This is a genomic window from Francisella adeliensis (genome assembly GCF_003290445.1).
Lineage (GTDB): Bacteria > Pseudomonadota > Gammaproteobacteria > Francisellales > Francisellaceae > Francisella > Francisella adeliensis.
The window spans coordinates 1,384,113-1,441,783 of the sequence record NZ_CP021781.1; the positions used below are offsets into that span (position 1 = coordinate 1,384,113).

Below are 57,671 nucleotides of genomic sequence, written 5' to 3' on the forward strand. Positions count from 1 at the left end.
CATACACTAGATAAACCAATCATCTCAGATAATGATTACGACAAACTATTTCAAAAACTCCAACAACTAGTTGGGAAACACCTCCAGTTCAAGCCTGATAATTCGGTATTAGATAGAGTTGGTGGAGAGATTTTATCAGGTTTTGAAACTATCAAACACAAAAAGAAAATGCTTTCTTTAGCTAATGTGTTTAGCCTCGATGAACTAAGAAGTTTTTATGAGAAACTTGAGTATAAAGATATAAGCATTGAGTGTGAACCAAAGCTTGATGGGCTTGCGATAAGTATATTTTATAAAAATGGTGAGCTTGACTATGCTGTAACTCGTGGTGATGGCGTACAAGGTGAAAAAGTTACTGAAAATGTCAAAACTATTCGAAATATACCATTAAAACTAAATATGCCAAACCCTCCAGAAGAATTAGAAGTTCGTGGTGAAATCATCTTAGATAAGCAAAGTTTTCTTAAACTAAATGATTATATGCTACAAAATAACCAAAAAACATTTGCTAACCCTCGTAATGCTGCTGCTGGAAGTATCAGAATGCTTGATTCAAAAATAGTTGCTAAAAGACCTTTAAAACTATATAGCTACGGTATAGGATATTTCAGCGAAGATTTTAACTACCCTACTACTCAATTTGAGCTAATGAATCTACTAAACGATACTGGCTTTACTATTTCAGATAAAACCTTCTTAGCTAAAAACTTTACTGATGTAGAAAATTTCCTTGAGAAAATGACTCATCTGCGTGCAGATTTAGATTATGACATAGATGGTTTAGTTTTTAAGGTTAATAACATAAAGCTTCAAGATGCCATAGGCTATGTTGCTCGAGCTCCAAAGTGGGCTATAGCATACAAATTCCCAGCAGAAGAAGTTGAGTCAGAAGTTTTAAACATCGAATTTCAAGTTGGTCGTACTGGTGCAATCACTCCTGTTGCAAGACTAAAACCTGTAGCTGTAGGTGGTGTGATTGTCTCAAATGCTACTTTACACAACATCAATGAAATAAAACGTAAAGATGTCCGTATTAGCGATAGAGTGATTGTCAGAAGAGCTGGTGATGTAATTCCAGAGATTGTAAAGAGCTTACCTGAGTATCGTAAAGATAATACCACTCTCATACAAATGCCCACTAACTGCCCTATTTGTAATTCAAGTATTGAAAACATCAATGACCAAGCAATTTATAGATGCACCGGTGGCTGGCACTGTCAAGCTCAGACAACCGAGCGACTCAAACACTTTGTATCACGCAAAGCTATGAACATCGACAAACTAGGCTCTAAACTTATCGAGCAACTTGTGACAGCTAATCTCATCAAATACCCTGCTGATATTTACAAACTTAGCTTTAATGAGCTAATATCTCTTGAACGAATGGGCGAAAAATCCTCAAAAAATGTTATCGAATCTATACAAGCAAGTAAAAATTCAACACTTGCAAGATTTGTATTTTCAATAGGTATTAAAGATGTTGGCGAGGTTTCATCAGAAGCGTTAGCAAATCATTTTTCTAACCTAGACAATATCCGTAAAAGTAACTATGAAGAGCTTGTAGAAGTTAAGGATATTGGTGAAATTATGGCAACTAATATTGTTAATTTTTGGCAAGATGAATTAAATAACTTTATCGTTGATGAGCTTTTAGCTACAGGCATAAATATCATCAACCCTGAAATCATAGAGCAAACTCTAAACGATAATTTCACAGATAAAACTATAGTTATAACAGGTACATTTGAGGACTTTAATCGTAATCAACTAACTCAAGATTTAAAGTCAATGGGGGCAAAAGTTACAGGAAGTATTTCTAAAAAAACAGATATATTAATTTGTGGAGACAATGCTGGAAGTAAGCTTGAGAAAGCTCAAAACCTTGATGTCACAATAATCACAGAAACTCAGCTTAGAGAAATGTTATGAGCACTTTAAAACCCAAAAAGCTTATAAAAGGTGATGTGATATTTATTGCTGATAAATCAGAAACTAATATATCTTCTTTATCTTCTGGATTTAGTGGTGTTAGTTTTTATCATTGCGGTATATATATTGGTAATAATAAAATAATTGAAGCCGTTACTTATCAAGGAGTTATTGAAGCAAATCTTGATAAGTATAAGTCAAACAAAAAGCTAGTAACTCGTACAAACCTAGATTCCTATACACTTGAAAGAATTGTTATTAAAGCTAGATCATTTATTGGGCTTAAATATAATGATCTTTTTTTACCAAATCAAAATAATGCACTTTATTGCTCTGAACTTATACATGAGGCTTTTGCTAGAATTTTAGGTAAACCATATTTTCAAGAGCAAACCTTAAACTACTACTGTCTAGAAACTCACAAAATATCAAACTATTGGCAAAACCTATATGCTGAGCAAGGTCTAGAAGTTCCTCAAGGAGAAAAAGGTTCTCATCCAAATAATTTATCGCTAGATGAAAAGTTTATAGAAAAATTTTTTACTTATTGAACTTACATTCTTTCTGGTATCGAGATGCCTAGCAAACCAGTGGCTATAGTCATAGCTTTTACTGTAGCAGCACATAATGCCACCCTGCTAGACTTAAGATCTTCATCTTCAATGCTTGCTATTGGAGAGTTTACGTAAAATTTATTAAAAGCATTCGCTAGTGAATATGCATATTCACAAATAAAATGCGGCTGTGAATTTTCATAAGCTTTAGCAACAGCAATAGGAAATTGTAATAATTGCAGTTGAAGCTTTTCTTCTTGTTCAGTAGTTGCGGCTCTTATAGTGTTGCTAGAGATTACATCACTAAGATTACAATCATCACCAAAAACTTTACGCAAAATAGACTTTGCTCTTACTGCTGTATAAAGCAGATATGGACCTGTTTTACCTTCATACTGAGAAAACCTCTCTAAATCAAAAACATAGTCATTAGAGTACACATTCACTAAATCACCAAATTTTATAGTTGCCATCGCAATTTGACTAATAAGTTCTTGATTGTCTTCTTCTGGCATCCTATTTTTCACACAATCTCTAGCTTGCTCAATTAAGTCCGCTAAACGCATCACCCCACCTTCGCGGGTCTTAAATGGTTTACCATCTTTACCATTTACAGTACCAAATGCAACATGCTTTAGCTGACATTCTTTACCAACAATATTAGATTTATGAGCCACTGCAAAAACTTGCTTAAAGTGTAATGATTGCCTTTTATCTACAACATATACAATTTTAGTTGGCTTAAAATCTTTCTCTCTTTGACATAATGTAGCAAGATCAGTAGTCCCATACATCACACCGCCATCTCGTTTTATTAAGATTAAAGGAGGTATATTTTCAATACCGGTATCAACAACCCAAGCACCATCATCTTCTTGTGCATAACCTTCCTGCTTTAGAGATTCTATCATTTGAGATATGTATTTATCAGCATCACTCTCGCCAAGCCATAAATCAAACTTTATGCCAAGTGAATCAAAATCTTGTTTAACAGCTTCTACAGATATTTTCACAAAATGTTGCCATAATGCTACATACCCTTTTCTGCCCTGTTGAAGCTCAAAAGTAGCCTGTCTTGCTTTCTCCATCTCAACGATATCAGACTTACATCTTTTTGATGCTTGAGGATAAATTTCCGCTAACTCCTTTACCGTTACGGGAGACTCTTTAGGATACTCTCCATTGTAGTTTTCATCAAAATAGATTAATTCTGGAAACATGAGTTTCACTTCTTCTATAAGCATACCCATTTGAGTACCCCAATCTCCTAAATGCACATCAGAAGTTACATCATTATCACAAAACTTATAAATTTTTTGTAATGAGTCACCAAGTAATGCTGAGCGAATATGTCCTACATGCATTGGCTTTGCGACATTTGGCCCACCAAAGTCTAATACAACCCTTTGTTGCTTTTCAGGTTTTTTAAAGCCAAATTTCTCACTCTTATAAAAATCATTACTCACTTTTGCTAAAAACTCAGCAGATAATGTCATATTTATGAAACCAGGCTTTGCAACTTCTAGCTTAGAAAAAATAGTTTTGTCCTCTATATTTTCCACAATTTCTTCCGCAATTATAATTGGAGCTTTTTTAGCAAACTTAGCTAAAGGCATCGCCCCATTGCATTGAAAATGTCCTACACCTTCTCTTGTAGATGTAACAGCCCGAGCAAAACTCTCAGCATAATTTAGTTTAGCAAAACTTTTTTGTAAGATTTCAGAAAGATAATCTTCTATATTCATTATGTTATCCAAAAATTTGTATTTATGTATATTGCCATAGAAATATACGCGAAATACAGATATAATATCACGGTTATTTTCAAAAACTCAAACAATTTAACAAAGGTCTTTAATAACTACTATGATCAAAAAACTTCATACATACTTGCTAGTGAGCTTGGGAACCATATGCTTCTCAACCCAGGCCTATGCTGCACGTATTATGGAGAAAAATCTGACTAAAGAAGATTGGCAATGTAAGGTCATAGATGGGAAATGGAGCTGTGAAAGACCAGAAAAACCCAAAAATGTATTTGATAAGAAGTTAAAAACACCGGAAAGAGAGAAAGCTTTAGCTGATGACTTGGGTTGGGTCAAAGATGTTTCAACATTTGTCGGTGGCTATTATAATAATGATAGCCAATTCACTAAAGCATTATGTGAATCAAAGAAAACAGACTTAAGCTACCAAAATGGTGAGTATGACACTGATGGAACATTTGTTGCATCAGGCAACGTCGAAGTACTGCAATGTGACCAAGAGTTATACGGTGATAATGCTATAGTTGACTTCAATACGGACAAAAGTTCAATCAGGTCTCTTGTGATGACTGGAGACGTAATATCTAGACAGCCTTCTACAGGTATTGTTTTAAGAACAAAAGAGTTTGATAGTAACTTAAATGATGATACCTATAGTACAGGAAACATTTATTTTAGAATGCCTAGTCAAACACCTAACACTCGTATATATGATAAAGATCATTATTCTGGGTATCTAAGAGGTTATGCAAACAGTATGAAAAAAGAAGATGCTGACAACCTTATATTTAATGACGCATACATAACTTCTGGTGGTCCATATGACAATGACTGGAAAATCAGTGGTGAAAATATAGATATAGATACTAAAGAAGAAATGGCGTATGTGAAAAATGGTTTTTTCAAAATAAAAGATATTCCTGTGCTTTATATACCTTACTTATCACACCCTATAAATGATAAACGAAGATCTGGTTTCTTAATGCCTCAATATGCTAACACAGAAGGTGCTGGCTTTGGTGTCACATTACCATACTACTTCAACTTAGCACCTAACTACGACCTATTACTAAGTACAACTATTTGGTCTAAATCTGGTATTATGGAAAGTGCTAATTTTAGATATATGACAGACTATTTCGAAGGTGAATTTGATGGTTCTATATTACCTATTGATTTTCAACAAGGCAAAATGAGAGGTGCTTTTTCTTATACTAACACTGGCAACTTTAAAAATGGTATAACTACCAACTTGCGTTATGATTATGTAAGCGATAAAGATTTTTATGATGACTTCTCAGTTGGGGATGTTAACCTTGTTACTAAAACGCTACTAGATAGACAATTTGATGTAAACTATGCTAATTCAAACATAGACTCTAGTTTAACTTTACTTGACTACGGTGTTGTAAACCCCGACCTTAACCTTGCAAATAGGCCTTATGCGAAGCTCCCTGAATTCAAATTTGATGCCAATGCTGATGGCTATACATCTGATTCATTAAGTCTGAGTATCGAAACTTTAAATACTTATTTCTATAAAGAAGCTAGCATAATAGATACTGCAGCAAAAGTCCCTAAGGTTGGTACAAACGTAAATGCCTTTCGTAGCTATGAGAATCCAAAAATACAGGGGAACTTCTCTGATACTTGGGGCTTCATAAACCCTTCTCTACAAGTACCTGTTCGTTACTATCAATTACAAAACAGAAATACTGATACAATAAAATTTAACAAAGGAAATGTTTCTAGTGTAATCCCAATATTTAACATAGATGCAGGTGCTTACTTTGATAGGGATTATGCTACAAAAGATGGCTCATATACTCAAACACTTGAGCCTAGATTATTCTATACTTATATCCCTTACCAAAATCAGTCAGACATACCGTTGTTTGATACTGGCCTGCAAAATGAACAATATATGCAGATGTTCCAAGTAAATAGATTTACAGGTCATGATAGAATTAACAATGCTAACCAAGTTACTTATGCTTTAGAGTCAACAACTGTAAACCAGGAAGACGGATCGACGATAGTATCTGCAAAAATTGGTCAACAACTCTTCCTCGCGGATAGAAATGTTACGCTTTGTCAAGGAAATAGCGGTTGTAGCAACACAGACTTAATGGATCCATATTCTGATAACAGCTTTTCTCCTATAATGGGTTCATTTGAATTCCAGATAATTAAAAATATTTACTTCTCTGCACAGGCAAACTATCGTATGCAGACTGGAAAAGTTGACTATCAGGTTTATCAATTATCATACAAAGATGATAATGAAAACATCTTCAATGTTTCTTATGACAATATTCAAAACAACTGGAATGGTATGACCCAAGAACAGATCAATGAAGGGCAACTTCCAAGACCTCAGGAAACTGTTACACTCTCAACTATACTAAACATTACTGATCATTGGGGAGTCGCGGCTCTTTGGAACTATAATTTCATACAAAATAAAACTGCTGATGTCTTTGGTGGCGTTCAGTATGACGCTAAATCATGGACCATTAGAGCATTGATCCAGGCAAGTGCTTTCACTAATGCTACTCCTAACGATCCTGAAGCTTTAGACCCCTTAACTACCTCATACATACTTGAGTTTGAACTAAAAGGCTTAGGTGGTGTTGGTGATACTTCAAATTTATCAAACCGCTTAAACCAAATAAACGGTTATACTTCTGGGCAGTGGGGAGCAGGAACATGATAAAGAAAATAGTCATCTTTATAACTCTAACCGTTGGCATAATTGGTACAAGCTATACTGATGTAACTAGTAATCTCTTTCAAAACTCTTTTGATTCATCTATTGATTCACAAAAACCAAAACCTACAGCACCAAATTCAAATAAAAAAGAATTTTTAAATAAGACTGTCGCTATAGTAAACAACAAAGCTATTACTGACCTTGAACTTGAACGAGAAGTATCAAAGCTTAAAGCTAGCAATCCCAACCCTCAATTCAACCAAAATCCATTAGATATTAAAAGACAAGCCTTACAAGATTTAATTTCTCAAGATGTTCTTTTACAGCTTGCTGAACAAAACAACATTAATGTATCACAACAACAAACTGAAGCCGCTATAAAAGATATTGCAGCTAAAAATGGTGTAAGTCTCGACTCATTAAAACTAAACATCGAAGCTTCTGGAATGAGCTTTGATAAATATAAAGAAAGAATACACGACCAGCTTATGATTAGCCAACTTCAACAAAGAGCTATTTCTCAACAGGTTTATGTCTCACCAGAAGAGATAAAAAAATATATTACTAAACATAAAGCTGCTTTTGATAAAGAAATGGCTCCTATAAAAATCTATACAGCTAGAAACTTGATTATAGCACTTCCTAAATCTAAGAAAGCTAGAGATCGTAAATTCAATCTCTATAAGAAGCTTGCAACTGCTATTAACAAAGGTCTAATAGACTTTAAAGAGGTTGCTGAGCAATTCTCTCAAGCACCTAATGCTAGTAATGGTGGGTTAATTAGCCGTCCAGTAACTATTGATGCAATTCCTGAAATGTATAAAGATAAAGTTAAAAATATTCAGGTCCATGAAACTTCTCAACCTTTTGAGATTAATCACACATTGCAGATGATTTATGTTGATCATGTTGATGAACAAGCTCCATTGGTTAGTAAGAAAATAACAAGATACTTTGTGTACGGCATAGTTATAAAACTCGATGGAAGCATGAATGATGACGGTGCTAAAAATGCCTTAGATCGAGCACGCCTAGCAATTGAAAGTGGTCAAAAATTTAGTAGTATTGCAGAAAAAACAAATCAAGACTATGATCATGCAAATGGTAAGTTTGGTTGGGTTTCAACTATGGATAGTCCTCCTTCCCTGCCTATGGCAGCTTTCGCTAGACTAAAGTCTCTTAAAAAAAGACAACTTTCAGAACCTTTCCAAGCTGATGCTAAAACATGGATGATTATCAAATATACAAAAACTAAAATTCATAACGCCGCAGATCAATTAATGGAGCAAAAAGCTTTAGAAGCAATTTACTCCGAAAAGGCTCAGGAAATATATAAAACATGGATTGCTTCAATGAAAGATGATGCATATGTCGAAATTCTAGAGCCTGATCTAAAAACACCTGATTTATACTAAATTATGCAATACACTACTAAAGCGAAAAAATCTCTTGGCCAAAACTTCTTACAAGATGAGAATATTATTCAGAAAATCGTCAATCTTGCTAATATTAAAAAAGACGATACTGTTGTCGAAATTGGACCTGGTCTTGGAGCACTAACAAGACATCTTCTACTTAAATCTGATAGCGTAAATGTTATTGAGTATGATAGTTCAATAATAGATACACTTTTAGATAACTGCAAACCATATGGTATTCCTAAAGTATTTAATACAGATTTTCTAAAGTTTGATGTTAATCAGATTTCAAAAAATAAACTAAAGCTAGTTGGTAATTTACCATACAACATCTCATCACCAATCCTATTTAAGGTAATTGAGCACCAAGGCAAAATAATAGATGCTCACTTTATGCTACAAAAAGAGATGGTTGATAGAATATCATCAAAACCAAACACAAAGGTGTATGGAAGAATTTCTGTGATATTACAATACCATTTCGAATGTAGTAATATTTTAAAGGTTCCACCTGAAGTTTTTCATCCTCAACCTAAAGTCGATTCCGCAATTCTAAGACTAAAACCTAGAACAGACAAACCAATACTTAGAAATCATGTGTTTTTTGAAAAAATTGTCAAACAAAGCTTTGCACAAAGGCGTAAAACTCTGCATAATAATTTAAAGGATATATTTAAAGAACTTAATATTGATATCGAAGAACTGCCTGTAGATACAAGACTAAGAGCAGAAAATTTAAGTGTCGATGATTTTGTTGCTTTAGCAAATTTTTTAACTTAGAGGATTTAAATGGCTACTTATGTTATTGGTGATGTACAAGGCTGCTTTGATGAATTAAAACAATTACTAAAAAAAATAGATTTTTGCAAAACAAAAGATAAACTTATTTTTGCAGGAGATATAATAAATAAAGGTCCAGAATCTTTAAAAACTATAAACTTTATAATGTCTTTAGGAGATTCAGCAAGGCTAGTACTCGGCAATCATGAAATTTTATTTTTAGGAATTAGCTATAACTATCTTCCAAACAGTAGCAAAAACACCTTTAATAATATCTTAGAAGCATCAAACTTAAAACAAATTCAAGATTGGCTCTGTAATCAAAATTTACTAATTAAAGAACAAGACTGCTTTATTACTCATGCTGGAATTCCTCATATATGGTCACCAAAAAAAGCGATTAAAAGAGCTAATGAAATTGAGTTTGTATTGCGAAACGACACCACAAGAAGACTTCTACTAGCTAATCTTTTTAACGAAGAATCCATAACATGGAACAAAGAGCTTGAAGGTATAGAAAGATGGCTATGTATTTTGAATTATTTCACAAGGATGAGAACTATTGATAAAAATGGAAAGTTAAACATCAAATATAGTTCAAATTTAGAAAACTTACCTGAAAATTATAAACCATGGTTCGCTAAAAAGCATAAAAAATTAAAACCTGGACAAAAAATAATCTTTGGGCATTGGGCTGCTATAAAAGGTGAAACGAGTAACGATTATTCAATTGCCTTAGATACCGGGTGTGTGTTTGGTGGAAAACTAAGCTGTTACTGTATTGATAACGATAAAATCTACAAAGTTACAGCAAATAAAAGCTATAGGAATATTTAATATGGATATCTTAATTATAAATGGACCAAACCTAAACCTACTGGGCAAAAGAGAGCCTAAAACCTATGGGAGTATTTCACTAGCAGACATTAAATCATCGATGCAAAACTCATGTAAAGATGCTGACTGTTCCTTAGACTTTTTCCAAAGTAATCATGAAGGTGAAATTATTGATAAAATCCAACAAACAAGCGCTAAATTTATCATTATTAATCCAGCTGCATACACACATACAAGTATAGCGATCCGAGATGCTTTTTTAGCGATAAATAAGCCTTTTATTGAAATACATCTTTCAAATATATATAATAGAGAAGAATTTAGGACAAGATCTCTTCTGTCAGATATCGCTTATGGTGGTATATATGGTTTTGGGGCCAATAGCTATAAGCTTGCCTTGATAGAAGCAATAAACTACATAAAACAAAATACTTAGTAAAGGAGTATATAACAAAATGGATTTATTAAAAGCAATCGATAGAGTAGCAGAAATACTTAACTCAAGCGATATCAAAGAGATCAGAGTTAAAGATGGTGGCTCAAGTATTTTTATGACAAAAAACAATACTGCTAGCGTAATTTCAGCACCTGTAGCTAGTGCTGCACCTATAGCTAGTGCCGCACCTGTGGCAAGTTCAAGCGAAACTACAACCAGTCCTTCAGTAGCTTCACCTAAAGAAGAAGTTGTAGACGGTGAAGAAATCAAATCACCAATGGTTGGTACTTTTTATGGTGCCTCATCTCCAGATGCTGCCCCTTATGTAAAAGCAGGTCAAGAAGTAAAAAAAGGCGATACTCTTTGCATTATCGAAGCTATGAAAATAATGAATAAAATTGAAGCTGATAAAGCTGGAAAAATAGTTAAGATATTAGCTAAAGACGGTGATCCAGTACAGTTTGATCAACCTCTATTTATTGTTGAATAAACTTTATAATATTATTCGCAATTTAACAATCAAGTATAAACTTTTATTTATAAGGTAATATAACATGATTAAAAAAGTACTAATCGCCAATAGAGGTGAGATTGCTCTTAGAATTTTAAGAGCATGTAGAGAATTAGGTATCAAAACTGTAGCTGTTTACTCAACTGCTGATGCTGACCTTATGCATGTAAAACTAGCTGATGAAGCTGTTTGTATTGGTCCTGCTGCTCCAAACCTAAGTTATTTAAACATCCAAAGTATTATCACAGCTGCTGAAATCACTAATGCTGATGCTGTTCACCCTGGATATGGCTTCTTATCAGAAAATGCTGGTTTTGCTAAAGCTGTCGAAGAAAGCGGCTTTATATTTATTGGCCCCCGTGCAGAAAGCATCGAAGTAATGGGCGATAAAGTAGAAGCTATCAGATACATGAAAAAAGCTAATGTACCATGTGTACCTGGCTCTGATGGACCATTAGGAAGTGATGATAAGACTAACTTGGAGATTGCTGACAAAATTGGTTATCCAGTAATCATTAAAGCCGCTGGTGGTGGTGGTGGTCGTGGTATGAGTATCGTTCGCAAAAAAGAAGACTTAGTCAGCTCAATCTCTTTAACTAAGAGTGAAGCTAGAATAGCTTTCAATAACGATGTAGTTTATATGGAGAAATTCTTAGAAAACCCTCGTCATATTGAAATACAAGTTTTTGGTGATGGTGAAGGTAATGCCGTACATTTATTTGAAAGAGACTGTTCAACTCAAAGAAGACATCAAAAAGTAATTGAAGAAGCTCCTGCAATTGGTTTATCTGAGCAGCAAAGAAAAGACATCGGTGCTAGATGTGTAGATGCATGTAAAATCTTAAAATACCGTGGTGCTGGTACTTTTGAATTCTTATTTGAAAATGGTGAGTTTTATTTCATTGAAATGAATACTAGAATCCAGGTAGAACACCCAGTAACTGAATCTATCACTTCTACTGACTTAATTAAAGAACAGTTGAAGGTAGCAGCTGGTCAAGGTCTAACTTGGAAGCAAGAAGAGATCAAAATAGTAGGTCATGCGATAGAGTGTCGTATAAACGCTGAAGATCCTGAAAAAATGATTCCATGTGCCGGTAAGATAGATGTATATCACCCTCCAGGTGGCCCTAGAGTACGTGTAGACTCTCATATCTACTCAGGCTACTCTGTACCACCAAATTATGACTCTATGATTGCTAAAGTAATCGTAAGAGCTCACGATAGAAATACAGCACTGAAGAAAATGCGTGCTGCTCTTGAAGAAATGGTTATTAATGGCATCAAAACCAATATACCTCTTCACCAAGAGATCATTAATGACGAAAGATTCATCGAAGGTGGAACTAACATTCATTTCTTAGAAAAAATGCTTGAAGAGAAAAAATCTAAGTAATCACGCAAATCTCTTCATTTTAATTTCTTTCTTTTTCTTATATAATTCTCTTTAAGTTTAAAATAACAATTTTTCACATGTTTAATTTCCAATCATATATTAAAAGTATTAGAGAGTCTAAAGATCTTGAGCAAAATACTGTGGCTAATGCTACAAATCTCTCAATTGAAACTATAAAACTAATAGAAGATGCCGATAGTAAGTCTCTACTTGAAACATCAAGTACCTTACTAAAGAATCAAATTAGAAGGTACTGTGAATATTTAGAGGTCAAAGAAAATAAAATTATTTCTATTTTAAATAAACTAGACATTTTATATTATAAAAAATCTAGTTATGGAAAACTAAAAGTTTTTGATTACTTCAACCGTCTGGCAATATTGGTCTTGATAGTAGCTATTAGTGTATTAGGGTACCAACATATTGAAAAAAATATTTTTTCTGCTTCCAGTATTTCTAATCCTCAAAACTCAAAGACATCAATCATATACACTCCTGTAAACTATGATGTAGACGATTTAAATAATCAAAGTAACCCCTCAATGAATAGTAGTAATGTCGCACAAAAAACAGCAAAACCTAAAACAGCCGACAGCACTTCTGATACAACATCAAAGACAATAAGTACAACCGTAGCTCATCCACCTATGACAGCTAATATGAATAATATTGTAATTGATGATCCAGATTCAAAATCTGTTGATTTTAACTCTTAAAACCTAACTGATATCTATAGGGGCTTAATTATGAATGCATTGAATGATATTTTATTAAGAGTACAAAATCTCCACCCTTTCCAAATCATACTAATAGATTTATTAATATGTTTAATGGTAGGACTCATTATATATATAATTGGTCATATATTTACAGCAAAACATAAAAACACTATCAAGTTTTGCTTCATAAAATCATTCAAGCTTACACTTTATCTTATTATTACAGTATATTTTATAAAGACATGTATTGATTTATTTGTAATAGTTCAACTACCAAACTATAAAGAAATAGTTATCAGCTATACAGACAAAATTTTTGATTTTTGCGTTTATATTGCAATTATAATCAGCTTATTTAGATTTATTAAAAAAAGCAAAATGATGCTTATAGAAAAAAAGAAACAAGAAACCATAGGCGGTTATGAAGACTATCGAGATATAAATGCCGTATTTAAAGCTTTAGAGTTAATAGGAATATGTTTATCTGTTATTTTAATATTAGCAGCATTAAGAGTCCCTCCTACAGCATTAGGAGCATTTAGTGGTGTTGCCATAGCTGGATTAACTTTGTCACAAAGCACTATATTAACTAACTTCTTTGGTGGCCTGTTTGTTATCTTCAACCGGAAATACTCCGAGGGAGATATGGTAGCTTCAGATATAAATTCATCAATAAAATTTCAAGGAAAAATTAAAAAAATTGGTACTCTTACTACACAAATAGACAGTTATGAAACGGCCCCCATGCATATTCCAAACTCAGTTTTCTTAAATACTTGTATAACCAACTTTGCAAGAAGAACTCATAGAAGGATTTTGCAAAACATTACTGTTGATTATAAGCATTTAGATGACATATCTATGATTAAAGAAGAGATTTATAAAATTCTTAAATCCCACCCAAAACTTGATCCAAACATGAAAACTCTAGTATCTCTATGCCCCTCAGGCACTGTAATTGGAAACCGTACAGAAGGATCTTTTGGCGATAGAGGAGTCAACATCCAAATTTATGCTATGACTGCGTATGTACTTAATGCTGACTTTAGAGAAATACAGGATGATATTTTTATACAAATTGCTCAATCCTTAAATGTAAAAAACATAAGTTTCGCAATCAACCCAACAACCTTGATAAAAGAGTTATAGACATAGGTTAAGCATACTGGGCTATAACTACTTTTTTAACCCTTTGTCTAATTTCTTTGATATCTGTTTTTACAGACTTACATAAATTATAAGTAGAATCAAGTTTCTGTTTTGTTGAATTATTTAGCTGTACACTACTTAAATTTGCGCCACTTGAAAGCTCTATAGCTGTTAGTATTGATGGTTGATCTAAACTTATAGGTTCTTGAATAATTTTAACAACCTGGTGAGCAAATGATTTAATCATATCATCAGATGATTCAAACTCATTATTATAATTAAGATAAGTTGCCATATCATATGCAATAGACATCCGTGACTTCTCTTCGAGTTGAACATAAGCTAGCTCATACTTAACATTATGGTTATTAATTTGCTCAGTTTTATCAAAACTTAAAGAGTGCCACTGCTTTAACAATAAATCTAACCGCTTTAAAAGTGTATTTATTATGCGAAGGTTTTGATGAAAGCGATATCTAGACAGTTGAAATTGTTTTTTAACAGATCTATCTAAAGATCTAACCCTTATCTCTTTTAATGACTCATCTAAAAGACTCAGGTTATAAGATATATCTTCACTTATATTAAGCACTTCACACAACTCTAGATTTGGTAACATCTCAGATACAGTTAAAAATAATTGTTTATGAACTCCTTGTATATGATTATATTTTTGAATAATTTTATCTCTTAAACTCTCTATTGATTTAAACAAATAATCTTTCTTAACATCATCAAACTTTGAAATAGCCTTATAATAATAGATTTTCCTACCAGATAATAGTTCAATAAAAAATGCTATTGCATGGTATGCATCATCTAAATCAAAAAGTCCATGTTGACCTGAACTATTATAAATTTTACTTAAGAAGCCAAGCTTTCTCTCAACACCTTTTTTAATACTAGCATAATCTCCTTTCAAAGCTTCTAAAAATTTCATTTTTAAAATATCTGGAATGTCAACTTTTATATCTATTTTTTTATAATATTTAATTAACTTTTGACGATTAGCCTGACTATCAATTGGAAAACCATTTTCTTTATACAGGTGAATTATTTGAACAAATTCAGCAATTTCTGTATCAAAGTGTAAATCAAAAGCATAAAAAATTTCTTTACTTGTTGGATGTGATTTACAAAGAATATCGTAAGCAATTTTATTGTTTTTAACATCATCAGTAAGATTTGCAAGATTAAGCTTCTTTGATAAAAAGAGATTATTATAAGACTCATCTATAACAGTTAAAAATTTTTCCTGTATAGCCTCTTTTTTTCTATACTGTATAGAGTCAAATACTAATTTACTAACAAAACCTACAAGACCTACAAAAAACACATAAAATGAAAAATATAAAACTGTCTCTATTGGTACTCTAACTCCATGACTCAAATAATAACCCAGTGAAATAGCAATGATTGTTACTGGACCTGCTGCCCAGAAAATCGAAAATACAGTAGCCTTGATATCAGCTCGATGAATCGATGAAACAAGCTCATTAAGATATGAGTTATTAAGTGAATTTCTACTCGTTAGTTTTCTTTTTATTTCTCTGATTTTTTGTAGCATTATCAGATTTTTTTATATTTAATATCTAAATTGTAACAGAGCAACGATTGCAGTTATAGCAATGTATCAATATTTATTTTAGAATATATTTTCTTAATTAAAGAATTCTACAAAAAGCTAAGCTTAATTGAGACTATTTTATTCTCATGAATATCTAATATTTCTAATAAGGTGTTATCAAATCTAATGCAACAGTTACCAGATGGTAAATTTTCAATCTCTTCAATTATTAAGCCAGAAAGTGTTTTCGCATCTTCACTTTTAAATTGTATACCAATGTGTCTATTAATCTCTCTAAGAGTCGCACTTCCTCCAACAAGATAACTCGTATCATCTAATTTTCTAATATTATTATGAATGTCAAACCTATCTGAAAACTCTCCAACAATTTCTTCCATAATATCTTCTATAGTAATTACACCATTTACATCACCATATTCATCTACAACTATAGCAAAGCGCTTACTCTTCTTCTGAAAATTTATTAGTTGTGTTTGTAAAGATACTGTTTCAGGAATAAAGTAAGCCTGACTAACTAATCTACGAAGCTTACCTTTAGTAATAGATTTCGATGAAATCAGAAGGTTATTTATTTGCTTTATATTCACCGTGCCTACAACATTATTTATACTACTATCACACACAACTAAATTAATAGATTTTGCCTTTGATATTCTAGATAGAATCTTATCTGTTGAATTACTTAAATCAATATATTCTATGTTATTAAAATGTGTCATCACTTCTTGAACAGTTATCTTATCTAACTCTAATACACCCAATAACATATTCTTATTCTTAGCACCAAGCTTTGAATTAGATTCATGCACTACTGTATGTATCTCTTCCTTATTTAAAGATTCATTATTTACAGTTTCTATTTTAATACCAAATATTTTTAGAGTAAGAGTAGATATAGTATTCAGTATAATTGTTACTGGATATAGTACTAACATTATAAACTTCAATGGTAATGAAAAGGGAAATGCCAGCCTTTGAGGATATACCGCAGCAAATGACTTAGGTATAATCTCACCAAATATAAGTACAAGCATTGTTACCACTATCGTAGATATTAAAAGCCCGACATCTCCAAAATGATCTTCTGAATATGAAGATATAACTGTTCCTGCAAATATATTTGCAAACGTATTTCCTATTAGTATCGTTATAAGTAACTTTTCAGGTTTAGACACCAAAGATAAGCTTCTCTTTGCTGCTTTGTCGTTATTTTTTGCAAGATGCTTTAATTTATACTTATTTAAAGCCATCATAGCTGTTTCTGAGCTTGAGAAAAATGCAGATGCACTGATTAATACAGTTATAACTATAATTACGGTATATGTACCCATAACACTCTGTTTGATTATTTATATGAAAATAATTTTAGCACAAGAACTTATATTAATAATAGAATATAGATAGATTTAAAAAATATAAAAGATTTATACTCTCATAAAGTCAGCATGAACTAACTTAACTTTGTATGGGTGTCTTTGAAGAGCTTTAATGATTACTTTTTCTTCTGAACCATCCACATCTAAAGTGATTTCACTTGAGAAAAATGCTTTATCTTCTGTAGCGTGTAATAATTTATCATGCTCAATTACTAGAGATACAGCTTCTTTGTTACCACCATAAATAATAGCTGGAATACTTCCAGTTTTTCTTAAGCGGCGGCTCGCACCAGTACCTAAGTCATCTCTTTTTTGCGCTTTCAATTTAAAATTTGACATTGTTATTTCCTTGTTTTATTTAAACATTTATTGTTACGTAATCTATGCGACCCTAGATTAACTAAGCTATTGTAGTAAATAAACTGCTAAAACTCAAGGTAGAAATTAATTACTTGTAAGTACTAATCAACCAAACCATCAGTACGGAAGATGTCACTAACAGATTCTTCACCGTTAGTTTTCTCAATAATTTGAGCCAAAAGTGGAGCTAAAGATATAATTTTTATCTTGCTACATTTTTTTGCATTTTCTTTAAGAGCTATAGAATCAGTAACTATAAGCTCATCAATCGCAGAATTCTCAATATTTTCAATAGCATCGCCTGAAAGTAAAGGGTGTACACAAAAAGCTGAGATTTTAGTTGCCCCTCCTTTTTCGAGAAGAGCTTTGGCTGCTTGACACATAGTTCCACCAGTGTCCATAATATCATCGACCAAAATACAATGCTTACCTTCAACATCACCTATAATATTCATAACTTCCGCAACATTTGGCTTTGGTCTTCTTTTATCAACCACAGCAATTTCTACACCTAAATTTTTAGCAACAGATCTTGCTCTAACTACACCACCCATATCTGGAGACACAATTTTAATATTCTCAAATTTTGATGGATTTTTACGTACATGCTCAAGAAATATCTTAGTTGCAAAAGCATTATCAAAAGGTATATCAAAGAATCCTTGTATTTGCTCAGCATGAATATCAACAGATAATATTCTATCTAATCCGACAGCTTGAAGTAAATTAGCTATCACTTTAGCTGAAATAGGTACTCTTGCAGATTTTGAACGTCTATCTTGTCTAGCATACCCAAAATATGGTAACACCGCTGTAACTCTTTCAGCTGATGACCTTTTTAATGCATCAATTAAAAGAACTAACTCCATAAGATTATCTGAAGGAGGACAAGTAGTCTGTATCACAAACACATCCTTTCCTCTGACATTTTCATTTAGTACCACTTGAATTTCACCATCTTTAAATTTATCGACAGTTGCATTGCCAAGTGTTGCTCCCAACTCTTTTGCCACTTCACATGCCAATTCTTTAGAAGCATTACCACTAAAAATCATCAAATCTTCAGACATCACAAACCTTTTGTTAGTTAAAATAATTACACTAATGATTTTAATACTTTTTTGGAATTATAAAAAGCAAAAACTGTAATTTTTATTAAATAAAAATATAATGGGGAAAATAATACACCTATCACTTATTTATTATTAAAATCTCTAATCACTTCTTAAATTGTCTGTTCAAAAAGTTTCTACCAATTAAAGGCAATAATGCCAATAAACCAAGCAAACTTAATGCTAAAACAAACTTATAATCAATAAAGTTAGTAATTTCACGAGATAAAGATTTTCCTAAATGAGTACCTAGCCACACATACACAAATGTAACTGGAATAATCCCGACTAAAGTTGTAAGGAAAAACACTCTACTTTTAATCTGCAAGATTCCAGCTAGTATGTTTGGAATAAAAAAAGGTAGTGGTAATAATCTTGATGCTAATAAAGTACTCGCAGGATGGTTTTGAACTAAGGTTTTGAATTTTGAATAATAATTTACCTTACCACTATCAACAGATCTTCCCCAACCGTATTTAACACATAAAAATACTAGCATTGCACCAGTTGTTGCTGAAAATAATGCAGATATAAACCCTATCCACAAACCAAATATCAAGCCGCCTATTATCTTAAGAAAAGGCTTTACTGGTATAGAAAAAAATACAGCACTTATATATAAAAATATATAGATAAATAAAGCTTTAATATAATTTAGCTTCGAGTAGTCTACCATTTTATAATAAATATGCTGAATCTCATTTAAGTTAAAATATTTGAAACCATCAAATATAAAAAATAATATAAGCCCAAGACAAAAAAAGACTACTAAAAGTAGTCTTTTCATAAGTAATAGATAGTGAGATTTCACTGTTAGATTTTCTTTAAGAAATATTTTTTAAACTAATGCTTCTTTTGCTTTTGCAACAACTGCACCAAATGCATCTTTGTTGTATACAGCTAATTCTGCTAATGCTTTACGATCTAGTTCTACACCAGCTTTGTTAAGACCATTAATTAATTGGCTATAGCTAATGTCATGTTGTCTAGCTGCAGCATTAATACGAACAATCCATAAAGATCTAAATGTTCTTTTCTTATTTTTGCGATCTCTGTAAGCATATTGACCTGCTTTAATTACCGCTTGTTTAGCTACTCTATATACTCTTGAACGAGCACCATAATAACCTTTTGCTTGTTTTAAGACTTTCTTATGTCTTGCGCGCGCCGTAACGCCTCTTTTTACTCTTGACATGGTTTATTTCTCCACTTTAAAAATTTGTTAATCTATGCGTAAGGCATTTGTTGATTTAGACTAGCTGTATCAACTTTCGCTACTTGATTCATACCTCTTAAATGACGCTTTCTTTTAGTTGTCATTTTAGTGTTGATATGAGCACGATTTGCACAACGATGTTTAAAACCACCCTTGCCCGTCTTTTTAAAGCGCTTTAAAGCACCACTCTTAGATTTTAACTTTGGCATTTTTCAAATACTCCGCATTTGTTGCTGTTATTGTTGTTATTTTTTCTTTGGTCCTAGAACCATTATCATCTGACGACCTTCCATCTTAGGTTGGTGTTCCACCACTCCGTGCTCTAGTGCATCAGCTGCCATACGCTTAAGCATTTCCATACCTAACTCTTTATGTGACATCTCTCTGCCTCTAAACCTTAGAGTAACTTTTACTTTATCGCCGTTATTTAGGAATTTTATCAGGTTGCGTAGTTTTACCTGGTAATCCCCGACATCAGTCACAGGTCTAAGCTTTACTTCTTTGACCTGTGTCTTCTTTTGGTTCTTTTTAGCTTGTGCTTTTTTCTTACCTAAATCAAATAAGTATTTACCATAGTCCATCAAACGACAAACTGGTGGCTTAGCATTCGCTACCATTTCAACCAAATCAACGCCAGCTTTTTCTGCTAACGCTAATGCTTCGTTAAGAGAAACAATACCTAACTGCTCCCCTTCAATTCCAACTAGACGCACTTCTTTTGCTCTTATTTGATCATTAATTAGTGCTTTCTTTTCTGCTTTAATAACTATATTCCTCCTGAGAAATTTGCTATTCTTTACTTTTAATTTCTTTATCTAAGAACTCACAAAACTCCTCTACAGTCATTTGACCTAGAGTTTCGCCATTATGTTTTCTTACAGATATAATCTGTTGCTCCTCTTCATTTTTACCAAGAATCACAAAATATGGTACACGCGAAAGAGTATGCTCTCGTATTTTAAACCCTATCTTCTCATTTCTCAAGTCTAAATTAGCTCTTATGCCACTTTTCTCAAGTGTTTGATACACTTTCTTACAATAATCATCTTGATAATTGCTAATACCAGCCACAACAACTTGTACAGGTGCCAGCCATAACGGTAGATTTCCAGCATAATGCTCGATAAGCATTCCAATAAATCTCTCTAGTGACCCAACTATAGCACGATGCAACATCACAGGAACTTGTTTGTCACCATTTTTATCAATATAAGTAGCACCTAATCTCTCAGGCATAGAGAAATCTAGCTGTATCGTGCCACACTGCCAGCTTCTACCGATAGCATCTTTTAGATGAAACTCAATTTTAGGACCATAAAAAGCTCCTTCACCGGGTAAAAGATCATACTCAACATTATTTGCTTCTAAAGCATTTTTAAGCATTTGCTCAGACTTATCCCAAACATCGTCTTCACCAATTCTTTGCTCAGGTCGTAAAGCTATCTTTACAGAGAAATCATTAAAGCCAAAATCACTGTAGACTTCGAAGCACTGCTTAACCATCATAATAACTTCTTCTTCAACCTGCTCAGAAGTACAGAATACATGACCATCATCTTGTGTAAAACTTCTAACGCGTAAAAGTCCATGAAGCGAACCTGAGGGCTCATTTCTATGTACTATACCAAACTCTGCCATTCTAACCGGTAGATCTCTATAGCTATGTAGTTTAGTGTTATAAACCTGCACGCAAGTTGGGCAATTCATTGGACGGATTGCAAAATCTCTATTTTCTGATTTAGTTGCAAACATATTATCTGCGTACTTATCAGCATGACCAGACTTTTCCCACATTGAAAAATCTGCAATTAGTGGAGTTCTTATTTCACTACAACCATACTTGTTGTTTGAAGCACGCATATAGTCTTCAACTTCTCGCCAAATTCTAGTACCATTATCATGCCAAAATGGTATCCCTGGAGAGTCTTCTTGAAAATGGAATAAATCTAAAACTTTACCAATCTTACGATGGTCACGTTTTTCTGCTTCTTCAAGCATTGTTAGGTAATTCTCAAGATCTTCTTTCGTAGCCCAACAAGTACCATATATTCTAGTAAGCATCTCATTGTCAGAATTGCCACGCCAATATGCACCAGCCAACTTAGTAAGCTTAAATGCTTTTAATACCGCAGTACTAGGAATATGCGGACCTCTACATAAATCTGAGAAATTATCTTGTGTGTATATCTTTACATTCTCATCTGGAATGCTAGCGATTATCTCAACCTTGTAGTTTTCACCTTGAGCTTTAAATATTTCGATAGCTTTTTCTTTCGATACAGTTTCATAGCTTACAGGCGAGCCCTTTTTAGCTAATTGCTTCATCTTTTTTTCTATAGTTGTAAGATCTGCTTCACCAATTGGTTTTTTAAATGAAAAATCATAAAAGAAGCCATTATCAATAACAGGGCCTATAGTCACTTCCGTACTAGGATAAAGCTCTTTTACTGCATGAGCTAATAAATGCGCACATGAGTGGCGAAGTATCTCTAGTCCCTCTTCATCTTTTACAGTAATTAGCTTTAAAGTACTGTCAGTTATAATTGCATCTTTTGCATCACAAAGCTTATCATCAATATAAGCAGCAACTGTAACTTTTGCTAATCCTGGTGAGATTGATTTTGCTATTTGTAGTGAATTAACACCACTATCAAACTCTTTCATAGAACCATCTGGAAATGTAATTTTTATCATAAGCTTAGATCTTATATAGTTTTGAATATTAACCGAGATATTATATTAGATACTAAAAATTTTGCAAATTAGTCTTTGATACTTATCGGTAAACATTTTTCTTATAGATAAGATTATAGCCATAGCATATAATTATGTAAATTAAAACCTAAAACCCATTTGTCAAGATAATTCTCATGCAATCAATATTTATTATTTTAAACTAAAACAAAACTTCTTCTATACCACAGTATAAAAGGTACTCCATATTAATTTGTATGTTTTAAGCTCTTTTAAACGAAAACACCTTCTAAAATAAATAAATTTGGTTTTTACATTCTTATTATATACGATGAAATTAGTAGTTAGGAATATTAAGGTACCTAGCTGCTTTTGTTTAAAATATAAATAGGAGTTCTATTATGAAACTTAACAAAATAACAGTACTAACAGGTTTAGCAATGTTAGCTTCAACCCAAGCGTTTTCTCACGGCTATGTTGAAAGCCCAGAATCAAGAAACTTTATGTGTAAACAAGGTAACAATACCGACTGCGGTAGATCAAGGTATGAACCACAGTCAGTGGAGGCTGCTGACTTCCAGTTCAATAGTAGTACAGGTGAACCTCTTTCTTTACTAAACAACAATATAGGGAGTGCTGGTGTAACAGGTTTTGAAGCCCTTGATGAACAAGAACAGTCTCGTTGGGCTAAAACAGCTGTTAGGCCTGGAGAACCTCTTGATATAAAATGGCAATTTACTGCAAACCATAAATCAAAAACTTTTGATTTCTATATTACTAAGCCTAATTGGGACCCAGATAAACTATTAACGAGAGATAGTTTTGAAAGTACTCCTCTTAACTGTTACAACCCTCAGCCAGCATGGGTAGCTCCAAACCAACCACCGATGGATGGATTAACATTTACTTGCACAATGCCCCAAAGAGCAGGATATCAAGTAATTATGGCTGTGTGGGATGTTGATGATACCGCGGCTAGCTTCTACAACCTAATTGATCTTGATTTCACGAACGATGTGCCTGCAGGCACTATAATAAAACCTGATGGATCATCTTCTGGGGATACTGACAGCAGTGACACCCCAATCTATGACTCTAGTAAAACATATAGAGATAGTGGAATTCGCGTAGTCTATGAAGGTAGTATTTATGAGTCTAAATGGTACGTAAACCCTGGTCAAGAACCTGGTGAATTATATGGTCCATGGAAGTTAATTGGCAAGGATGAAAATAACTCACCCGTAAACCCTAATGACAATTATCCAGATCAAATTGGTCAGCTAAATATTAACCCTGATTCTTTTTCTGCGGGTGATAAAATTGGATTATTCATATTTCCAGACTCACAACAAGAATATGAACTAATGACTGTTGAGAAAGGTATGACTAGTGCTGATATTATAAATATTTTGACCAATAAAATTAATGAACTTAGCAAATCCAAGTTTAATGAGAAATTTATGGCTGGTATTAAAAGTACTAGCGGCAGCATTGCTAATAGCAGTGATGACCTAAAAATATACCAAACAGCTAACAAACCATTTACTGAAATAGGCATAACTCATCAATTAGCCGATCATAACCTAAAAAACATGCTTCATTTAATGGATCTTAAAGAAACGTATACTACTGATAGGAATGGGGATTTAAACTTAAATGCGAAAATAATGTCTCACGGCTCTAAAGAAACAAATGTTTCTGTAGTATTACAAAATAAAAATGGTGAAGCTGTTAAACGTCAAAATAATATAATGATAGAACCTATGGCAACATATGACTTAGCTTGGAAGATTGAAAACTTACCTGTAGGCCAATATAAACTAATCTTCTCTAGTGAAATGACTGGTGCAGAAGCATGGCAAAAAGCTCTTGATATTAATGTTGAAGGAAATGACAGTGATGATACAAATACTGGTGCTGATAAAAATGCTAGTGTAGATATCTCATCAAACATACCTTTCTATCAAGTTAATAAAAATGACACTGTAACACCTCGAAGCTGGTATGCAGACTTAGGTACAATAAACTTTGGTAATGAACAAGTTAGAATCATGCCTTGGTCTAAAGCTAGTCAAGCTAGTGGCAATAGTACCTCAGATTATGTTAATTGCCCTAAACCTTCAAATGGTCAAGATGACATTACATACATAGTATCTGGTAATTTAAACAGTGTTACATGTAAAATAAAAGATAACTAAAATTATAAAAAAGGTCCTTCTTAAATATTTTTTAAACTTAATCTTTATCAAAATCCTTTCTATAAGCAACATGCATAAAAGCTAAGGAAGGGTTAGTATTATATAACCCTTGATAAGCATTCATTTTTGCATGGCACTTATTGTTATATTTTTCGTTACAGATTTTTAAGTAATATTCACAAAAGCCTTTGGTAATCTTTGTATGCGTTTCATATTCTATTCCTTTTTTAGGATTATAAACTTTACAAAAATTAACATACTCCTCTGCTTGAGCAGTATTAGCACAAAAGGTAAATAAACAAGTTATTAGTGCTGTATTTTTTTTATGAAATAATCTTTTTATAATCATCAGCTTTAATCAACGTAGCTAGCTCTTCTTTATTTGCTATTTTAATCTCAAAAAGCCAACCACTCTCATAACAAGATTGGTTTATAAGTTTAGGATTAGTTTCAAGCTGATCGTTTACTGCAGTAATTTCTCCTGCTAATGGAGTATAAATATCTGATGCTGTTTTTACTGACTCAACTACACATACTTCATCTTCTTTTGAATAAGCTTGACCAATTTTTGGCAAATCAACAAAAACAATCTCTCCAAATTCATTTTGAGAGTAATCATCAATACCAATTCTTGCATGATCGCCCTTTACGGAGACCCATTCGTTAGTTTCTGTGTACAAACAATCTTGATTAATTTTAGACATATAAAATTCCTAAATAGTAATTTCTAATAAGCTCATAGATAATAGCACAAAAATCCTTTAAAATTAATTTGCTATAACCTCTAATTGATAAAAAATATGGATTTGAAAAATACAAATATTATTGTAACAGCTGGCGGAACTGGAGGGCATATCTACCCTGCTATAGCAATAGCTGAACTACTAGCAGAAAATGGTGCGACCGTTACTTGGGTTGGAACTCCAAATAGCATGGAGGCTAAGATTGTCCCTAAAAAATTTAATATTCAATACATAAAATCCTCAGGTATAAGAAACAAAGGTTTAGCAAAGAAGATTATTTTCCCTATAAAATTAGCATTAAATACTCTTGAAGCTCGTTCAATGCTTAAGAAAATGAAAGTTGACTTAGTGATTGGCTTTGGTGGGTTTGCATCTGGTCCTATTTGCCTAGCAGCAAAGTCAAAAGGTATTCCTATTATAATCCATGAACAAAATGCAAAAATTGGTTTAACCAATAGAGTATTAGCAAAACTAGCTTCTAGAATATGCCTAGCTTTTGATATTGATGACATTCAAAATCACTTCACAGAAAAACAACTAAAAAAAACTAGAATTGTTGGCAATCCAGTAAGAAAAGATATAGTAGCATTAAACAAAGAAACTAAAGAATTTAGTAATGAGCTAAAGCTATTAATATTAGGTGGTAGCCAAGGAGCTAAAGTAATTAATGACATAATACCTGAACTTATTGTTAAAGCTACTGATGAAGGAATAAGTATTAAAGTTTGGCATCAAACAGGCGCATTAACCTTTGATAAAACAAAAGAAAAGTACCAAGAAATTTCAGACTCAAATATAAAAGAGATATCACCATTTATCGAAAATATAGCTGAAGCTTATAGGTGGGCTGACTTAATAATTTGTAGAGCTGGTGCTTTGACAGTTTCAGAAAGTGCTATAGCTGGAATACCTGCAATCTATATCCCACTACCAATAGCTGCGGATAATCACCAGTTTTTCAACGCTCAAAATATTGTGAAACACGATGCTAGTTTTTGTTTAGAACAAAACGAAATGGGTGTTAATAACCTACTTGATATAATTAATCCTTTAGTAAAAGATACGAACAAACTAGCTACTCTTTCGAATAATGCAAAAAAAGCATTGAAAAATGATGCTAGTGAACAGATATTAAATAGTATATATGAAGTGCTTAAACAAAAGTCTTAAATAAAAAACAAGGATTAAACAATGAATTTTGATATGTCTAAATTGATGCAACAAGCTCAAAAAATGCAAGAACAAATGAAACAAGCTCAAGAACAAAAAGATAGCTTAGAAGTTACTGGTGAAGCTGGTGCTGGACTAGTTAAAATTACGATGACTGGTAAATATGACGTGAAATCTGTAAACATCGATGATTCTTTAATGAGTGAAGATAAAGAAATGCTAGAAGACTTAATAGCTGCTGCTGTAAATGGTGCAGTTAAAAAAGTAGAGGAAAACACATCTTCTCCAGATATGAAGAAAATGGCTGAAGAAGCAGGTATAAACTTACCTGATGGCGTTAAATTTCCGTTTTAAAATGAGTATAGTTTTTTCACCAAAAATTACAGCTGTAGTTGAATCATTAAGAAAGCTACCTACTATCGGCAAAAAGTCCTCTCAAAGGCTTGCTTTACATCTTTTAGACAAATCTCCAGAAACTGCGATTGCATTAGCAAACTCACTTCTTGATGCAACCAAACATATTTCTAAATGTCGTGAATGCCAAGTTTTAACAGAAAAAGAAATCTGTGATATATGTAATAGTAATAGCCGAGATAATACAAGATTATGTATTATTGAAAATATTCTTGATATGATTGCTATAGAGGATGCTGGAATATTCAAAGGCAAATATTTTGTATTAAACGGTAGAATATCCCCTCTTGATGGCATAGGCCCTAATGAGCTTAAATTAGATACTTTACAACAAATAATATCATCAAGAGATATAGATGAGGTTATATTAGCAATAAGCCCTACAGTTGAGGGTGAAACTACAGCTCACTTTATATCACAAATGATTAGTAAAAATATTAAAATCTCAAGAATAGGTTTTGGTGTTCCATTTGGTGGAGAACTTGAATATCTTGACCAACAAACACTTCTTCACGCATTCAATGCTCGAACAAATGTATAATTTTAGATATAGAACTTTTAAAAAGGAATTATTTATTCAAAATCCTTTCTACACCTACACAAGTATCAAGCTTTCTAATCACGCGAAGTAATAAATATAACTCTCGCCTATTTCTAACAACAACTACTGCTGCTAACTTAGCAAGATCATTATCTACCATAATCATATCAAAACTTCTAATATCGACACCCTCTCTTGCTAAGCTTGTCGTTATTTTTGCTATTGCTCCAGGTATGTTCTTTAAACTAATAGCAATTCGTGCTCTAAAGCTAGGTTCATCAGTAGCATTAACAAACCAATCAGCCGCTATCTTATTAACATTCTCAGATTTTAGTGAGGCATAAAGTTCGTTACAGCTACTTCTATGAACCTCAACCACACTTTCAGCATTTGATATAGCAGTAATCTCATCATTTGGCAAAGGTAAACAGCAGTCAGCTATACGAGGGTCATCTCCATAGCGAATCTGCACCTTAGCAGACTCAGAATTATTATATGAATTCTGTACATCATTCACATATCTTGTAACAAAATCTATGAAATTATTTGGGTCTATCAAACTCAAACCTGTATCTAAATAAAAACGATTAATAGTCTCTATACCCTCATAGTTAAACAAAGCTCCATCGACAATTTCACTTGGAATATTTCTTAGCTCTATCCCTGCAAGCCTTAACTCACCCTCAACAATGTCTCTACCTCTTATATAATCAATATTCTTATATTGATCTTTCAGGAAGTCTTTAATAGCTGTTTTCGCCCTTCCAGTTTCAACAAATTTTAACCAAGAAGGATTTGGATCAGCTATAGCTGAAGTTATGATCTCAATATTATCACCTTGACTCAACCTGTGATTTAAAGGCACAGATTTACGATTAACTTTCACACCTATACACTTATTACCAATATCTGTATGAATAAAATACGCAAAATCTATGCATGTGGAATTTTTAGGTAACTCAACAATTTCACCTTGTGGTGTAAATACAAAAACATCACTATTAAACATATCTGTTTTTACATTTTCTAGAAATTCTACGGAACTTGCAGTATAAACTTGTATGTCAGAAATTTTGTTAAGCCATCTTTGTATTGCCTTATCAGTCTTTTCTCCAATCTTATAGCTCCAATGTGCTGCAATACCATATTCTGCCTGCCTATCCATCTGCTCAGTTTTGATTTGTATCTCAAGAGGAATATTATAAGGACCTAGCACTACAGTATGGATAGATCTATAACCATTAGCTTTTGGTGTTGCTATGTAGTCTTTAAATCTTTGAGGCACTGGCTTATAAAGCTCATGTATTTTACCTAAAGCAACATAACAATCGATTCTTGATGGCACAATAACCTTATAAGCATACATATCCATTATCTCTTCAAATGAAAGGCCTTTTTTCTTCATTTTATTATAGATACTATATAAGGTTTTTTTACGAGATTTGATATTGTCTTCAGTAACTAGCCCATCCAACCTATCTACTAAGGATTGCTTAACTTCATAGAAAACTTTTTCCTTATTTTTTTCTACTTTTTTAACCTTTTCTTCAAGAATATGATATCTATAAGGGTATATACCCTCAAAGGCTAAGGTTTCAAGAGCTTCCTTTAAGGTATTTATACCTAACCTATGAGCAATAGGTGCAAACACATCAAGTGTTTCTTGAGAAACTCTACGCTTTTTCTCTGGTTTAAGAGGTGCCAGTGTTCGCATATTATGAAGTCTATCTGCAAGCTTGATAAATATCACTCGTACATCTTTAGTTACAGACATAAGCATCTTACGAAAATTTTCAGCTTGTTGCTCGGCTCTATTTTTATGTCTAATTTGCGTAAGTTTGGTCACACCTTCAACGAGTTGAGATACCTTTTCACCAAACCTTTCTGTAATATCATCAGCCGTATATTCAGTATCCTCAACCACATCATGTAGTAATGCTGCTATTATAGTGTCAACATCCATTCTAACATCAGCTAAAATACAGGCGACTTCTACAGGGTGTGTAAAATATGGCTCTCCTGAACTTCTCACCTGAGTTTCATGCGCATCTGCACCAAATATGAATGCCTTTGAAATTTTCAACCTTTCCTTTTCCGGAAGGTATTTTGAAATCAGTTTATTTAATTCATAAAAACAAAACATTATCATACAAGAATATAGTGAATTTACTTAATGATAAATTGATTTTTTTTGCAAAGCAATTATTACTTGCGTTTAAAAGAAATTAGATATTTTCTTGAGATAGAAGCCATAAAGATAATTAATGAAATATCAATAATTAATAATACTATAGCTAGTTTGGTATTATAATTTTTTTGTGAGAATGCAGCACCTTGGCCTGGTTGGCTTACTGACGCTGGGTTATATATAAGGCCATACTTCTTAATTAAAGAAGACCCGATATCCCTAATATTAATAACAGGAACACCTTCTTTTAAGAAATTAACAGCCACAGATCGTACATTTTCATAACCTGTTGGCAACTTCTTAGTTACGCCAGAAGGGAAACTAGGAAGCTTAAGAACATTATTCTTCACACTTTTTTTACCACCTTTGCTATCATCAACTGCTATAATTTTCGGCTGCTTTAAACCTATCGATGCCATGTTACCACCGACATTTACATATGCCTGTATCTTTTCATCACCAGCGGCTTTTTTATACATTTCCATCCTAGTTTTAATGGAAGATGTTGTTGAGTAATGATAAGGAACATTAATAGTTTCATAGCCATTTCTTTTTATCGCATCATTCATTTTTAAAATAGCTGCTGGAGTCATACCATAACCATTATCTCTTGATCCACCTAGAGTTATCCCTAAGACATCATAGCTAAACAAGCCTTCATTTACTAAATGCTTGTATATATCTGGCCATGTAAAGCTAGGTCTATTTGCACCAAACTGAGATGCTCCAACAGAAAATATAATTAGAGGTTTAAGCTCAAGTGTTTTAATAGCTGATAACATTGCAATATCTAAAGCTGGATAAGATCCTGTCTGCTGTACAGCGACAACATCTCCTTTCTTAAGTTTAAGTTCACTTAACCATTGAACAAAAATAGCGGCCATATTTGGATTAACAGATGATCTTTTTGCATATAAATCACCAGAATCTGTGGTTATCTCAGTCATAGAAAGACCAATAAGCCCAGTACAAGAAACATCCCCTATATCCTTACAAAGATATCCTTTTGACACAAAAAACTTCTTTGTTAGCTTAAAAGCTGTACTTGCGGTATTTGCAGCCTCAATCTTTTGATTATAGCCTTTAGTTTCAACCACAAGATTTTTCTCAACAATATACAACGATATAAGCATAAACACAGTAAGAAATAAAATTATGTAACGCGATAAAAACTTGCGGTGCCAGTATATAGATTTCATATTAAATTCCTACTATTTGTGGTCCGATTAAAACAATTAATAACAAGCGAATAACTATCGAAGCTATAAGTAAAGAGCCTATAGTCTCTATTAAACCCTGCCTATCTATAGATAGCGCTATTAACCCTGGGATAATATAACCAATAACCTGTACTTGGTCAGAATAGAAACTTGATGTTAAATGTTGCGCTAAAAAAGCATTACACAAAGTTCCTAGTATAAACGACAATAACACTGTTATAGCAATTCTTCTTCTGCCATAAATAATCATGAATTTTGATAAAAGTCTTACTATAGCAAATATAACAATAGATATTATTAGTGTAACAATTACTCTATCAGGAGCGCCCATTTCTAATGCGAAATACCCTGGTACAACCATACCACCTGTAGATAGTCCTAATAATGATACAAAAATCAACCCAACGATTAATCCTATACCTATCGAGAGCGTCAAAGGATCCATTTTTTCTCCTATTTTTTTATAAACTATTTTCTTGTTTATGACTTTCGTCACAAAAATCAACAAGTTCCATACCAATATCTTTGATATTACCAACACCTACCAATATATATGATTTGGCTGGTTGTACAGAAGCCATTTTCTCAAGTATTTCTATTGGTTTCATCCCTTCACAAACAACAGTTTGGGCCATATTTTTTTCCAATGATTTAGCGTATTTTTTGTAGAACGAAACAAACACATCAGTACCTGTACCTATAAGCACAACTAAATCAGGTTTTTCCCAGGTTAAAATAGCTTCTGCAATTTGCTTAGATCTATCTTCTCTATCTGCACGACAATTCACTACTAATACTTTTTTATCACAACTTAGGTATTTTGTATAAAGTTTATCCCATAGCATCTTTGTAGATACTGGATCATTAGCAGCAAAAGCATTTGCAAAATTGATTTGACTTTCATTTACAGTAAATGTGTACTCTGTCATAGCACCTGGATCTGGAGTAGCTGCCCACATACCTTTTAACGCCACATCTCTGGGGATCCCCAAATCATCTGTAATTTTAAGAGCTAATGCAACATTTATCTTAAACTCTGAATAAACAAAATTATTAATCTCTTCATCAGAAACTAAATTAGCATCTTCTTCAGTTGCAGCAATAAGCTGAGTATTTCTATCTTTACAAGCATATTCAAAAAAATCCAAATGAATATCTTCAGCAGTAAAGTACTTAGAGTTTACAGGTACCGTTCCAGCAAGAGCTTTAGCGACATCTCTTTCTGTTGGACCCATAACATCTAAGTGATCTGGTCTAGCATTTGTAAGTACACCATGAGTAGCTTTTATAAGTTTAAGCTCACATAAAGACTGTAATAATGGTTGGAGTGCCATACACTCTATAATTATAGCATCTGCCTTGGCTCTTCTTGCCTTAAACATAATTCTAACTTGCTCTGCAATATTGCTAAAGCCTATCCTAAAAACAGGCGTTTCTGAACCATCTATATCTATATATCGTGCTAGAGTCCCTGTGGTTTTTGCAACAGTTCTATAACCACCTGCTCTAACACCCGCGGCTATAAGTCTTGCAACACTGGATTTACCACGAGTTCCGTTAACATGTATTCTTACAGGAATACTCTTAATACTTGTATTATGCACTATATTTTCTATTATCAAATATAGGCATAATATTATAAGAGCACCTAAAATCAGCCAAAAATCCACTAATCTTCCCTACAATATTTTAAGAATTAATTTCTAGTATAACATTTTTTTCAAATACTAAAGTATCAAAAAATAATTCAGACTATCAAAAAAAACATCTACTCACTATCTATTTACCAGTCAGATACTGTAATTTTATTATCTAAACCAGTATTCATTTTTGACTTTATTTCATTAAGTTTTTCGAAGCTTTGAAGTCCAAACTTTGCATCTGGATACTGAATAACATGACTAGCGTTAATTAAAGCATATTTTATAGAGTCTTCCACAGAGAAACCTTTATAAATACTAGCACAAAATGTTGAGCTAAACGCATCACCTGCGCCTAAAGTATTGATAACATTCTTAATATAAAGCGATTCACTATGGTATATTTTTTGTTTAGTGGCAGCATAAACACCATTAGACCCATCTGTTACTACAATCAACCTAACACCTAAATCTAAACAAATTTTAAAAAAGTCTGGCAGCCTAAATGTAGCATTTAGAAAATCACTATTATCAGTTTCATGACTTGTTTTTAATCTATCTTTTGATTTTGCTACATCTTCATCATCTAAAGATAATAACGATAACATTAATTTTTGTGCTTCTTGATAGTTCAAGACAAGTATATCTATACCCGACATAGACTCCTTAATAAAACTTTCACCAATACTGAGCTGTGAAGAACCTGGGTTTATAGCTATTTTAGTGTCGCTTTTAGTAGCTAAATCAACAATTTCAGGGAGTCTTGCTGCTGATGACTGACTTAAAGAGGTTATATATATAAAATCACTATCTGCAATTGCTTGTTCGGGAAGATCATCTTTCAATATATCTTTATTTGCTCCTCTATATGCAAATATAGTTCTATCACCACTCAAAGTAGGAATTACATAAGAAGTTGCTGTCCCGTAGCTACTCGAATATCGGACATTTCCTGTATCTATACCAAAGTTCTTTAATTCCTCAACAATCTTATCACCCGCAAGATCTTTACCAACCTTACCAAAAAAACTAACATTAATACCTTGCTTTTTAAAAGATACTGCAGCATTAGTAGCACCACCACCAGAAAATGAATTATGTTCTTTAACCTCTACTTTAGCTCCTTCTTCTAAAAGCATATAAGATTGAGTAACATCTTTTTTTTGCATATTCATTGTGAACATCTCTTCATACTGGATAATAGTATCGAGTGTTGCACCGCCAATAGTAAGTGCTTTTATATTATTCTTCATTCTTTAAGCATTAAGGTTTATATCAAAATATGCCTAATAGAATACCATTAAACATATATTGATACATCAAGTATTATTGGCAAAATTAATTTTTTTATATAGAAAAATTAGTCATTAATTAGTATTATTGCTTTTGTGCGATTAACATTTTACAAAATATATAAGGGGAGAGTTAATGCCTTCTAAACCTGTTTCTAAAAACCATCGTGGCTTCATAATGCCAATTGGTGGTGGTGAAGATAAGTTTGCAAGTCCAACCGTTCTAGAGAAATTCATAGAACTTTCTGGTGGTAGTGATGCTATTATAGCAGTAATACCAACAGCATCTAAGCTTGCAGACACTGGCGACATATATGTTGATATTTTTGAAAAAATGGGGGTCAAAGAAGCCCATAATTTAAAAATAGAGAGTCGTCTTGAAGCAACAACAAATAAAGAATACCAAGATACCCTTTCAAAGTGTACTGGAATTTTTATGACTGGAGGTAATCAACTTTTACTTTCAACAACACTTGGTGGTACACCTATTGCTCAATTAATTCGTAGATTAAATGCTAAAGGGGTTAATGTTGCAGGAACATCTGCCGGTGCTGCTTTCATATCTGGGTTTATGATAGCGGGTGGTCAAGCTGGCCTTATGCCTCGTTGTAACATGGTAAATTTAGCACCGGGACTTGGTCTTACAAATAAACTACTTGTAGATCAACATTTTTCACAGAGAGATAGACTTGGTAGACTATTGTCTGCGCTTTCTTATAACCCATATATGGTTGGTGTGGGAATTGATGAAGACACAGCTGCTCTTTTAAATCATAATAACATAGTAGAAGTGGTTGGCTCTGGAATGGTTACAGTAATTGACTTTTCTCACTTAAAGCACTCTTCTTTACACAATGCTCGTAACAACGCTCCTATTAGCTTAGTTGATATCCGTATGCATATGCTACTAGAAGGTCAAAAGTTTGACTTAAACACAACTCTCGTAGAATTCTAAATAAATATTCAAATATACTTTCTCTAATGCAAGGAAATCTCTTATGCAAAAAATAATCATACATGGTGGCTGTGGGGCTCGAGAAGACAAGAACACTTCATTCACTGACTATCATGAACAACTAATCCCTATAGTAAATAAAGCTTTTGATTACCTTAAAACTACAAATGATGCTAATAAAACCGCTGTATATGCAGCTAAGCTACTAGAGGATAACGAAATCTTTAATGCTGGAACTGGATCTCGAGTACAGCAAGATGGCCAAATCAGAATGTCTGCATCTATCATGGATAGTCAGCGAAGAAAATTTGCTGGAGTGATAAACATTCAGAATATTCAAAACCCTATTGAAGTTGCAAATAGGCTTATGGAGCAACATCATAGTGTACTGGGTGGTGAGCCAGCAACTATGTTCGCTCATAACGTAATGCAACTGCCTAAATATAACCCTATGACAGAAAAAAGATATAAAGAATATCTTGAGCTCAAAAAAGGCTTCACTGGAACAATTGGTGTTGTTGTACTAGATTCAAACGGTAGAATATGTGCTGCTACCTCAACAGGTGGCGCAGGCTTTGAATACCCAGGTAGGGTTGGAGATAGCCCTACTGTTGCAGGTAATTTTGCAAATGAATTTATGGGAATATCTTGCACAGGCATAGGCGAACATATAAACAATGAATCAGTGGCAGCAAAAATTTCTACTCGTGTAAAAGACGGCATGTCACTAGAGTCAGCAGTAAATAAATCTATAAAAGAGAGTGATGAATTAGGAGACTATGTTGGCCTGATTGCTATAGATAAAGAAGGAAATATCTGTAGTGGATCAACAAAAGTAGCTCAAACCTTATACGCTTATACTGATGGTAAGATTAGTAAAAGTTTTTACGATGAAAAATTGTTGTAAAAACCTGTTGACTTAAAAGCAGTTGTATAGGTATAATATACGACATTGGCCTGATAGCTCAGTCGGTAGAGCAGAGGATTGAAAATCCTCGTGTCGGCGGTTCGATTCCGTCTCAGGCCACCATTTTAAAAGATTGTCGGAGCATAGCGCAGCTTGGTAGCGCATCTGGTTTGGGACCAGAGGGTCGGGGGTTCAAATCCCTCTGCTCCGACCATTTTTTGATGCGTCTGTAGCTCATTTGGATAGAGCATCGGCCTTCTAAGCCGAGGGTAGCAGGTTCGAATCCTGCCAGACGCGCCATAATAAAGGGTTGTTGTGGTGGTTGTAGCTCAGTTGGTAGAGCCCCGGATTGTGATTCCGGCTGTCGTGGGTTCGAGCCCCATCAATCACCCCAGAAACTGCGGTCGTGGCGAAATTGGTAGACGCACTGGATTTAGGTTCCAGCGGAGAGATCTGTGGGAGTTCGAGTCTCCCCGACCGCACCACTTTTAGTATTTCACTTTATTTTATAAAGTGATTACTCAAAAGTTTTTTCTTAATTATATTTTTTATTTCATTTATATTCTATTTTAATAAAAAAACACTTATAATATTTACATAACATAAATGCTTTTTCATATATCTTTATATATTAGAGCGGCCCCGTCAAGTTAACTAATACGATCGTAAAAAGACTGTTTGATTAATATTTAGAAACAGTAAACCTCTTTAGATACTTCTTGCCATATATTCATCGCTTCATCAAACTTAGTTCTTTGCATTTCTCTAGAATTTAAATATCTGCCTACTGGTACTGCAAATATATTTCTAACCTTACCCATTAATGTTAATGTCCTTTGCAGTCCCCTAGGTGATTTAAATTTGATTAAACTCTTCTCCTTTCTTCGAATTGGTTGATGTGCATTCTCTACTCTATTGTTTAGACCTTTGTGTCGTCTATGTTCTGCATTAGTCATATGTTTTATTGGTCTTGTATAGCTATTGAGCTTATCAGTAACTATAACTCTTGGAGAGGGGTAAGACCCTAAAAACCTAGAAAGAAAGCGTATTGCAGCCTTTTTGTTCTTACGTTTCTGTAGAAACACATCCAACTCATGACCGTTAGAGTCTACTGCTCTCCATAGTATGAATTTAACCCCATTTATTTTAATAATCATCTCATCTAAATGCCATTTGTCTGTAGGTTTAGGCTCTTTCTTTTTGATCACATAGGCAAATGATTTACCAAACTTATTACTCCAAGTTCTTATAGTTTCATAGCTAACTAATACACCTCTGTACCTCAGCATTTCTTCTACATCTCTATAGCTAGTATTAAACCTGTGATATATCCAAATAGCATAACTTATAATCTCTACTGGATAACGATATCTTTTAGGTTTTTCTGTAAGCATGTATATGAATAAGTGGTATGAACTTGGTATAATTATATACTAGATGATTTTAGAGTTAGTTAACTTGACGGGGCCGTCTGATATGAATTAATGTAATATAGCATTAGTAAAGGTCTTTATAGAGTCTTTAGGTACTCCAAAAACTTCATAAAAATTGCCAGTAGGCTCTTTACTATAATTATCTTTAATACTATTAGATATGTCTTCTGGAGAATAAACCAGATCAGCTAAATTGCATTTAATAGCTTTATTTTCATATTTATTGTCGGCAATATAAATTACATTTTTAGGAATGCTTAATGCTTGAACGCCCATTGATGATTTATGCACTACAAAAAGAGGGCCTAAAGTTGACAAACAAATTGTTGAATAATCTTTATTATCAGCATCAGCTATAATCATATTATCTATGTTTAATACTTCTTTAACATTTCTTTCAAAATCACCTGTAGTCTTAGGATGATAGCTTACTATGATTTCATCACTTTGACTATTCTTAATAGCTGTAGCAAAATTATAAAAAGCTTCTTTATAATCATCTGTAGTATCTCCAGCAAAAATGATTACTTTTTTGTCTTTAGGTACTTCTAACTCGTTTAATAGATTTTCTTTCGAAAGGCAGTTATTTGTTCTTTGCCATTCAAGTATTGAGGGATTACCAACGACTTCTATTGCTTTAAATAAATTACTATGTTTTTGTAAAAATGAGTTTTCTGTTACCTTTGCAGATATTAAGAGTTTATCTAATGGTTTATAAACTGTTTTTATAAAATCATGAGTATAGTATTTGGAATCATTTTTTGGATATGGGTCAAAATTATCATAATATGCAATCTTTTTTACATCTTTAAAACTATTAAGTATTTCTGCCAAAGCAGCACTAGACATACCACTAACTATTATATCTGGCTTAGAATTTAGACTATTTTTTAAACAATCTAAATTCTTTTTACTTATTCTTGTTGCCCTACTCTTGATTAAATCATCATTGTTAAAATCTTGTAGGCATTTTGCATCATTAACTACGTTATTAGTAAATAAATCTTTTGCTTTTCCAATACCTATAATTTCATAATTAACTTTTTTTAACTTACTAAATAGTTCTTTAAAAGCATTAGTATCACCATAGTCATAACTCAAAAATAATACATTAGTTGCGAAGACTATATTGAAACATAAAATAGTAACAATAAAAAATAATATTTTTTTACTCATTTTGTATAAGCTCTATGTAAGCGTTTTATTAAACACACATATCTAAAATTAGATTATTTATTGTCTATTATAACCTCAATTCGGAATTATAAGCTATATAAAATAAGATTTGTAGAGGTTTTTTTGGTTAAAATAAGCTAATTACCGTTAAAAACCCACTAAAATCAATAATGATAGATCAACTTACTTCAACCTTTTGTCGTATAGACGACTTCTGTATTATCCATGAAAAACAACAACAAAACAAATCAATATCTTATAAAAGCTATAAGACAGGACCAAAACCTTTATTATCATTAAGTGAAATTATGACAATCTTGATAATGTATCAGATACTATAATATCGTAACTTTAAAAGTTTCTATAACGATTTTTTACTAGAATTTCATCGCTCTAAAACTGATGAAAGTACTTACCAGTTATTCAAACGCTTTAATAGGTATGATGTTTTGATAATTGATGATTTTGGGGCCCCGTCAAGTTAACTAATACGATCGTAAAAAGACTGTTTGATTAATATTTAGAAACAGTAAACCTCTTTAGATACTTCTTGCCATATATTCATCGCTTCATCAAACTTAGTTCTTTGCATTTCTCTAGAATTTAAATATCTGCCTACTGGTACTGCAAATATATTTCTAACCTTACCCATTAATGTTAATGTCCTTTGCAGTCCCCTAGGTGATTTAAATTTGATTAAACTCTTCTCCTTTCTTCGAATTGGTTGATGTGCATTCTCTACTCTATTGTTTAGACCTTTGTGTCGTCTATGTTCTGCATTAGTCATATGTTTTATTGGTCTTGTATAGCTATTGAGCTTATCAGTAACTATAACTCTTGGAGAGGGGTAAGACCCTAAAAACCTAGAAAGAAAGCGTATTGCAGCCTTTTTGTTCTTACGTTTCTGTAGAAACACATCCAACTCATGACCGTTAGAGTCTACTGCTCTCCATAGTATGAATTTAACCCCATTTATTTTAATAATCATCTCATCTAAATGCCATTTGTCTGTAGGTTTAGGCTCTTTCTTTTTGATCACATAGGCAAATGATTTACCAAACTTATTACTCCAAGTTCTTATAGTTTCATAGCTAACTAATACACCTCTGTACCTCAGCATTTCTTCTACATCTCTATAGCTAGTATTAAACCTGTGATATATCCAAATAGCATAACTTATAATCTCTACTGGATAACGATATCTTTTAGGTTTTTCTGTAAGCATGTATATGAATAAGTGGTATGAACTTGGTATAATTATATACTAGATGATTTTAGAGTTAGTTAACTTGACGGGGCCTACTGGTACTCGCAACAAGATTCGAACTTGTGACCCCTACCATGTCAATTTGATTTTTACCAATTAAAAAACAATATCAAATATTAAAAATTCCAAGCAAAACAAGGCTTTCACTAGTTATGGTAGATAAAACCATATAGATAATATATACTTCTAATTACTTTTTTTGTTACCCAGTTTGTTACCCAGTGCCATCAGTAAAAATAACAAGATCATTTATAGATACTATAAAACCAGCCGATAAAATCGTAGATTATTCAGATACAGAAGTCAAAGGGCTTATTTTAAGAGTCAAACCAAGTGGAAATATGGTTTGGAGATTAAACTATAGAAATTCACAAAAAATTCAAAAAAGATATACTATAGGTGCATTAGAAAAATTCACAGTCACTCAAGTTAAAAAAGAGGCTCAAAGACTAAATGGCTTAATCGCTCAAGATAAGGATATTCAAGAAACAAAACAAGAAAAAACTGAAACGAATATACTAACTCTTAGAAAATTTATTGATGAGTTTTATTTACAGTGGTACGAAACTCATAACAAAAATATAAAAAGCCTACTCTACTATATGGGAAAGCCTTTTGAAAAGATTCTTGATAAAACTATGTTAGAACTAAATGATAAAAAATTCATTACTAGGTTTTTAACTAATTATCAAAATACAAATAATTCATCAAACGCTACATACAATAGAATGCTATCCACATTAAAAGGAATCTTTAGTAGAGCGTATGAGTTTGGATATATAAAATCAAATGCTGTAAGAGATGTTAAGCTACTAAAAATAACTACTAGTAAAATCAGATATTTGAGTGAAACAGAAACAAGATCATTTTTTGAAGCACTCCCACAATTAAAAAATTTACATGCTCAGCAAATAATAGAAATAGCATACTATACTGGTATGAGAAAAAATGAGATTCTCAGCCTATCCTTTGATGATATTGATACTCAGACAAATCAAATAACTTTAAAATCATCAAACACAAAAAGTAATAAAGTTAGATATATACCTATTCATAAAAATATAAATAAAATCTTAGACTCTATTGATCACAAAGATGGCTACTTATTTGTATCAAAAAAGACTGGTACAAAGTACGATAATATAGATAGAAGCTGGAAACAACTTATGAAACTTTCAGGAATTGAAAATTTCAGGTTTCACGATTTAAGACACAACTTTTGCTCTATGCTAGTTATGAACGGTGTGCCAATATATACAGTTGCACAATTAGCTGGGCATGCTGATGTTAAAACTACTCAGATATATGCTCACCTATCGCCAGATGTTAAGAAGTCCGCTATAGACATTTTATAATAAAACAACTGTCTTGTTTTATTAGAATAAATCAGAAACGCTAGTCGCTTTAGATGACCGCTGGGTTATCTAAAGCTATTACAATAGCGTTTCAAAGTATTACCATGCGAAGCATTACATACGCCCACCGTCTATCCCGATAGGGTTGACCAACGGGTTTTTTACAAGCGATAGCGTGATGTGACTAGACTAGCAAACTTGTATTGTACCCTTAAGAATGACAGGGTGCTTTGCTCGGCTTTAGTCCATCGTGTAAAACTCGTTGGTCAAGCGTAGTGTAGACGGTGGGCTGAGCATTCCCCAAATGAAATTGGGGAAGCGGCGAACTGTTAATCTATATCGGCTTGCTCCTACGCCCTGCAACACATACAGTGTGTTAAGGGGTGGACGATATGGATTATAAAGTAGCCTAAAGGGGTTTATATTTGCTAGTGCTACTAGCTTGATTATTTACTTGCTTTGACAAAAGTAATAAATCATCTAATAAACTCACCTAAAATTTAGTATTTTATGGTGTGCTTATGTGATAGTAGTAGATGGCTATCATTAAGAAAAACCATAGTTTAGTACTATGGTTTTGATGTGGTAGTTTTGATTAAAAATTTACCAGCTTGCTTAAACGCCCTGCTATTTTAGCTAAGGGTGGATAGTATATTATTTTAAAGATCATAAATATCAGCAGCGTAAGATACCCATACACAATATTCATAATTAAATCTCGATAAAATTTCTTTTTTATATATTTGGTAATATTTATTATCTCGGTTAATATCTGAATAATCATTAAAATATCTAGATCCTTTTAAGCCTAAAATTTTTTCAAGTACCATAGTTATTAAAATTGATAACCGCCCCTCATTTATCCAAAACTTATTTAGCTTCCGTTCAAGCTCCTCTTTATTTGTATTTAGGCTATTACTTTTATCAAAAAACTCCATAAAAAAGTCCGATTTATGATTTTGATAGATTTTCAACTCTTGTATTTTATTAACATAATCGGTTCTATCTAATTGCTTTCTTCTTTTAATACCAAAATCTTGCTTATGCAAATAAACATCTTGTGACTTTATATTTGCATCATGGATTCTTTTTTCCATAGTTTTAAAGGAAACACCCTCCCCAATGAATGGATTATTTCGTCCAGAAATTTCATGACTATTATATTCAAAATTTATGGTGTTATAATTTTCTCCATTAAAATCATATATATCTTTTAAAAAAGAAACTAAGTATTCCATATTTTCCCTATAAAAAGTATCTATAGCCTGTCTTTTCTTCCTGATTGTATTTTTACTTAGCTTATACATAAACTGATCGTGATATTCTGCAAAAGAACAAAATGCGGAAATAATTGAAAAAAGAATATTTCGCATGTCTCTAATTGATATTTGCTTATTTGGATCAATATTTATTTTGATTGGTTTTTTTAAACTTCTCTGTGTTTCAATAAATGATGAAATATCTATATCAAACCTCTTATAAAGTATATAGTTAAAGTTATCTCTGAGAATCATTTTCTGATATTTTTTACAAGCTAGCTTTCTAAAATACCCAAAGATAACATCATGAATATTTACATAGCGATGATTTAGTTTTGCATCGGCGAATACATTAAGTACATCATAGCAATTCTTTTCAAAGACTTTGGCTTAGAATATTTAACAGTTTTTATAGGGTAAATATCTTGATTCTGCTCATGCCATTTCAAAGCATCAAAATACTTTAATTTCATTTTAATAAAGAAAACAATAGCAAAAGTGCAACAAGCTATGTGATATCGAGTAATTGTAGAATACTTCAAAGCATCTTTTTGCTCTGGATTTATATTATATGCTAGATGTTCATATTTCTTATATTCTGGTAAATAAAATTTTTTATAAAGCATATCAAACCAATCTTGAATGTTGGTAATCACTTCAACAATAATTGATGAAAATATATAGTTAGCTACATATTTCTTTTTATACTTGATTTGTAATGTATCTATAAAACTCTTTATATCTTTATATTCTCTTCTAAGAACTTCTTTAAATGATACTCCTATGTATTTATGTAGATTATGCTTTTCTACAAAGTCTATCTGTTTAGTCATCTTACAAACATCTATAAAATCCTGAATATCAACAATATTTATATTGAATAAGTTTCTACTAAAAGCATGTTTTATTTCTGCATATATCTGTTTTTTCATAATCATCTTTATGCTTAGTTGTCTTTTAAGATAGTTGAAAGCTCATCTTTATTAATCCTAGTTTCAAACCTTACATCGACATTTGGCAATTGCTTCTGTAAACCTTCAAAGAACTTTTTAGCATAATCTATTTTTGTTTTTTCTGCTTGTGGAATATCACTATTATTTTTATACCCTTTAGTTTCAACAACTAAGAATAATTGTCTTTGTTTTTCTCCTCTATCTACAAGATAGGCAAAATCTGGATTATATGCTTTATATGGTGTTGGTATAGATATACTTGGCAATTTAGCAAATACTGTTATCCTTTGACCATCAATCAATATAGGATCATTTTCTATAGATTTTTTCTCAATATCTGAATCATAAACAACTCGATCAAATAAAAACACATCTGACGCTTCATTTCCAATATTTCGACCTAATTTAGTATATTCAATTTCTTTTATGAAACTACCGTCATCATTTTGCAAAATATTTTTGCTAAAGATATTTGTCTGGCTAAACTGATAATCAACACATTGCAAAATACTTGTATGAATAGACTCTTTTATTTGAGATTTTATAAAATTAATAGCTTTACTCGGATTATTTTTTATCTTTTGTAAATCAAGTCTACTAAATAGTCTTGTAACAAAACCTAAAGGGAGTTTCTCTTTCTTAGAAAACTCAAATACAAACTCACTAAGCTTGTTTTTAGCAAAGAAATCAATTTTACCTAAAGATTGCTCTTCTTTAGTTAGAATCTTATCTTTGATAGGGTCGTATACCTTGGTTATAACTCTTGTATCAACTTGAGCAAAACTTTCTTTGTTAAATTCATTTATTATTTTAGAGATAATCTCCTGCTCACTTATGTCTTTATAAACAATTTCTGCTTTACGATTGATAGTTTCCCATAGCTCTTTAAACTTCTTAGCTTGTTCTTGGCGAATTTTTAGTTTTTCTCTAGCTTGATTTCTATCTTCAACAAGTGGCTTTCTAGATTTAAATAATTCTTTTATTTCTTGCAATCTATCATCCGATAAGAAGGATAACTTATCAGAATTATTTTCTATAAAGTCATATATACTACTAATAATTCGATACTTTTCTAATTCATCATCAAACTCAATAATTTTGTAATCTTCTAAAGTGTTTGTTAGCTTACTAATTTCTCTTAAGTTTAAACCATTTGCCTCTAGTAAACTATTCTCTAAGAAGTCACCAACAATACCGAAGCTAGCTTTTTGAATTTCTGACTGAATACCCTCTATAAAATCTTTCTCGTAACCTGAAACTACGACATCAAGGGTATTAATGTCATAAAAAGCATTTTCATTTTCTGCTAAAGTTTTAAATGATTGCCTCTTACCTACTTGATTAACAGCTAATCTAAGACCTCGTCCAACCTGCTGTCTTCTTGATGTTTCTTTGTCGGTAGTTGCAAGCTTACAGATGTTAAAGATGTTAGGGTTGTCCCAACCCTCTTGCAAAGCCCATACGGAAAAAACAAACCTCAAAGGTTCATTGAGTGATAATAACTGTTCTTTTTTGTTTAAAATCAAATCAATCGATGGATCTGTTTTTTTATCTACTGAAAAATATCCCTCTAAAACCTGCAATTTGCCATCTTTAAAATCTTTATCTAAATATTTCTTATATTCTTGGTTTGTCGTACTTTGATAATATTCATCACGAATTTCTCTGTATATTTTCTCAAACGCTTTTTTAACTCTAGGATTATCTCCTCTAAAGTCTGCAATATTAGGAATAAAAAATAGAGATAGCTCTTTAATTCCCTGCTTAAATAGCCTTTCTTCTTTTTCAAAATGATTAGATATTGTAACTCTAAGCATTTGCTCAATTTCATCATCATTTAGCTCATACTTTTCGCTAACTTTTTTAATATCACCATCTGAGAAAAATATTTCTTTAGCATTAATCTTTGTAATAGTAACACCATGATATATATCTAAACCAGTTTTAGAACCTACATCATCACCAATTTTTACACTAGCTGAATATATTTGCTGATTTTTAGCATAACTAAAAGTTGCTCTACCTTCTATATTCTGTTTTTTGTTTGCTTTAATTATACTTGTGATTTTAATATCTGATTCTTCTGCATCACTTATAATATTTTTAACGGCAATCCTTTTTACTAGATAGTTTTCAAATGAATTAATACTATCCAAGGCATAAGCAACATTAACTAGCTTATGCTCTTCCTCTGTTGGGTATGTCGCACCAAAGCGAATAAATAAACTATCTAGCTTTTCTAGTGCTTCTACAGTAGCACCACCTTTTAGTAAATGTGGTTCATCAATAAAGACTATTGGTTTTTTATCTGCTATAGCCCCCCAAGCACTTCCAAACTCAAAGTTTAACTCGGTTGTTTTATTTATAAGATTTTCTTCTCTATTGAATGCTGAATTAGTTAGCACTAAAACTGTCAAATCATTATTATCTTTATTAAAATCCTGTTCAATACTAGATAAGTTACCACTTGCATAATCTATATATTTGAGGTGCTTACCATACTCATTATAAAAGTATTCATCTGTAAGTTTGATATTTTGAATAACACCTTGTTTGATAGCAGTACGAGGTAGCACGATAATAAATTTAGTCTTGCCAAATAATTTATTTAGCTCAAAAATAGTTTTGATATATGTAAATGTCTTACCTGTACCTGTTTCCATGAGCACATCAATTTGCTTTTTATTAGATGTTTCAAATTGGCTATATTTATGAGTTTTATAATGTTCACCAATTACTTTTTTCAGGTTTGAATAGTCATTATTAAACACATCACATCTTTCTAAAATACTTGTAATATTATTTACACAGTCTTCTTGGTATTGTTGTTTTTCAAATAACATTTTTTTGTCCTGCTAATAGTAATAGAACCATACCTATCATCTTATCTTTATCATTTGGCGATGATTCTGCTATTAATATTGTTAATGTAGCTAAAGTTTCTGGCGTTATTCTATGATTATAGTTAAATGATTTAAGCATCCAAATAAATGCATAAGCACCACTTCTTTTATTACCATCATTAAATGGGTGATTTTTCACTATAAAATATAATAAATGAGCTGATTTTTCTTCTATACTTGGATATAGCTCTTGTCCAAATACATCTTGAAACACATTCTTAAATATACTATCTAAACTGCCTTTAGTTTTTTCTTGAGCAAATAACATAGTAGCTTCTTTTTTAGATATAAGACTCTCTTTTAAATTAGCTAAATCTTTATATAATTTCTCTACTGATAGCTCAATATCTATATTTGAATGTGTTTTAGGGAATTTCTGTTCATCATAACTCTGCAATGAAAACCAAGTATAAGAAAATGTTTTAATCAGCTCTAATGTATCATCGCTATTTAACTTCTTATTGGACATTTCATTCAAACTAGTTACAACCTCTAATAAAAACTTAGGATCCTTTTCAACTCTAGATTTATTTATAGTATAACCATTTGTAATATGTTTCTTTAATGTTTGTGTTGCCCATTTTCTAAACATAATAGCTTTAGCTGAACTAACTCTATAACCAACTGCTAAAACTATATCTAACGAGTAATAAACAACTGGTTTATCAGAATTTGCAATATGCATTTTTTGCATATTGCTTTTTTCATCAACCTCACCATCTTTAAAAATATTTCTTATATGTCTAGATATTACAGACTGATCTTTGCCATATATTAAGGAAATATCTTTCTGACTAGCCCATACAGTTTCAGTACTAAAATCTGCTTTTAGCTCTAATGCTCCGCTTTCTAGCTGATATATTATTAAATCTTTTTGTTCTGACATTTTATTTTCTTATTTCTCCAATAGCATTTTTGTTACCTATTGAATATACACAATTTGTATATTACTTTTGATTTGTGTGGTATGTATTTTTTGAACTAGTTAGTATTTCAATTTTCGCTGTGATCGCTTTCTAAGCCTATATAGTCCAAGAATAGGCTACCCAAATAAGTTATTTCATAGCTAGATGATTTCATCATCCCTGTTTTTTCATCAAACTCGGGAAGAGTATCTTTTTTAGGTTTTTTAAACCTCTTCCTTAAAAGACTTAAATTAAACAGTTTTTCTCTATATATAGAACAAACAGTATTTTTTGCTAATAAATCTTTGTCTGCACCTATATATGCTAATGGTACATGCAAAACATTTTCATATTTACTTTTAAACTCATTATTAACCATGTTTTTGTATATATAACTTGATAAGATAATAATTTCATTGTCATTTAGTTGAGAAAGTATATTTAATAAAACACTATTTTGTATTTCTTCAAGTTGATCATTGCTTAAACCTTTTGCTAATATTGATGCAATATACTCTTTTCTTTCTTTAGAAATAGCCCTAGATGATTGCCACATAGCTTCTTCAAACAATTCGATACTCTCTGGTTTCTCAAGTTTCTTTTCTAGGTTAGCCATGCTCTCGCCATATTTTGATAGTTTTGTATCAAGTATTTTCAAGAACTCTACCATTCTATCTATTCGTTGATTTGGAATAATATTAGTTATGATTTCAGAAAATAATCCTCCAGCATAAGGACATAAAGAACTTGTGATTTTCAAACCTTTAACAACTTTATCTATTTTATTCTCTTGTAAGTTTGGCATTATTTTTTCATCAACTTCTTTAAGAATGTCAGAAATAGGTTTATAAATATTTTTTGTAGTATCATCAGACCAATCTACAGTTATTTTATTTTCTTTGCATATATCAAATACTTCCTGCCCTAAATTAACTTTTATTTTTGATAGATTTTCAGGGCTTGGATTTGCTTTTTTAAATCTCCAAAAATAAGGTTTATTACCATCTTTACCATATTTAGGATCAGTTGTTTTTGTTTTTTTTAATTCTTTTAGATAAAGTTCTTTATTTATCTCAGTGTCTCTATTTATTTTTTCATTAATGTTTAAGATATTAGCTATTTTATTGAATAGATTTTTATTACTCCAGTTATCCTTATCTACATATAAGTATTTTATTTCATCAAATACATCTTTAGGGACAAATTCTTTTAACCAGTTATCCTCACATGGTGGTTGCCATGCAATATTTTTGCCTTTAACTGCAAAAAGAAATGTTTTTCTATCACATATAAACAATATGTTGAGTTCTAAATCATGGTGTTTAACATTTAGAGAAAGAATGTCACTTCTATTTTTTTCTCTTTCTATAAAACCACTAATATCAGCCATATTCTACCACTCTATTTTTTATCTGTATTTCTTAAAACATCTATTATTAGATTTAAAAAGTTTAATATCTTATAAAATAAGAAATCATAAGCATTATCATCTAAAATAATTTTATTATGTTCATGATGTCTAATGTTATAGTTATTGCCAAGGCTTGTTAAATATAAAAATTCTTTTTCTAAATATTCTTTATCTATATTTGTAAAAGCTGACATCTTTGATATTAATACCTTAGTAGATTTTTTCTTATTTGAACTATCAAAGTAAGTTTTGAACCTCTCAAAGATATCCCATAAATCATTTATTGCATCTTTTCTTTGATGCCTATCAAATTTTTCTTTGGCGACCTTTAGTAGATTTTCACAATACTTATCATTTATATTGACAACCTCATTTCTTTTTATTTCATTTAACAAATTGTCATTAAAATTAGGAATAGAAGATTCCTCGCACGAAACTTCTATTAGTTTCTTAAACGCTTTTTTAGCTTTTTTTGAATTATCATCAGTATCTTTTTCATTATTTAAAAGATCATCTAATATGCTATATTTTTGATTTGTAATATTTAATTTATTATCAAACAACCCATAATAAATTTTTAAAAGCTTTTGTGTACCATTCTCCTCTATAGATATTTGCTCTAAAACACTCTTAACCCACCTCCATCTAGTAGAGCCATCATGACTATAAGGTATTTCCAACTCATGAAAGAATTTTGTTAAATTGGAACTTGAGCGATATATAAAATAGTCATATGGTTCATCTCCACAAATCATTTTTGCAAAATTATCTAAAAAATAGTTTCTGGATATTTCTAATGCTTGATCTATAAATTTTATCTGCCGTAATAATTTTTTATCCATCAATAAACCACACTAACATTATCTTTATCTGTAACACCCAAATTTAAGAAATGTTCTAAATCTAAATCACTATAACCATCTACATTTATTTTAAGATCGTTATATTTATTGAGTTCTGATTTATCAATATTGCCTAATAAATACATCTCATTATCAGTTTTATAAAGCTTATCTTCTATAAGTGTTTCAATTTTAGTATGTAATGGTTTACAAGTTGCACAAAGCATATTTGCAAGAGTATCTATAGTTCTTTCTCTTAGATTTTGCGGTACAAAGCTAACTTGCCCACCATCATTTGTGACTTCTGAAAGACATGGCTTATCTTTTAAACTAAAGACTTTGTAGCCAATATCTAGCTTACTAATATTATCTAACTTCTCTTGTAGCTCTGTCAACTTTTCTTGATTTGGTTTCTTTTTAGAGTTTTCAGTGTCAAACTCAGCTTGTATATCAGCTTTAATTTTCTCACCTGCTCGATTAAGTCGCTCGATAGTGATAGATGAAATAACTGGATCAAAATTATTATCTTTGCAGAATTTATAAGCTTCTTTTTTCTCATCTATAGGCTCGTCTAATTGAGCTAGGATATATTTACGCTTACCACCATCTTCTGCATTGAGTTTCATAACAGCATCACCAGTGGTACCACTACCTGCGAAGAAGTCTAGGATAATATCGTTTTTTACATTTCCAACATTCAATAAGTTTGTAATTAATATTGTGGACTTTGGGTTGCTAAAAACATTCTTCTTTCCATTCATTAACTCTGTCATTAGAGAATTAGCTTCTTGATTATTACCAAAAAGCTTATGATTCCACCAATTTGTTGCACACTGTCCCTCTTCTAATCTATCTTTTTGATAATATTTCTTTCGTGGTAGAGAGTTTTCTGATGAAAAATATATTTTATTTTCAGATATTAACTTTTCATAAGTATTTCTATCACCCATCCACTCCCCTTCAATCAAATTACCTGAAGGTAAAGTTATAGAATACACAGATCCATTCTGATCACTTCCCACCTTCCATGGTTTTGATGCCCAAGCCCCATTTGGATCATTATCTGGATTAGAAAAACTTCCTGTTAAAGCAATTTTACCAACTCCTGTAGATTTTAAGTGACTACTATTTTTTGAGTAACTAAGTATATGCTCTGCTACTAAACCTATCATTTTAGTTTTATCGTTTGGCTGATTACTTCGTCTTCTCCAATGAATATGACCTTCAAAATTTTCCTCGCCAAAAATCTCATCACACATTATTTTTAGATTAGCTTGTTCATTATCATCTATAGATATAAATATCACACCATCTTCTTTGAGTAGCTCACGAGCTATTTTTAACCTTGGATACATAAAACTAAGCCAACCACTATGGCTACGAGTACCATAGACATTTGTTAAGAAGTTTTGTGTCTCTTCTGCTAAACCAAACTCTTTGATTAATTCTGCTTCACTCTTTTTAAAATTATCGTTATAAACAAAGTTTTCATTCTTAGTATTGTATGGTGGATCTATGTAGATCATCTTGATTTTATTAGTGTAGTTAGCTTTTAGGATTTTTAGCGTGTCAATATTATCACCACGGATTACAACATTTTCGGTATTATCAAAATCTTTTGACTGCTCAAGCTCTGCTTTTAGCTCTTTTATGGTTGGCTCATCAGCTTTTGCTTTAGCTATACCTTTACCTGCAAAAGTTAGCTCATAACCTTGATTATTACTAGTAGTATTTGCTATATCTAGTACATCTTGTAAAGCTTGAGTATTTAGCTGATTATCGCTATTTATCACATCAGGTAGCAACTGCTTTAATTTCTCAATAATTTGATTTTTGTCTTCTACTAAAACTTGCGAACTGTCTAATATATTTAACTCGCTTTGGTGTGCTTTGTCTTTACTAATCATAGTTGATTTATAGATAAATTTATATACTGTTATTAGTATACTTTTTATGTGATTTTATATCTAGAAAATGTAGAAAAATGATTAAATAAAGCATACAGACAAAAATCTATATACTTTATTTTTTATTACACTTTATTATCTAATATCTTACGACCTGTATATTGAGATACATCACCACTATGTTTTATATAAACATAGTTTCTCTCCTTATAAAGGCTCACCTTCAATTTGCTTTATATCAAATTTTTCGATGTTGCTTAACTTCATATACTACCCCTTGGGTGGAAATGGATCGTTACCATAAGATCTTTTATCTCGAATATTGCCTTGCCTATTTTGTATAGACAACTCTCCATGACTTTTCTTAGCAAGTTTTCTACCTATCTCAAAAGCATCTCCTTGGGTAGTAGTAACAGCAGATGCTCTAGTAGCACCTGCTCTCTTAGTTTGCCAGCCTTCTGGGTGTGGTGATACGAAATAGTTTTTGTTTTTTTGCATTTTAATTTCCTTTATTTTTAGTTTATGTTTGCATTTCAGCACCAATGTAATTAAAATAGCAATTGTTCAGGTCACTATTAATAATCAGATTGATGCCATTTTATGGTAAATTTTGCATTACCATATCTTATAGATTGTGGCATTCAACCCATTTTCAAGTTTTTATTTAGGTTATTTTTAAGAAAGTTATTGCTTTGTTAAATAATCAGTAACATAGTTATCTTTTGCATTTATAAAATCATGGATACCACCAACCCAATCGCTTGTAGATTCTTGGATATAACTAGGATCTAAATTCATATTTTTCGTTTGACTAACTAAACGATTAATAAAATTTAACTCCCGATATACTACATTGAGTTCTTGAGAGTATTTTGATCCCATATTTACCCTTATTAGACTATCTGCCTTTCTATATGACTCCTTAGCTTGAATATAGCAATCCTCTATAATAATTGCCATTTTTTCTGGATAGCCTTCGAACTTTAATATTTGCTCTAAAGAGTCACAAGCTTGATCTAATAGACTGATTATCTCTATTTTTACATTATTTTTATGTTTCTTCGATAGAAAAAACTTATCTAATCGAAGAGATAGTTTAGCTGATAATTTAAGTAACATTCCAAATGGTTTTTAGTTGTTATTTATTGCTTGATAATAAACTAAAAAAAAAGAGAAATAAAATTTAAAAGAAAACAGCAATTTGATTATTAACTTCAAAAGTGTTGATTTCGCCTGATAGCTCAATATCACGAGCTAGAGATTCAAAGTCGATATAGTATTGTAAATGTTGTGGTACAGTTGAAATATCAGTAGTTTCTTCTGCATAGTCTACAATTGAGTCATAGTAGCCAATGAAACGATCATTGAGCATCTCTATAGTTTCATCAATATTATTTGTGTATTTATAAGCTTCTATAAAAAGCTCGCCATGTTCTACTATGCTTTCAGCTACTTGAGAAATAGTCTCTAAGCTTTCATACTCTGACAATCTCAAGTCATCAAAATCATCATAGTCATGTATAGCCCATTCTTCTGCATCAGCCATTGGTGAACCAGCTAAAATCTCTGAGATTTCTTCTTCTAAAACAGTAGCACCTTGGTTTGCGTCAATCCATTTACCGTATAAGATACCATTGTTATAGCTTGCTAGACATGCGATATAAATTTTAGGCTCGTAGTTGTTAGTCATTTTATCTTCCTTTTGTTTTACTGTTACAACAACTTGAAGGACGCCAATTACAAAACATATTAAATCAAGGTGGAACTCACAGGCAAAACCTTGATTTAATATGGTTATTGGCAAACTGTTTTGGTGTAATCAGTTGCAAAAGGTATCAAAGATAAAATATCAACGAAGAGATTATTTTAGTCATCGCATTAGCAAGGCTAGGCAATGGTTATCTAGGTATTTATGGATTAGCAAAGATAGATGTTTTTAGAAGTTAGAAAGATTGGTTTAGTGGTTACTATGGTTGATCGATTGGGCTATTTTATGCGTTGTTTTTGGTAGGGTTAGTTAGAGTATGAAAGTGGGTATTTCTGTTACTGAAATTATAGTGTTGGTGGAGCTTTAGAGGCTTATGACAAATAGTATTGGTGGTAGAGATGTGAATGTTTTATGGTCTTATAATTAACTTGACTAGGAGAAATCAGGTATTTTATGCAATGCAAGGTAGCGTTTACAGTCACTTAAACCATGTAAATAGCTTTATAGTTACATGATAATATTTTAGTTATATTTTATTAACTTCTAGCATTCCTATAGAATTTTCATCAAAATAAGCACATCCTGTTATACTCATGTGTAGATACTGATGATTAGACAAACGTACTAGCTTCTCTCCAACTAATGTCCAAACTAGACTTAAGTCATATTCATCTAAAAAGTCTATTAGAATATCTTTTTTAATAAGTAAACAACCTGCTGAATCATCATATATACTAGTATCAAAGCAAATAATATTATCATTTTGATCTAAAAATATACCTTCTTCTTTTGAGCTATATTTAAGCTTAAGTCTATCAAATAAAATTTTAGATGGTTTTAAAAAGCTTAAAGGTGTTTCATCTTTTGAGTAATCATGTTCATCCTCCCAATAATATTTTTCTGTAGATAATGCAATTCCTTCAAAACACTCTCCATCTGAATAATTACTTACACTTAACCAAACTTTATCTTCCTCAAAATACTTATATGCGTCTGACCAGTAACTCTCTCGATTAAACATCTGATACCAATTATTCTCTGAAGGCATCCAATCATTCCAAAAATTTTGTTTTTTAGCCCAGCTTATATACTTAGGTTTATTTTTCTTTTCTATAAAATAACCTCTAAGTTGATACCAGAGCTCTTTACTTTCAATATCACCTTTTTTATAACCCTTTGCTAATGGCTCATCCCATACAGGAAATGTAGAAAAAGCAATCCATGACTGATTATGATTATCTTTTATTTCAATACAGTCATTAAATTTTGGCAAGTCCTTTATACAATTAATCCACTCATTGCTATCAATATTCCAAGAAATTTTTACTTTTGGAATCCACCAACCATTCTCCTTTTTTGTAGTTTTATTTCTTTTGATTATTAATGTCGGATCAATATTTCTCACGTTCGGCTCAAAACTACCCTTATATGGTAATTTTTTTTTATCTCTTGCCCAATATGAATCAAACATTTTAAAGTTATCTGAAACTCTAGCCAACAGATCGTAGAATGCTATCCACTGATACTTTTTACCAATACGTTCTATAATATGATCATATCTACTATACGATCTTTGCCTCTTATTAATATTATTTATTCGAGACTCGCATACATCAAATAATTTTGCATCATATCCATATTCTTCAAATATTTTTTTACACGCAAAATTACTTAATAATTGCTCATGCTCTCTACACTCAAAACTTGATAAGGCACTACCTAAGATATATCTGCCAAAATCTCCATAACCTCCCTTATTGTCATGCCCATACTCTGTCAGCATAGATGAAATTATTCTACTATGATGATAATTCACATCTTTTTCTCTATAAGCTTCTATTTCTTGCTCAGTCGGAAGATCTTTAATTTCTGGTAACGAGCTCTTGTAAGGAGGATTAACTTTCTCAAATTCAATATCTAAATCAACATTTAAATAAGTAATATAATCAATAGTATTTTTTGCATAGTCTCTAAGTAAAATATGCGGATAAACCTCATCCTTATTAAAAATTACATTATAAATATATTCACCTAATTCATTTAAAGAATCACTTGTTTCAACTCTAATAACTACCCCATAAGCAACGGCGAATAGTCGTTCATATATATACGGTTCATTTATATCTTCAAACTTCTGTAACAAGTATATAAGCACATTCACTCTGTTTTGTAAGATAGAAATCATTGCTTTGGTAGTATAATCTCTAAGCTTTCTATTTGACGATATTAAAAACCAAGATAATGTTGTTACAGTTAATAAAATTGATTCATCACAGATATGATTTTTATCATCATTTGACCAAGCCCAATCAATTAATCTTGAAATAGAATTAACATCATTACCTAAATAAATTCTGTTAATTATAGAACTCAAGAATATATCTCTATCTCTCATAGAAAAACTAGATAGATAATCAAATAGAAAATCTCCATTTAAAGGATGATTAGGATTTGAAGCCAAAGAAAATAATGTGTCGTATATTTTTTCACTAAAGTATTCATTACCTATATTTTTTATTAATCTATCTTTTGTTTTATAAGTTATAGTACTATTTTCTCTCCATAATAAACTATCTAAGAAACTCTCTACAATTAAGTTATTTTGATTAACTATATCAATAAGCTCTATGGAAGATTTTTCTGGCAATTGTATGCTCAATGCATCTATCAAACCTCGATTATAATTAATATTTTCATCATTAAAATAATCACTTAAAGGCTCTTTTTCAAATGATTCTGTAAGATTACTAATATCCAAATAGTTATCTAAAAGATATTTTGCTTTTAAATGATCTTCAAAACGCTCATATGCGAAATAAATACCTTCTTCAAACTTTTTTGTATCATAATTATAAAATGGATTTTTTGTTAACAAACCCTCTATTATCAAATCATCTAAAAAATCATTATTTACGCCATATTTAGAAGTGACTTCTCGAATAATAGTTTCTAAAGCTTCATCATAATATATTGCTTGATTTTTAATTATCATTGAAATTAATACATCAATAACTTTTTGAACAGTTTTCAGACTTTTTATATTTGAATATTTTTTTGATAGTTTATCTTCAATCCCTTCTATAAAAAAATTAATAATATTAGTAATTCCTTCATATCCTTGAGGGATATAACTTAAGCCTTTTTTGTTTAAACCGTCACAAAAAAGTTTTAAAAAGAGAGGGTTAGAAAACTCAGGATTAAGCAATGGTATAGATGGTTGTAGTATGTTATAGTTTTGAAAAAATCTCTTTGATGCATTATACTCAACACCTTCAAAGCCAGAGTGAGTTATAGAAATTGCTAAATTTCTTTCAAATACTTCTTGGGGAACAACCAAATCAAAATAAGAAGTCCTAACACTTAATACCAAACCAAGCCATTCATATCTTTTAATTGTTTTTATAAATCCAATTAAAAAGTCTTTCCAAAAATTACGTCCTTTACCTTCATTTATAGCATCAATAAATATTATTAATCGCTTATTTTGTGATTCTCCCTTTGCATTTAAAGCTCCTAAGAATTTTTCTTTACTGGTATTTAACCCAAGTAAACTGAATATTTGGCTCCAAGGATCTTTATCTTCTCGAAAGTGTTGCCCTAGTAGAAAAATAGAATTAAAACCATCTTCTAACCGCTGGCTTATTACATCAGCTAAAAGATGAGACTTTCCAATTCCAGCATCTCCTTTTAAGATCATAAATGGCGTATTTATAAGCCTAAAAGCATTTGAATCAAGCAAATCTATGAATTCATATAATACTGATAAAAATTTAGCCAAAGTTCGTATACTATTATCATAACTTGTTGGCTGACGATAACCATCAAAAGTCTCAAGTTTTTTATCCTCTATTTCTTTCTCATTTAATTTACGTAAAGTCTCATCTAATTTAAACACATCATCTTTAATACTTTCTAGTAATAAATTAATCTCTAGAAAATCAATTTTTGAAACTCCATCAAAAATCATAGAGTTATATAAAAGCTCTAGTTCTAATATTTTTTTACCTAAAGAATCTGAAAATGATTCGAGATTTTCTTCATTTATAGATAAATCTTTGTAAGAAACAATCATCTCATGATAAAGCTTATCAACCTTATTTCTAAAGCTTTGATTTAAACTTAATACGTCAAAATTCTCAACTACATCAAGCTCTACATTTATCTCTGGGGTATATCTCTTTCCTAAATCAGAAATTGCTAACTCATTTTGGTCTTTAAGCCATTCATCTGATAAATCAAGTTCATTAAAGAAAAAACTCTTTAAACCATCATTTTCTTTTTTAGATAATCTTTCTATTAATTCAGAGCTACCCCAATATATGAAGCTAATATCTCGATCATACTCATCTTTGGCATACTTACTCCATTTTTTAGTTTTTTCATTCCATTTATCCATGAAAGATTTTTGGTTATTAATTCTTGGATCTGCTCTATCAATAGGAATGGCAACATAGTATGTGATAATCTTAGGACGCTTTTCTAAGGCTGTTTTAAATGATTTTTCTATTTGTGTCCATTGAGTCTCTTGAGGAGTAGAAAGAAACCATTTTGCTTGAAACCCTATTTCACCCCCATCCTCTAATATAATATAGCACTCAACCCCTGCATCAGGGTTACCTATTTTTTTATAGTCCTTTTTATTTTGAAAAGCTTCTCTTTTTGCTATCTGACAAACTAGCTCCTCAAAAGCATCATTTTGAGAATTGTTTAAGCTTATAATATTGTGCCAA

At 31.7% G+C, this 57,671-nt stretch carries 49 protein-coding genes, 6 tRNA genes and 1 pseudogene (2 of these 56 cut by a window edge); 24 read left to right on the forward strand and 32 right to left on the reverse strand.

From position 1 onward, the window contains the following. Both ligA and CDH04_RS06725 read left to right on the forward strand, forming a co-directional pair. Positions 1-1,929, forward strand: the 3' portion of a protein-coding gene (gene ligA, locus CDH04_RS06720; RefSeq protein WP_112870294.1) for an NAD-dependent DNA ligase LigA. 111 nt of this gene lie to the left of the window's left edge; only the last 1,929 of its 2,040 coding nucleotides appear in the window; its start codon lies off the left edge, out of view; the stop codon is at positions 1,927-1,929. After that, on the forward strand, positions 1,926-2,480 hold the full coding sequence (locus CDH04_RS06725) for a YiiX/YebB-like N1pC/P60 family cysteine hydrolase (protein WP_112870295.1): 555 nt from the start codon (positions 1,926-1,928) through the stop codon (positions 2,478-2,480). Before ligA ends, CDH04_RS06725 begins: the two co-directional genes overlap by 4 nt. Positions 2,481-2,482: 2 nt before the next feature. On the opposite strand, the gene argS is transcribed toward CDH04_RS06725, so the two are convergent. Continuing rightward, positions 2,483-4,228: an arginine--tRNA ligase gene (argS, locus tag CDH04_RS06730; protein ID WP_112870296.1), complete on the reverse strand. Its 1,746-nt coding sequence runs from the start codon at positions 4,226-4,228 to the stop codon at positions 2,483-2,485. A 121-nt stretch (positions 4,229-4,349) separates the two neighbouring features. Here argS and CDH04_RS06735 point away from each other — a divergent pair, with 121 nt between their 5' ends. The 9 genes from CDH04_RS06735 to CDH04_RS06775 all read left to right on the forward strand — a co-directional run bounded on the left by CDH04_RS06735 (position 4,350) and on the right by CDH04_RS06775 (position 14,208). Continuing rightward, entirely contained in the window at positions 4,350-6,962 is a 2,613-nt protein-coding gene (locus CDH04_RS06735) for an LPS-assembly protein LptD (RefSeq protein ID WP_112870297.1), read from the forward strand. Next, entirely contained in the window at positions 6,959-8,377 is a 1,419-nt protein-coding gene (locus CDH04_RS06740; RefSeq protein WP_112870298.1) for a SurA N-terminal domain-containing protein, read from the forward strand. The genes CDH04_RS06735 and CDH04_RS06740 overlap by 4 nt, the downstream gene beginning before the upstream one ends. Before the next feature lie 3 nt (positions 8,378-8,380). After that, entirely contained in the window at positions 8,381-9,160 is a 780-nt protein-coding gene (gene rsmA, locus CDH04_RS06745) for a 16S rRNA (adenine(1518)-N(6)/adenine(1519)-N(6))-dimethyltransferase RsmA (RefSeq protein ID WP_112870299.1), read from the forward strand. Between the two features lie 9 nt (positions 9,161-9,169). Then, positions 9,170-9,997, forward strand: a complete 828-nt coding sequence (locus CDH04_RS06750) for a symmetrical bis(5'-nucleosyl)-tetraphosphatase (RefSeq protein WP_112870300.1) — start codon at positions 9,170-9,172, stop codon at positions 9,995-9,997. Position 9,998: 1 nt separating this feature from the next. Further along, positions 9,999-10,433 carry a type II 3-dehydroquinate dehydratase gene (gene aroQ / locus CDH04_RS06755; RefSeq protein ID WP_112870301.1) on the forward strand — a complete coding sequence of 145 codons (435 nt, stop codon included), beginning with the start codon at positions 9,999-10,001 and terminating at the stop codon, positions 10,431-10,433. Positions 10,434-10,452: 19 nt separating this feature from the next. Continuing rightward, entirely contained in the window at positions 10,453-10,923 is a 471-nt protein-coding gene (accB, locus tag CDH04_RS06760; RefSeq protein WP_112870302.1) for an acetyl-CoA carboxylase biotin carboxyl carrier protein, read from the forward strand. 64 nt (positions 10,924-10,987) lie between these two features. Then, complete coding sequence (gene accC / locus CDH04_RS06765; RefSeq protein ID WP_112870303.1) at positions 10,988-12,340, forward strand: acetyl-CoA carboxylase biotin carboxylase subunit; 1,353 nt, start codon at positions 10,988-10,990, stop codon at positions 12,338-12,340. 77 nt (positions 12,341-12,417) lie between these two features. Then, a complete protein-coding gene (locus CDH04_RS06770; RefSeq protein ID WP_112870304.1) occupies positions 12,418-13,056 on the forward strand; it encodes a helix-turn-helix domain-containing protein in 639 nt (212 codons plus the stop codon). 30 nt (positions 13,057-13,086) lie between these two features. Continuing rightward, a complete protein-coding gene (locus CDH04_RS06775; protein WP_112870305.1) occupies positions 13,087-14,208 on the forward strand; it encodes a mechanosensitive ion channel family protein in 1,122 nt (373 codons plus the stop codon). Positions 14,209-14,215: 7 nt separating this feature from the next. Here the strand turns inward: CDH04_RS06775 and CDH04_RS06780 are convergent, their stop codons facing one another. The 9 genes from CDH04_RS06780 to thrS form a co-directional block, all read right to left on the reverse strand. Next, positions 14,216-15,775 (reverse strand): hypothetical protein, encoded by a 1,560-nt coding sequence (locus CDH04_RS06780; protein ID WP_112870306.1) that lies wholly within the window; start codon positions 15,773-15,775, stop codon positions 14,216-14,218. Between the two features lie 107 nt (positions 15,776-15,882). Next, positions 15,883-17,127 (reverse strand): HlyC/CorC family transporter, encoded by a 1,245-nt coding sequence (locus CDH04_RS06785; protein ID WP_112870307.1) that lies wholly within the window; start codon positions 17,125-17,127, stop codon positions 15,883-15,885. A gap of 93 nt (positions 17,128-17,220) precedes the next feature. Continuing rightward, entirely contained in the window at positions 17,221-17,511 is a 291-nt protein-coding gene (gene rplY, locus CDH04_RS06790; RefSeq protein ID WP_112870308.1) for a 50S ribosomal protein L25, read from the reverse strand. A 122-nt stretch (positions 17,512-17,633) separates the two neighbouring features. Next, complete coding sequence (locus CDH04_RS06795; protein ID WP_112870309.1) at positions 17,634-18,602, reverse strand: ribose-phosphate pyrophosphokinase; 969 nt, start codon at positions 18,600-18,602, stop codon at positions 17,634-17,636. A gap of 148 nt (positions 18,603-18,750) precedes the next feature. Next, complete coding sequence (locus CDH04_RS06800; RefSeq protein WP_112870310.1) at positions 18,751-19,431, reverse strand: TVP38/TMEM64 family protein; 681 nt, start codon at positions 19,429-19,431, stop codon at positions 18,751-18,753. 51 nt (positions 19,432-19,482) lie between these two features. Further along, a complete protein-coding gene (gene rplT, locus CDH04_RS06805; protein ID WP_112870311.1) occupies positions 19,483-19,839 on the reverse strand; it encodes a 50S ribosomal protein L20 in 357 nt (118 codons plus the stop codon). Between the two features lie 32 nt (positions 19,840-19,871). Then, positions 19,872-20,069, reverse strand: a complete 198-nt coding sequence (gene rpmI / locus CDH04_RS06810) for a 50S ribosomal protein L35 (protein ID WP_112870312.1) — start codon at positions 20,067-20,069, stop codon at positions 19,872-19,874. Positions 20,070-20,105: 36 nt separating this feature from the next. Continuing rightward, positions 20,106-20,624, reverse strand: a complete 519-nt coding sequence (gene infC / locus CDH04_RS06815) for a translation initiation factor IF-3 (RefSeq protein WP_213075201.1) — start codon at positions 20,622-20,624, stop codon at positions 20,106-20,108. A gap of 25 nt (positions 20,625-20,649) precedes the next feature. Continuing rightward, on the reverse strand, positions 20,650-22,554 hold the full coding sequence (gene thrS / locus CDH04_RS06820; RefSeq protein WP_112870314.1) for a threonine--tRNA ligase: 1,905 nt from the start codon (positions 22,552-22,554) through the stop codon (positions 20,650-20,652). A 401-nt stretch (positions 22,555-22,955) separates the two neighbouring features. On the opposite strand from thrS, the gene CDH04_RS06825 reads away from it, so the two are divergent. Next, complete coding sequence (locus tag CDH04_RS06825) at positions 22,956-24,752, forward strand: lytic polysaccharide monooxygenase (RefSeq protein ID WP_112870315.1); 1,797 nt, start codon at positions 22,956-22,958, stop codon at positions 24,750-24,752. Between the two features lie 37 nt (positions 24,753-24,789). Here CDH04_RS06825 and CDH04_RS06830 read toward each other — a convergent pair whose 3' ends face one another. After that, on the reverse strand, positions 24,790-25,101 hold the full coding sequence (locus tag CDH04_RS06830) for a hypothetical protein (protein ID WP_234393393.1): 312 nt from the start codon (positions 25,099-25,101) through the stop codon (positions 24,790-24,792). Beyond that, the gene (gene gcvH / locus CDH04_RS06835) at positions 25,076-25,456 is read right to left on the reverse strand and encodes a glycine cleavage system protein GcvH (protein ID WP_112870316.1); all 381 of its coding nucleotides are present in this window, start codon (positions 25,454-25,456) and stop codon (positions 25,076-25,078) included. The genes CDH04_RS06830 and gcvH overlap by 26 nt, the downstream gene beginning before the upstream one ends. A gap of 96 nt (positions 25,457-25,552) precedes the next feature. On the opposite strand from gcvH, the gene murG reads away from it, so the two are divergent. From murG to recR, 3 genes are read left to right on the forward strand one after another with little or no spacing between them, the layout of a single operon-like run. Beyond that, positions 25,553-26,665, forward strand: a complete 1,113-nt coding sequence (murG, locus tag CDH04_RS06840; protein WP_112870317.1) for an undecaprenyldiphospho-muramoylpentapeptide beta-N-acetylglucosaminyltransferase — start codon at positions 25,553-25,555, stop codon at positions 26,663-26,665. Positions 26,666-26,686: 21 nt separating this feature from the next. Beyond that, the gene (locus CDH04_RS06845) at positions 26,687-27,019 is read left to right on the forward strand and encodes a YbaB/EbfC family nucleoid-associated protein (protein WP_112870318.1); all 333 of its coding nucleotides are present in this window, start codon (positions 26,687-26,689) and stop codon (positions 27,017-27,019) included. Position 27,020: 1 nt separating this feature from the next. After that, complete coding sequence (gene recR / locus CDH04_RS06850) at positions 27,021-27,620, forward strand: recombination mediator RecR (protein ID WP_112870923.1); 600 nt, start codon at positions 27,021-27,023, stop codon at positions 27,618-27,620. A gap of 28 nt (positions 27,621-27,648) precedes the next feature. Here recR and CDH04_RS06855 read toward each other — a convergent pair whose 3' ends face one another. The 5 genes from CDH04_RS06855 to CDH04_RS06875 all read right to left on the reverse strand — a co-directional run bounded on the left by CDH04_RS06855 (position 27,649) and on the right by CDH04_RS06875 (position 33,921). Then, the gene (locus tag CDH04_RS06855; protein ID WP_112870319.1) at positions 27,649-29,763 is read right to left on the reverse strand and encodes a RelA/SpoT family protein; all 2,115 of its coding nucleotides are present in this window, start codon (positions 29,761-29,763) and stop codon (positions 27,649-27,651) included. A gap of 62 nt (positions 29,764-29,825) precedes the next feature. Continuing rightward, positions 29,826-31,007 carry a poly-gamma-glutamate system protein gene (gene pgsW / locus CDH04_RS06860; protein ID WP_112870320.1) on the reverse strand — a complete coding sequence of 394 codons (1,182 nt, stop codon included), beginning with the start codon at positions 31,005-31,007 and terminating at the stop codon, positions 29,826-29,828. Position 31,008: 1 nt separating this feature from the next. Continuing rightward, entirely contained in the window at positions 31,009-31,473 is a 465-nt protein-coding gene (pgsC, locus tag CDH04_RS06865; protein ID WP_112870321.1) for a poly-gamma-glutamate biosynthesis protein PgsC, read from the reverse strand. A 16-nt stretch (positions 31,474-31,489) separates the two neighbouring features. Continuing rightward, the gene (gene pgsB / locus CDH04_RS06870; protein ID WP_112870322.1) at positions 31,490-32,698 is read right to left on the reverse strand and encodes a poly-gamma-glutamate synthase PgsB; all 1,209 of its coding nucleotides are present in this window, start codon (positions 32,696-32,698) and stop codon (positions 31,490-31,492) included. A gap of 113 nt (positions 32,699-32,811) precedes the next feature. Next, complete coding sequence (locus CDH04_RS06875) at positions 32,812-33,921, reverse strand: carbohydrate kinase family protein (protein ID WP_112870323.1); 1,110 nt, start codon at positions 33,919-33,921, stop codon at positions 32,812-32,814. Positions 33,922-34,096: 175 nt separating this feature from the next. Between CDH04_RS06875 and CDH04_RS06880 the strand changes: the two genes are divergently transcribed. From CDH04_RS06880 to CDH04_RS06910, 7 genes are all read left to right on the forward strand, one after another. Continuing rightward, entirely contained in the window at positions 34,097-34,915 is an 819-nt protein-coding gene (locus CDH04_RS06880) for a cyanophycinase (protein WP_112870324.1), read from the forward strand. A gap of 43 nt (positions 34,916-34,958) precedes the next feature. Beyond that, positions 34,959-35,822 (forward strand): isoaspartyl peptidase/L-asparaginase, encoded by an 864-nt coding sequence (locus CDH04_RS06885; protein ID WP_112870325.1) that lies wholly within the window; start codon positions 34,959-34,961, stop codon positions 35,820-35,822. A 47-nt stretch (positions 35,823-35,869) separates the two neighbouring features. Further along, positions 35,870-35,945: transfer RNA gene (locus CDH04_RS06890), tRNA-Phe, on the forward strand. Between the two features lie 14 nt (positions 35,946-35,959). Next, positions 35,960-36,036 (forward strand) — tRNA-Pro (locus CDH04_RS06895). A gap of 9 nt (positions 36,037-36,045) precedes the next feature. Then, positions 36,046-36,122 (forward strand) — tRNA-Arg (locus CDH04_RS06900). Positions 36,123-36,140: 18 nt separating this feature from the next. Further along, positions 36,141-36,216, forward strand: a tRNA-His gene (locus CDH04_RS06905). A 6-nt stretch (positions 36,217-36,222) separates the two neighbouring features. Then, positions 36,223-36,307, forward strand: a tRNA-Leu gene (locus CDH04_RS06910). Between the two features lie 204 nt (positions 36,308-36,511). On the opposite strand, the gene CDH04_RS06915 is transcribed toward CDH04_RS06910, so the two are convergent. Both CDH04_RS06915 and CDH04_RS06920 read right to left on the reverse strand, forming a co-directional pair. Next, entirely contained in the window at positions 36,512-37,216 is a 705-nt protein-coding gene (locus CDH04_RS06915; RefSeq protein WP_112870326.1) for an IS6 family transposase, read from the reverse strand. Between the two features lie 87 nt (positions 37,217-37,303). Next, complete coding sequence (locus tag CDH04_RS06920; protein ID WP_112870327.1) at positions 37,304-38,431, reverse strand: hypothetical protein; 1,128 nt, start codon at positions 38,429-38,431, stop codon at positions 37,304-37,306. A gap of 170 nt (positions 38,432-38,601) precedes the next feature. Between CDH04_RS06920 and CDH04_RS09970 the strand changes: the two are divergent. Then, positions 38,602-38,769: pseudogene (locus CDH04_RS09970) on the forward strand (IS982 family transposase); the annotation flags it as partial. A gap of 182 nt (positions 38,770-38,951) precedes the next feature. On the opposite strand, the gene CDH04_RS06930 reads toward CDH04_RS09970, so the two are convergent. Together CDH04_RS06930 and CDH04_RS09820 are read right to left on the reverse strand one after the other, a co-directional pair. After that, positions 38,952-39,656 (reverse strand): IS6 family transposase, encoded by a 705-nt coding sequence (locus CDH04_RS06930; RefSeq protein ID WP_112870326.1) that lies wholly within the window; start codon positions 39,654-39,656, stop codon positions 38,952-38,954. Between the two features lie 78 nt (positions 39,657-39,734). Then, a tRNA-OTHER gene (locus CDH04_RS09820) sits at positions 39,735-39,803 on the reverse strand. A gap of 116 nt (positions 39,804-39,919) precedes the next feature. Between CDH04_RS09820 and CDH04_RS06935 the strand changes: the two genes are divergently transcribed. Beyond that, positions 39,920-41,053: a tyrosine-type recombinase/integrase gene (locus CDH04_RS06935; RefSeq protein ID WP_112870328.1), complete on the forward strand. Its 1,134-nt coding sequence runs from the start codon at positions 39,920-39,922 to the stop codon at positions 41,051-41,053. Between the two features lie 659 nt (positions 41,054-41,712). Here CDH04_RS06935 and CDH04_RS06940 read toward each other — a convergent pair. The 11 genes from CDH04_RS06940 to CDH04_RS06990 form a co-directional block, all read right to left on the reverse strand. Beyond that, positions 41,713-42,291, reverse strand: coding sequence for a hypothetical protein (locus CDH04_RS06940; RefSeq protein ID WP_216821885.1), 579 nt, complete (start codon positions 42,289-42,291; stop codon positions 41,713-41,715). Between the two features lie 350 nt (positions 42,292-42,641). After that, positions 42,642-43,244 carry a hypothetical protein gene (locus CDH04_RS06945; RefSeq protein ID WP_112870330.1) on the reverse strand — a complete coding sequence of 201 codons (603 nt, stop codon included), beginning with the start codon at positions 43,242-43,244 and terminating at the stop codon, positions 42,642-42,644. A gap of 14 nt (positions 43,245-43,258) precedes the next feature. Next, positions 43,259-46,108 carry a restriction endonuclease gene (locus tag CDH04_RS06950; RefSeq protein ID WP_112870331.1) on the reverse strand — a complete coding sequence of 950 codons (2,850 nt, stop codon included), beginning with the start codon at positions 46,106-46,108 and terminating at the stop codon, positions 43,259-43,261. After that, on the reverse strand, positions 46,098-47,054 hold the full coding sequence (locus CDH04_RS06955; RefSeq protein WP_112870332.1) for a type II toxin-antitoxin system death-on-curing family toxin: 957 nt from the start codon (positions 47,052-47,054) through the stop codon (positions 46,098-46,100). The genes CDH04_RS06950 and CDH04_RS06955 overlap by 11 nt, the downstream gene beginning before the upstream one ends. Before the next feature lie 107 nt (positions 47,055-47,161). After that, complete coding sequence (locus CDH04_RS09975) at positions 47,162-48,463, reverse strand: hypothetical protein (RefSeq protein WP_234393408.1); 1,302 nt, start codon at positions 48,461-48,463, stop codon at positions 47,162-47,164. An 11-nt stretch (positions 48,464-48,474) separates the two neighbouring features. Beyond that, positions 48,475-49,326 (reverse strand): hypothetical protein, encoded by an 852-nt coding sequence (locus CDH04_RS06965; RefSeq protein ID WP_112870333.1) that lies wholly within the window; start codon positions 49,324-49,326, stop codon positions 48,475-48,477. Next, entirely contained in the window at positions 49,326-51,233 is a 1,908-nt protein-coding gene (locus tag CDH04_RS06970; protein ID WP_112870334.1) for a site-specific DNA-methyltransferase, read from the reverse strand. The genes CDH04_RS06965 and CDH04_RS06970 overlap by 1 nt, the downstream gene beginning before the upstream one ends. 270 nt (positions 51,234-51,503) lie before the next feature. Then, positions 51,504-51,731, reverse strand: coding sequence for a DUF2188 domain-containing protein (locus CDH04_RS06975; protein WP_112870335.1), 228 nt, complete (start codon positions 51,729-51,731; stop codon positions 51,504-51,506). 186 nt (positions 51,732-51,917) lie between these two features. Beyond that, on the reverse strand, positions 51,918-52,352 hold the full coding sequence (locus CDH04_RS06980) for a hypothetical protein (protein ID WP_112870336.1): 435 nt from the start codon (positions 52,350-52,352) through the stop codon (positions 51,918-51,920). Positions 52,353-52,416: 64 nt separating this feature from the next. Next, a complete protein-coding gene (locus CDH04_RS06985) occupies positions 52,417-52,923 on the reverse strand; it encodes an antirestriction protein ArdA (RefSeq protein WP_112870337.1) in 507 nt (168 codons plus the stop codon). Between the two features lie 544 nt (positions 52,924-53,467). Beyond that, a protein-coding gene (locus tag CDH04_RS06990) for an NACHT domain-containing protein (RefSeq protein ID WP_112870338.1) crosses the window boundary here: on the reverse strand, positions 53,468-57,671 show its 3' portion. 14 nt of this gene lie beyond the right edge of the window; 4,204 of the gene's 4,218 nt are visible here — the last part of the coding sequence; its start codon lies off the right edge, out of view — the gene reads right to left on this strand; the stop codon is at positions 53,468-53,470.

Excerpts from the sequence above, each read along its gene's own strand:
- CDH04_RS06735 (WP_112870297.1), top strand. The coding sequence starts at position 4,350 with ATGATCAAAAAACTTCATACATACTTGCTAGTGAGCTTGGGAACCATA.
- CDH04_RS06950 (WP_112870331.1), bottom strand. The coding sequence starts at position 46,108 with ATGTTATTTGAAAAACAACAATACCAAGAAGACTGTGTAAATAATATT.
- CDH04_RS06945 (WP_112870330.1), bottom strand. The coding sequence starts at position 43,244 with ATGAAAAAACAGATATATGCAGAAATAAAACATGCTTTTAGTAGAAAC.
- CDH04_RS06955 (WP_112870332.1), bottom strand. The coding sequence starts at position 47,054 with ATGTCAGAACAAAAAGATTTAATAATATATCAGCTAGAAAGCGGAGCA.
- aroQ (WP_112870301.1), top strand. The coding sequence starts at position 9,999 with ATGGATATCTTAATTATAAATGGACCAAACCTAAACCTACTGGGCAAA.
- CDH04_RS06920 (WP_112870327.1), bottom strand. The coding sequence starts at position 38,431 with ATGAGTAAAAAAATATTATTTTTTATTGTTACTATTTTATGTTTCAAT.
- CDH04_RS06740 (WP_112870298.1), top strand. The coding sequence starts at position 6,959 with ATGATAAAGAAAATAGTCATCTTTATAACTCTAACCGTTGGCATAATT.
- CDH04_RS06940 (WP_216821885.1), bottom strand. The coding sequence starts at position 42,291 with ATGGAATACTTAGTTTCTTTTTTAAAAGATATATATGATTTTAATGGA.
- gcvH (WP_112870316.1), bottom strand. The coding sequence starts at position 25,456 with ATGTCTAAAATTAATCAAGATTGTTTGTACACAGAAACTAACGAATGG.
- CDH04_RS06965 (WP_112870333.1), bottom strand. The coding sequence starts at position 49,326 with ATGGATAAAAAATTATTACGGCAGATAAAATTTATAGATCAAGCATTA.
- CDH04_RS06785 (WP_112870307.1), bottom strand. The coding sequence starts at position 17,127 with ATGGGTACATATACCGTAATTATAGTTATAACTGTATTAATCAGTGCA.
- CDH04_RS06930 (WP_112870326.1), bottom strand. The coding sequence starts at position 39,656 with ATGCTTACAGAAAAACCTAAAAGATATCGTTATCCAGTAGAGATTATA.
- CDH04_RS06855 (WP_112870319.1), bottom strand. The coding sequence starts at position 29,763 with ATGTTTTGTTTTTATGAATTAAATAAACTGATTTCAAAATACCTTCCG.
- CDH04_RS06970 (WP_112870334.1), bottom strand. The coding sequence starts at position 51,233 with ATGATTAGTAAAGACAAAGCACACCAAAGCGAGTTAAATATATTAGAC.
- CDH04_RS06975 (WP_112870335.1), bottom strand. The coding sequence starts at position 51,731 with ATGCAAAAAAACAAAAACTATTTCGTATCACCACACCCAGAAGGCTGG.
- CDH04_RS06800 (WP_112870310.1), bottom strand. The coding sequence starts at position 19,431 with ATGAAAAGACTACTTTTAGTAGTCTTTTTTTGTCTTGGGCTTATATTA.
- CDH04_RS06875 (WP_112870323.1), bottom strand. The coding sequence starts at position 33,921 with ATGAAGAATAATATAAAAGCACTTACTATTGGCGGTGCAACACTCGAT.
- pgsC (WP_112870321.1), bottom strand. The coding sequence starts at position 31,473 with ATGGATCCTTTGACGCTCTCGATAGGTATAGGATTAATCGTTGGGTTG.
- CDH04_RS06845 (WP_112870318.1), top strand. The coding sequence starts at position 26,687 with ATGAATTTTGATATGTCTAAATTGATGCAACAAGCTCAAAAAATGCAA.
- CDH04_RS06880 (WP_112870324.1), top strand. The coding sequence starts at position 34,097 with ATGCCTTCTAAACCTGTTTCTAAAAACCATCGTGGCTTCATAATGCCA.
- CDH04_RS06825 (WP_112870315.1), top strand. The coding sequence starts at position 22,956 with ATGAAACTTAACAAAATAACAGTACTAACAGGTTTAGCAATGTTAGCT.
- CDH04_RS06780 (WP_112870306.1), bottom strand. The coding sequence starts at position 15,775 with ATGCTACAAAAAATCAGAGAAATAAAAAGAAAACTAACGAGTAGAAAT.
- rsmA (WP_112870299.1), top strand. The coding sequence starts at position 8,381 with ATGCAATACACTACTAAAGCGAAAAAATCTCTTGGCCAAAACTTCTTA.
- CDH04_RS06725 (WP_112870295.1), top strand. The coding sequence starts at position 1,926 with ATGAGCACTTTAAAACCCAAAAAGCTTATAAAAGGTGATGTGATATTT.
- CDH04_RS06885 (WP_112870325.1), top strand. The coding sequence starts at position 34,959 with ATGCAAAAAATAATCATACATGGTGGCTGTGGGGCTCGAGAAGACAAG.
- murG (WP_112870317.1), top strand. The coding sequence starts at position 25,553 with ATGGATTTGAAAAATACAAATATTATTGTAACAGCTGGCGGAACTGGA.
- CDH04_RS06770 (WP_112870304.1), top strand. The coding sequence starts at position 12,418 with ATGTTTAATTTCCAATCATATATTAAAAGTATTAGAGAGTCTAAAGAT.
- pgsW (WP_112870320.1), bottom strand. The coding sequence starts at position 31,007 with ATGAAATCTATATACTGGCACCGCAAGTTTTTATCGCGTTACATAATT.
- rplY (WP_112870308.1), bottom strand. The coding sequence starts at position 17,511 with ATGTCAAATTTTAAATTGAAAGCGCAAAAAAGAGATGACTTAGGTACT.
- accC (WP_112870303.1), top strand. The coding sequence starts at position 10,988 with ATGATTAAAAAAGTACTAATCGCCAATAGAGGTGAGATTGCTCTTAGA.
- rplT (WP_112870311.1), bottom strand. The coding sequence starts at position 19,839 with ATGTCAAGAGTAAAAAGAGGCGTTACGGCGCGCGCAAGACATAAGAAA.
- thrS (WP_112870314.1), bottom strand. The coding sequence starts at position 22,554 with ATGATAAAAATTACATTTCCAGATGGTTCTATGAAAGAGTTTGATAGT.
- CDH04_RS06795 (WP_112870309.1), bottom strand. The coding sequence starts at position 18,602 with ATGTCTGAAGATTTGATGATTTTTAGTGGTAATGCTTCTAAAGAATTG.
- CDH04_RS06775 (WP_112870305.1), top strand. The coding sequence starts at position 13,087 with ATGAATGCATTGAATGATATTTTATTAAGAGTACAAAATCTCCACCCT.
- recR (WP_112870923.1), top strand. The coding sequence starts at position 27,021 with ATGAGTATAGTTTTTTCACCAAAAATTACAGCTGTAGTTGAATCATTA.
- CDH04_RS09975 (WP_234393408.1), bottom strand. The coding sequence starts at position 48,463 with ATGGCTGATATTAGTGGTTTTATAGAAAGAGAAAAAAATAGAAGTGAC.
- CDH04_RS06985 (WP_112870337.1), bottom strand. The coding sequence starts at position 52,923 with ATGACTAACAACTACGAGCCTAAAATTTATATCGCATGTCTAGCAAGC.
- argS (WP_112870296.1), bottom strand. The coding sequence starts at position 4,228 with ATGAATATAGAAGATTATCTTTCTGAAATCTTACAAAAAAGTTTTGCT.
- accB (WP_112870302.1), top strand. The coding sequence starts at position 10,453 with ATGGATTTATTAAAAGCAATCGATAGAGTAGCAGAAATACTTAACTCA.
- CDH04_RS06830 (WP_234393393.1), bottom strand. The coding sequence starts at position 25,101 with ATGATTATAAAAAGATTATTTCATAAAAAAAATACAGCACTAATAACT.
- rpmI (WP_112870312.1), bottom strand. The coding sequence starts at position 20,069 with ATGCCAAAGTTAAAATCTAAGAGTGGTGCTTTAAAGCGCTTTAAAAAG.
- CDH04_RS06750 (WP_112870300.1), top strand. The coding sequence starts at position 9,170 with ATGGCTACTTATGTTATTGGTGATGTACAAGGCTGCTTTGATGAATTA.
- CDH04_RS06915 (WP_112870326.1), bottom strand. The coding sequence starts at position 37,216 with ATGCTTACAGAAAAACCTAAAAGATATCGTTATCCAGTAGAGATTATA.
- CDH04_RS06980 (WP_112870336.1), bottom strand. The coding sequence starts at position 52,352 with ATGTTACTTAAATTATCAGCTAAACTATCTCTTCGATTAGATAAGTTT.